We start from the raw sequence: 56356 nt of genomic DNA, 5'->3' as shown, positions 1-56356 counted from the left end.
TTTATTGTGGGGACTGGTTGGGGCATCTCTTTCTATCTGCCCGATTGGGTGAATCTTTCAAATGAAAGCACATCAATCATTTTGAGAAAGGCCTTTCTGATGGCTATTTCGGGAACAGCCATCATGATCCTTTCGTATGCTTTAAGCGCCGTTAATTATGGCATGCTTGGTAGCCTAGGGCCGGGGATCGTTGGAGTGATATCGAGTTTCGGCTCATTAATAGTTATCGCCGTTTTGATATTTGCTGATTACGGACTTTACGCGATTGCCGCCGGTTTTCTTTTCCGGGGTTCTGGATTACTGCTTGGAAATTCTGGATATCTTCTTTGGCGGTTGCACAAAGAGGGAATTAAGCCCGCATTCAGCATTTCAAAATTTGGCGAGGTTTTGAGTCTCCTGTCTTTCACCTCCATCGGGAAGGTCGGCACAACCTTCAGTTCTCATATGGACGCATTTCTAATCTCGCGTTTTATCGGACCAGAGACGGTTGCCGTTTATGTATTGACCAAGCGAAGTTTTAACATCGGGGAAACCCTTCTTAATCGTACTGGTCAGGCTGTTGGTGTTGGCATTTCCCATCTTAGTGGCGAAGGGGATTATGTGAAAATCCGAAGCGTTATAAGGCGCTTGATTAAGCTAAACATATGGATGCTGGGATTGGCCTTTGGAGGATTTCTTTCCCTCAACAAGACATTTGTTAGCCTGTGGGTTGGAGAAGAGTTCTTTGCAGGAACCCTCATCTCAAGTCTCCTATGTTTTTATCTGGTTTCGCGGGTCATGCTAACTGTCATGAGTTCACTCTGTGTTTCACTAGGCGATATCAAGCGTAGTTCAGTTGTGATATTCACTTATTCCATACTGGTGTTCGCGATTTTGTTGGCTGGAATCTATTACCTCGGAATCTTGGGCGCAATTATTGCTCCGCTGGTTGGATACAGCGTTGTATACTTCTGGTATTATCCCAAGTCCCTTTCAAAGAGAGCACGCTTGATTAAGTCCGATTGGATTGAATTCGGAATTGAGGTAATAAAAGCAGCCACTTGCGCGATTCTTCTTTCTTTCTTTTTCTTCTTTTATCAACCAGCTCAATGGCTGCTTTTTGGTCTTGCTGCAGGAACGTACGCTCTGTCCTATGGACTTTTGATTTGTTCTGTATCAAAAGAGGCAAGAGTTGAGTTTTCCTCCCTATTAACTGTTATCGCAGCCAAGGTCAGGGAAATCAAACACGCGAGAGCTCGATAGACTAGTATGTAGACTTATGGCTAATATTGCACCTGCACCATCCCGGAAACTCAACTGGGTTTCCTCCGTCGAGGAAAGAAATTCGGCAAGCTTGTCGAATTTGGAATCCAAAATGAGCGACTACTATTTGCGCGGCCAGTACTATGAGGATATTGTCCAAGGAACCACACTTTGGAACAAACCCGGTGAAGCCCCATTTCATCAGGATATAATTGAGCGGGTTAAGGGTAGGAGCTTGTTGGAGATCGGATGTGGAACCTCGCAAATCCTGAGCACAGGCGCAATCAACTATGAAGATTATTCCGGCTGTGATTTCTCGCCTGAAATCATGTCGAAGAGCGCCAAGGCCTTTCCGGGCGGAACATTCAAAACACTGGAAGAGGGGGGGATGCTCCCATTTCCCGACGCGGCATTTGAAGCGGTATTTTCGGTTTTCGTGCTGGAGCATGCGGTCTATCCCAATCGATTTATTGATGAAAGCATGCGGGTATTAAAGCCTGGCGGGACATGGATTCTCTTATGCCCAGACTTTCTGGGGAAGAACCGGATGACATCCCAGCGCGCAGGGTTTTCCCTCGGCTCGGGAATGCAAAAACTCAGGAAGGGTCGCATTCTCGATGCATTCCTGACCGCAATTGATGTTCGCTTGAGGATTCCGGCGGCTTGCAGGAGATTGCGAGGGATCGCTGATCAGAAACCCGCATTTTTTGTGAACCTAAGTCCTGTTTGTTTTTGTGAAGAGAGTTTTCGCCCCGATGTGGATGCCATCTACCTGACCTACAGTCGGGAGATAATGGAATATTCACGGAAGCACCTTGAGTTTGAGGAACTTCCTGAATCGCTAAGCAAGGCGGCAGACCTGAGCAGGCTGATCTATCTTGTGGCTCGTAAACGTGAATCCTAGGAGTTTTGTTTTATGAGAAGTGCTGTACTGATTTTGTTTTATGACTGTAGTCAATTGATACTTCGGGCAATTGCCAACAGTGCACCACATGTTGAGAAGATTTATGTGTCTTACAGTCCATATCCATGGTCCTACAATCCGGAGGCCCGCGAAAAGTTCAGGAATCCGAGTGACCCGGGAATCTTGAAGGAGTCTCCCCATCTTGATAAATTGCAATTGATCGAGGGCGACTGGGCGACCGAGGAGGACCAGCGAAATGAAGTCCTCGATCTCGCCCGTGAAGAGGGGTTCGACATTCTTATTGTGCAGGATGCAGATGAATTCTTCATGAGTGAGGATTATGCGGCCAACCTTGCTCAGATTGAAAGCAACAGGGATTTTGCCTATTTCCGCACCCCTTGGTATCAATTCTGGAAAGACACGCGCCATGTCATACTTTGCCGGGAGAGTTTGACTTACCGGAAAGGTCTTGTGGAAACCCGACTGAAGAATACGACCTTGGCATTCAGCATGGCGTTCGCCTTGAACCTGCACAGTGACATACGCTTCAACCATTGTCGTCGCCCAAGTCATGTTGACGACTACCTGATGCTTGATCGTCCCTGTTATCACCTGTCATATGTTCTTAGCGATAATCAGGTTGAGCGTAAGATACGCACATATGGACACACCAATCAGATTCGGCATGCACAATGGCTGCGCCGAAAGTGGTACGGTTGGCAACCCTCCACTCGTTGCCTGCACCCCTTGAATCCAGCTGCCTGGTTGAAGGCCGTTCCTTTTGGTGGTCCTCTTCCAAAGGAACTGGAGGATCTACCTGAAGTGGAAAACCAGTATACTCCGCTCACATGGCTTGAGAAAACTAAGGAGTTTATAATCGACCTTGGGGATTTGATACGGATGCGGTTGAAGGTATTAAAGTCACAGGCTATCGCCCGTATCTCGAAATAGTAATGTCACGGGAACTCAATTGCCGAATGCTTCTCTCCGGGGGGTTGGGAAATCAACTTTTCCAGTATGCCTTTGCCCGTTCCTTGAGCCTTCGCAGCGGTGCAAAACTCATTCTGGATACAGGGACCTTTTTCAAGATCGATCATCGTTATAAACGCCAATATGCCCTTGATGCCTTCACCTGTGACAGCAGCGTCAGGAAATTCGGCGGTAGTGGCCCTTTTGGGCGTTTCTATCGGCGCTGCTGGATGCAGGCCGAAAAAGGCCAGCCATTTTCAAGGCGACGGTTTGTCGACGAGCCCCGTCCCCTCGGCTACTATCCTGAGTATGGAGCATGGAAACTGGACCGTTCGGCCTGTCTGTCCGGATATTGGCAGTGCCCCGAGTATTTCCGCGAATGTGAACCACAATTGCGGGAAGACTTGCGTTTTGTCGAACCACTATCCGGAGAGTCCTCGAAACTTGTGGAAGAACTTGAGGAATCCACTTCTGTTGCTGTGCACCTTCGGAGATTGGATTTTGGGACCAAGTTGACAATGAGGTACTATAAATCTGCAATCGAGCAAATGCGGAAGCGCTTTGGTAATGCCAGGTTTTTCATCTTCAGCGATGATCCTCAGTGGTGGATTGAGGAGGGCCAATGTGGAAATGAATTCGTGCTCATGAGTGCCGGAAACCGAAGTGCAATGGAGGACTTTCAGCTAATGACCCATTGCCGGCATTTCATAATTGCCAACAGCTCATTCAGTTGGTGGGCCGCCTGGCTGGGTTCTGCTACCGACAAGTGCGTCATCGCACCGCCTACAAATTCCTGGCTCAATCCAAATACCATTCCGGAGGAATGGGAAGTAATCCAGTAAAGTTAAATCAAGAAATTGAGGTTACTCATCTGCACCTATGACCAGTTTGTTTCCAAGCATCACTGTAAGTAAGACTCCACAAGGGTGGAATGTTTCCGGGGATTACCAGGTTTCCCTTGGATATCACCTGCCCCTTGCCGATGGCCATGATGACGGAATGTTTGCCGAGTGGAAATGGGATGGAAGGAAGCTCATCGCTAAAGTTGACTGGCTTGGCGTCCATCCGCTCTTCTATGGATATCACAACGGGGTGCTTGTCCTTTCCAATAATGTCATGCGGGTATTGGAAGGGGGTATTCCGGCAACCCTTGATTTGGCGGCGATCGGGGTGTTCTTTCGTTTGGGATTCTATGTTGATTGTGATACACCCTTCAAATTCATCAGATCATTCCCACCGGGTGGGTCTCTTGTCTGGGAAGATGGGAATCTCTCGGTAACTGAGAAATATCCCGAACCCGAATATAGCGAGGTAACCAGGAATTCTGAAAAGGACGCTTACATCGAGTTGACCCGGCAGTCGATCGGACGAAGGAAAGCGTTGCATGGTGATTTCATCCAGCCCGTGTCCGGGGGGCGTGATTCCCGGCACATCCTGGCCGAGCTTGTCCACCAAGGTGTTAAGCCACAGTACACCTACACCATTGAGACTGTCGGAAAAGGCCAACCGAACTGTGATGAGGCCATTGCTGCTGCTGTCTCTGGTCGTTTAGGCATCACTCACAAGGTTTTGAATCACCCTGTTTCATCCGAATTGGAGCGGGAAGCCTTGAAGAACATTCTGACAAATTTCACAACAAATGAGGGCACATGGATGCTTGGGGCCCTGCAGGTGCTTCAGGAACAACCTGAAGCCTTGTATGACGGGTTTCTGGGAGACGTGCTCAGCGCATTCCATTGGTCGACATGTGATGACTTCCTTGAGTCTTACCAAAAAAGCGGAACGACCGGGGCAGTAGATGCGATTATCCGGAAATTCAACAGGCAAAGCTGGGATGTGGATGAAACTCTTGGTCGTATCTTTGGGGAAGCTCCAGAATTGAGTATGGACCATACCCGTCAGCACATCGCGCAATTCTTTTCCAAGTTCACGCATCACCACAATCCCATCACCCAGTTTTTCATATTCAGCAGAGGCCGGCGCGAGATCGCAATGTCCACATGGGGCACCTATCCATTTGTAAGGAATATTCTAGTTCCCTATCTCGACAGGGATCTTTTCATGTTTTATCTGGGACTTCCCGAGCGAGTGGAGTTACCTTATGGTGAGACCCGTAGTGAAGCAATTTCCTCGGCGTTCCCGGCCTTGAAAGGTTTGCCTTATGCCATGTCACCACGCATGACGAAAGGATCTGCTCTGCGCCGTAGAGTTCTGCTCCTCAAGAATATTCTCCAAGGAGGATATAGCGGCCTTGGGTGTCGCTTCCCGACACTTGCCAAGTGGGCAGGACAAAGCGTATTGAACAGAAACAATAACCAGCCTGATTTCATCAGCACGGTCTACCTCGAACAGGTCCAGCAGATTCCGCTGCAAGCCCAAGGTGGAGCAGGACTGGCAAAGGTTGAGGAAAAACTCGGACACCTTACCGCCTAGAAGATGACGGACATCCAACGAATTCTTTGCATCGGTTCCTACCGGTTGCCATCCAATGCCCTTCTACGCACCCGTGCATTTGCCAGATTGGGATATTCCGTTGAATCGGTCGACAGCACCTTCCGTGGAATGCGGCTGAGGAGAATATCCCCGCTTCTTGCCCAGACGGTCACCCGATGGGTGTTGAACCGGAGAATCAGGCGTCTTCTTGCCCATTTCCAGCCGGACCTCGTCTTCTTTGAGAAAAATCTTTGGATGACTCCCGCTGATCTGGACTCCCTGCGAAAGTTGGGAAAGGACGGGATGAAACTCGTCCACTATAACCCGGATGACCCTTTTGGCGAATTCTCTGCTGTATGGAGCCATTTCATCGAGACGATTCCCTGTTATGACGTCCATTTCGTTCCCAAGGCCGAGAATGTTACGGAATACGAGGGTAGAGGGGGTAAGCGGGTTTATCCGTTCGACCGGTCATTCGACCTGGAGATGAACAAGCCAGTTGAGTTGGGTCCGGATGACAAGGAAGTGTATGGGTGCCCCGTCGGTTTCATCGGATCCTGGGCGGTTCACCGGGAAGAAATGATTGCCCGCCTTGTCAGGGAGGGAATTCCTGTGGCAATTTGGGGGAAGAACTGGGAGAAGGGTCGCTATTGGGATGAGCTAAAGGAGCACTGGAGAGGCCCCCCCAGATTGGGAGAGGACTACACGAAAGCCATTTGTGGAATGGAAATTGCCCTGCACTTTCTGCGTCGTGAAAATCGTGATTTGCAGGATAGCCGGACCTTTGAGATTCCTGCCTGCGGGACCTTTATGCTTGCCGAAAGGACGCCCGACCACGAACGCCTTTTCAGGGATGGACAAGAGGCCGTATTTTTTGATGATTTTGATGATCTTTTCGAAAAGACGAACTTTTACATGAATCATGAAAATATCAGACAGCAGATTGCCAAAGCAGGACGGAGCCGTTGTTTGGAATCGGGCTATTCACATGATTGCCGGATGAAGGGGTTAATTTCACTGATTGAAGAAACAAAATGACTTATTCCAGAGTACAGCATTCCCATCACGGAAGTCCTCCCATTGGTCGATTTCATTCCCCCTCGATGGACGACAAGTCCTTGGGAATTTCATTATCGCTTGCTGGAACGTTTCTCTTTCTTTGCCTGAGTTTTGGTCTGAATATGTCGGGCTATGGTCGCTGGAGCTTTGCCTCAGCGTTATTGATGACAATCCTTCTGGATGCTTTTCTCTGGCTTAGCGTGATTGCAAAAGATACTCGCTGCCTTCCCTTGAAGGCTGCTTTTGTCTTTTGTTGGATCTACAAGTTTTTTCCTTTTGCCCTCTGCTTTTCCCTGCCGATATCGGAAGACTACTTATTCCCATTTTGGGATGTACTGTTTGGTTCACCTGTTGAATCGGCGTTGGGCCAGAGTATCCCCACGGTTTCCGTAGCAATTGTTTACTTGATAACCCAGCATTTTATTCCTCGAAGATCGAGTGTCGAAATTCAGTCTATCAGACAGGTCTTTCAGGGAGCTGGCCCCCATTTCGAGGCTTTTTTGATCTTTGCCGGTGTTATCAAGTTCCTACAGCATATCGCTGTGCTCGGGCTGGATAATCCAATATTTTATTTTGTTCGAATTGCCGGAATGGCCCTCTACTTTGTTCCCTTTTTTGTGGGTTTGACAGCGTTTCAGTATAAGCGCTCTACCATTGTTTGGTTGATTGTCCTTGGATTGGGTGTCGTAGCTTCTTACCTGACCGGTAGCCGCGGGACGGCCTTTTATCCAATCCTTTATTTTCTTGTGGGATTTGCCATTGGCTTGCCCAACTGGCGGACGAGAATTAGATGGGGAATTTTTGCCGTTTTTCCTATCTGTATTTTCCTTTTTGTGACTGCAGTGAATATCGGTGCTGCCCGCGATGTCCTCGGGAGAAGGAGTATTGTTGCGGCCTTGAGCGGGGAAAATCTCATGGGAGAGGCTGGTGAGTCATTCATTCAGGCGAAACTGGAATCGGATGAAACGGTCGCTTTTAAGGCTTTTCGCCGATTAACAAGCTGGCCCGCCTATGCTATCCCACCTATGACACCCGAGAATGTTCCCTACCGCGGGTTTGGGGACTTTCCATACCAGGTAAGATCTGCGTTTACCCTTGGTATAACGGCGATGTTGTCGGATGGTTTTCGAGGAGCCTATTATTTTGATAATTTGTTCCTTGTGCCTTATGGCTTTTCGGTTGGGGTTGATGCAGCAGGCAGAAAATACACCAATGTTGAATTTCCTTTACACGTTGCCGCATTTACCAGAGGCGGCTGGATAGCAGCATTTACAATGACGATACTGGCTTTTGTAGTTGTATATATAGTGAATCAGAAGCTTAGAAAATATCTTATCCGCAAGTACTATCCGGTTTATTTAATGATGATAACATTCTTGTGTTACATTGCCGCCGTTCGGTTCACTAAAGCCAGTTTTGTGGACAGCATGCGGCAATTGGTCTTGGAAGGTACTTTTACCTTGGTAATCTTGTTGGCCTTCTTCTACTTCATGAAGAATGTTTTGGGAGTCAGGCAAAGGAGCTCTCTCCGTGCGCCAAGGTCCCGACGTTTGCCTGTCTGACGCTTACCCAATGTTCAGGTTTACCATATGGCTTTAAAGTTGATTGTTCTTCTAGGAGCGGCCCGCTCTGGAACAACTTTTCTTGGGCGGACCTCCCTTTCCCGTTGCTCGAATCTCGAGTACTGGGGCGAACCGTATCACGTCTGGGTGCATGGCCATGCCTACAGGAAAGACGATGTTCTGGGTGCGGACGACGCAACACCGGAAATCTCCCACTATATCCGCAAGCGTCTCGAAGAACGCCTAGCGAAGAGCGGCAAGGAGTTTCTTCTTGAGAAGACTCCAAGTAATTGTCTGCGAATTCCCTTCATTAGGGAAATCTTCCCTGAGGCCCGGTTCATACACCTTTTCCGCGATCCGGCCGCCGCAATTGCCTCGACCGTCAAGGAGTGGCGCGGAGACGGACATGAAGCTCTGGATAGCAAGGAACTCCGGCAAGGAGGACGCGCGGTCCGCGTGGGTAAGGGAATGCGGGCATACCTCAAAATCCGGGAGCGCGTGGAAGACATGACCGACCTGCTGGAATTGCCGGCCTACCTGCCAAGATTTATTAGATTCTGTATGCGGAATTGGACGACAGGCAAGGATTTCACATGGGGACCCCGGTTTCCGGGAATGCGCGCCTTTAGGCGTACCCATACCTTGCATGAAACCTGTGCGGAACAATGGCGCTGGCAAGTTGAAGGGGTTCTGGATCACACGGCTGATCTTGGTCCGGACCGGCTTTACACAATGTCTTTTGAGGATTTGATGACAAACCCCGAAGAGCAACTGAAGGCAGTTATGAACTGGATGGGGGGAGAGATGCGCTTGGAAGTCCTTAAAGGGATTGTCAAATCGGTACAATCCAAGAGGGCGTCGGGAAGGGATCCCCTTGCCGGGCTTCCTGATCAGGAAAGGGAAAATATCCGGGCGATTGTTTCCCCCGTGGCGAGCCGGATGAGGCTCCGCAAACCCTCTAATTGATGATTCCTTCCAACCGAATCCTTTTTATGAGCCAAGCCATCCCGCAACACATTACCAAGACGATTGAGGCAAAAAGAAACGATAGGGGAATCTCGAGCCAGGGGGCCGGATCCACGGGGCGCCAATCATGAGTGAACCTTGCCAAGAGTCTGGCGGCCAGTGGATTTGCGACAAATATTGTCATAGTATTAGCGCCTGCAAAGCAAATGAACCCGGAAACCAAAGGGTTTCGGGGTGGATTCAAGCGGAGCTGAAGCACACTTGTTGAAATTAGAATGGAGGCAATGGCAACACCCGGTGTGACATAGGCGTCATGCTCCCGACCAAGCAAAGAAAGGATGAAAAACTCTAGGGGAATTAGGACGATCGCTGCCGTCCACCAGCCACTCAGCCTTGGCAATTGTCCACGGGACAAGGCAATTCCAGCGAAGACATACGGAATGCTGTGAAAAAAAGGCCTCATTTTTAACTGAAGAAGAATTTCCGGAACGAGATGGTGGGCATATCCGAAAACAAGATAGGTGGCAGCGGAAAAGGCGAGAATACCGATTCTCAATGCGGGCCGGTTGTATGCCCAGACGAGAACGGGAAACAGCGGAATCAATTGGAGAAGGATAAAGAAAAAGAACTGACCCGGCCAGGAACCCCCGCCAAAGTGCCGGATGGCGAACTTCAGGAGAGTTGGCATAAGCCACTCCTCACGAAAAAGGCTGTATGCAAGACTCCAGACGATGAAGACGGTCAGGATATGCAGAAAACGCTTTCCAATGTAACGCCATGGATGCTCTTGCCGGCTAAGGGAACGGGCCATGAAATAGGAGAACATCATGAGAAAGCACGGCACGGCCGCCCGGAATATCCATGTGATGTAAACCGTCGCATTTTCTCCAACCATCCAAATGGAATGAATGTAAACGACCCCGAAGATAGCTATCGCCTTGAGGAGGTCGGGTGCGAATTGCCTGGTTGATGATTGCATGGATCGAAAAGTTAGAGGCTTGGCCTCAAATTTAAATGACTTAACAAGGAACTTCTTAAAAGAAAATTATCGCTAATATAAAATGGAAAGCTCAACGACAAAACCCAAAGAGTCCCCCTCGACTTACGACAACTACCGCCAATGGAAAAACTGGAGTAAGGACCGGTCTGTGGAGAAATGGTTCATCGAATACTTTGAGGGAGAGATCCGGCAGGCAGGCCTGACGGAGGCGAAAAGCTTGCTGGAGGTCGGCTTTGGCAACGGGGATTTCATGCGTTGGGCCCTGTCACAGGGCAAGCAGATTACCGGGACAGAGATTATTCCGGAGCTGGTTGAGCGTGGTCGCGAATCCGGCCTGGATGTTTATCTTTACAACATTGCGGACATGGAAATCGACGACGGACCCCTAGCCGGAAAACGTTACGACGGGATTATCCTCTTTGACGTGATCGAGCACCTGACCGCGAAGGACGGCATGCTGGCTTTGAAGCGCCTGGCAGGGCTTTTAAATCCCGGAGGAAGGATCGTGCTCCGCTTCCCGAATGGGGACAGCCCCCTTTCGGTGCCTATTCAAAACGGCGATCATACACACCGGAATGCCATTGCCAAAAGCAAACTTGTCCAGATGTGTCTGGGAACGGGACTAACCGTCTTGTCATACAGAAACGCCCAGCGAATAGCCGCGAGAAAGTCGACCGCATGGTTCAAGTGGATTTTGTTTCGCCTGCGGGACCTGACCGAGATTGTCGTCGGGTATTTGTTTTTCAACCAGCGTCGTCCGCTGGATCCCGTTGCAACAGCTGTGCTGGGCAAAGCTGATTGATCAGGAACCTGATTTCAAAACTCCCCGAAAAACATTCATTAGATGAAACCGGCCCTGACCCTGTTCTTCCGCGATAGCCGTACTGGCAAGCAGAGCATTGAGAGACTGTTCAGCAGTCTCACAGTCCACTTCGAGAAGGTATTCGAGGTGGACACGGTTCATTTGCCAAACCGTCCTGGGAGTGTCCCCGGGATGGCAGGGAATATCAAATTTGCGAGGAAAAAGGGAAAGGGTGTCCTTCACATTACTGGAGATGCGCACTATATAGTTCCTTTTTTGAAAAGGGGAGCGACCGTCCTCACCATTCATGACTGCGGCTATCTTAAGCGGCTTAGGGGGATCAAGAAGTTCCTGTACAAGCTTCTTTGGTTCAGACTTCCGTGCCGTTTTGCGCAAAAGGTCACAGTCATCTCCGAGGCGACCCGGGAGGATTTGGAAAAGGAAATCGGCCCTTTGGGAGACAAGCTCGTTGTCATCGAAAATTGCTTCACTTTTGAACCGCAGGCAGCCCACAGCCCCTTTAATTCCGGTTGCCCTAAAATCCTTCAGATTGGAAGCGGCAGGCACAAGAACCTCGACACGCTCATCACGGCCGTGGATGACCTGCCATGCGAGTTGAAGATTGTCGGAAAGCTGAGTGATGAAAATCGCCGCGAACTTGATCGGAGAAAGATTCAATATACTAATGAATTCGCCGTATCGGATTCGCGGATACAGGAGATTTACCAGGAGTGTGACATCCTGTTCTTTGCCTCCCGTTTGGAGGGCTTTGGCCTGCCCATACTCGAGGCACAGGCCTTTGGAATCCCGTGCATCACCTCCAATTGTTCAAGCATGCCCGGTGTGGCAGGGGAGGGCGCCCTGCTCGTAGATCCGGAGTCGCCGGAGGAGATCCGGTCGGCCATTGAAAGACTCAAAAATGAACCCCGGTTACGGGAAGAATTATTCGAAAAAGGCAGGTTGAATCTTCAGCGCTTTGAACCTGCGACCATTGCGCAAAAGTATATGGATGTATTTCGAACTCTTGGAAATGGCTGACCACCTATCCGTTGAATTCCACTATCTGGAAGTGTGAAAACCCTTGTTTCCCCTTTGTTTGTGCTGTTTATCCTGCTGGCCGCTGCTTGGGCCCTTGCCCACTGGCGTTTTAAACGACATCCTCATGCTTGGTTCACCCGCCTTTGGCTTTATTCGGGACTTTGCATGACAATTATCCTCTATTTTTCTTCCACACCTGCTGGGAGTGAGGCTCTTCGTAGCACATTGTATCCGATTATGGCTTCTACGGACGATGCTCAACTGAATCAAGTTGACTGGATCGTCGTCCTTTCCGGAGGTTTCGCGGTCGGGAGCAAGCCGGGTGAGATTGTGCTCACAACGGAGAGCGCCCTCCGGACGGCACATGGCGTATTCCTGGCAAGGAAGTATCCGGAGGCCGGTGTCATCTTTACTGGAGCGGGAGGCGGTGCCCGTCTGATGCAAGAACTTGCCCTGGCACGCGGTGTTGATCCTCAACGGTGCCGAATTGAACCGACGGCCCTGAATACGCGAATGCATCCACCAGGCGTCCTGGCCCTCGATGGAGTGGAGGCGGATGACTTTCTTCTGGTGGTCAGTTCCGACTGGCACCTGCCTCGCGCTAAGGCCGAATTTGTTCGGTACTTCAACCACCTTGCCTTTTCCGGTTCAACGCGGACCACACGACCCGGCCCGCTTTGGGAGAAATGGTTTCCGAGTGAATCGGCATTTTCTGCAAGCAGCCTGTATATCCGTGAGTGGGTTGGCCGGCTTTACTACTTTCTGGCAAGATGATATTTTCTTCGAGACGCCTCACACTGAAACATGCACCTCTTTATTGATGCTTCCAATCTTCGCCGCGGCGGCGGAGTGACCCACCTCCAGGAAATCCTTCAGGTGGCCGATTTGAAACGCCACGGGTTTTCCAAAGTGACCGTTTGGGCTCCAAAGAGAACACTTGAGCGTATCGGTGATATTCCGCTTGTCGAGCGGCGCACCCACCCTCTGATCGACAAGGGTCGTATTCACGGGGTGATCTTCCGCCGGCATCTCCTCGACCGCCAGATCGAGCCTGATGTAAACCTTCTATGGGCTCCGGGAGGTACCTACCAAGGGAGTTTCCGGCCCTATGTGACCATGCTCAGGAATTTCCTCCCGTTTGATTTTCCGGAGCGGGCCCGATTCAAGTACCGGTGGGCATATGTTCGGCTGGTTTATCTTAAGCATGTCCAGACAAAGAGTTTCAAACGGGCAACTGGCCTGATCCATATCAGCCAGAAGGCCCATGATGTGCTTAATGAAATGACGGACCTGAGCAAGGTCCGCCAAACCGTCATCCATCATGGCCTGAGCGAACGCTTCCTGATGCTGCCAAGACCACAACGGCAGGTTGAAGACTTTACTGAGAAAACTCCTGCCCGCCTGCTCTACATTTCCCATATCAATCTTTACAAGCATCAGGACAAGTTGATCCAAGCCGTTGCAAAAGTCCGGGAGCGAGGAATTCCGGCGGAGATACATCTTGTCGGGCCGGCTCTTCCAGCCGCGAAGAGAATGTTTGATCCACTTGCCGCAAGGTTGGATCCGGAAAAGAAATGGATCAAGTGGCACGGTGAGATCCCTTATTTTGAAGTCCGGGAACATACGCAACAGGCAGATCTTTACACTTGTACCTCAACCTGTGAAACATTCGGGATGGTGTTACTCGAGGCAATGGGCTCGGGGCTCCCGGTAGTTTGCTCTGACAGGAGCGCCTTGCCGGAAATCCAAGGCGATACTGGTTTGAAGGTTGATCCTGAGAATGTAACCGAGTTGGCGCATGCGATTGAGAAGATGCTGCGGGATAAGGCCTTGCGTATGGAGTACGCAATGAAGGCTTACGATCGTGCTAAAACCTTTACTTGGGAACGCTGTGCCGAGGAAACTTTTGAATTTCTGCGTGCCTGTGCTACTCAGTCGGCAAAACACTAATAAGCAATTTTCATGAGACAGATCCTACAAAACCTTTCTTCTGGCGAGACCCTACTCGCTGATGTACCGACTCCCAAGGTCCGACCAAAACACCTACTGATCCGCACCGAGGCGAGCCTTGTCTCCCTCGGGACGGAGAAGATGCTGATCGACTTTGGAAAGGCGAATTTGTTGGAAAAGGCGCGCCAGCAGCCGGAGAAGGTCAAGCAGGTTCTAGAGAAGATCAAGACGGACGGGCTGATGCCAACCATCGAGGTGGTCCGGGCCAAGCTGGATGCGCCTTTGCCGCTCGGATATTGTAATGTCGGAAGAGTCATAGAAGTCGGGCAGGGGGTGGAGGACTTTCAGGTTGGTGATCGAGTCCTATCCAACAGCAACCATGCGGAAGTTGTCTGCGCCCCGAAGAACCTGTGTGAGAAAGTTCCTGAAGGGGTCGAACCGTCCAGTGCGATCTATGGGGTCGTCGGAGCGATTGGCCTGCAGGGAATTCGGCTTATTGCGCCGACAATAGGCGAAACCATTGTCGTTACCGGGTTGGGTCTGATTGGACAGTTGTCGGTTCAGATCCTGTTGGCGAATGGCTGCAAGGTGATCGGCATCGATTTTGATTCCAAGAAGTGCCAACTGGCGGAGGAATTTGGTGCAAAGTCGATTGATCTTTCCAGCGGGCAGGATCCCGTAGCGGCGGCAATGGCATTGACGAACGGGAAGGGCGTCGATGGAGTATTGATCACCGCTTCAACCAAAAGCAATGATCCCGTTCATCACGCTGCTCAAATGTGTCGCCAGCGTGGTCGAATCGTTTTGGTGGGTGTCGTTGGAATGGAATTCAACCGGGCTGACTTTTTTGAGAAAGAGTTGAGTTTTCAGGTTTCCTGCGCGTATGGACCGGGTCGCTACGATCCTGAATATGAGCAGAAAGGAAATGACTATCCCTATGGTCATGTTCGCTGGACTGAGCAGCGGAATTTTGAAGCAGTTTTGGGACTGATGGCTTCGGGAAAGGTCCAGACGGATCCTCTTACGACTCACCGCTATTCCTTCGACAGGGCACTCGAGGCTTATGGAGAGGTCGGGAGCGGTGACGCAATGGGGATTGTCCTCGAGTATAGCTTGGCGGAGGGGGATAACCTGAAGCGGTCCGTCCGTCTTGGTGCTGCTCAAACTGCTGCCTCTGAACCTGTAGTTGGTGTGATCGGGGCAGGTAGCTTCACCGGATTGGTCATTCTGCCGGCGCTTAAAAAGACTGAAGCACGGCTCAAGGCAATTTCTTCAAGCACCGGCGTAACTGCTTCCCATCTGGGTAAGAAGTTTGGTTTTGAAAGCGCCGTCACAGATAATGGCCTGATCTTTGAGGATGAGGAGATCAATACCGTGTTCATCACAACTCGGCATGCCAATCATGGCAGGCTGGTGATGGAGGCGTTAAAGGCGGGGAAGCACGTATTTGTGGAAAAGCCGTTGTGTATCCGGAAGGAGGAGATGGAGGAGATTAGGAGCTTTTTCACAGGCGGGGACGCCTGTGACACAAAGGAGGCAAGTGACACATCTCCACTGCTTATGGTCGGTTTTAATCGAAGGTTTGCCCCACTTATCCGGAAGATGAAGGAACTTACGGCAAAGCGGACTGGGCCAATGGCGATGATCTTCAATGTTAACGCTGGAATGATTCCACGTGACCATTGGTCCCAACTGAAGGATGAAGGCGGTGGTCGTATTCTTGGTGAGGCCTGCCACTTTATTGATACGCTCCGATACATCGCCGGATCTGAAATTAGCAATGTAAAGACCACGTTCGCCAAAAAAGGTGGTGTCGCTATTGATGATATTGTCTCAATCCATCTTGAATTTGAGGATGGATCAATGGGGACTGTTCACTATTTCGGGAACGGTAACAAGTCTTTGGAGCGTGAGAGCCTGGATGTCTACTGCGGAGGCGGCATCCTGCGAATGAATAATTTCAGAACATTGACAGGTTACCGCTGGCCTGGGTTCAAGAAGGAAAAACTTCGCCGGCAGGACAAGGGGCATTCTGCCGAAATTGCCGCATTCATCGAGGCAGTTAATTGTGGCGGATCCTCGCCCATAGCTATTGAAGAAATTCTGGACGTTACAGAGGCAAGTTTCATTGCCGCTGAGCAGGCGTGAAAATACTCTATATCCATCAGTATTTTTCCACTCCACAAGGAGCGGCTGGAACACGGTCCTATGAATTTGCAAGGCGGTTTGTGGCCGCTGGCCATGAAGTGACAATGCTCTGTGGACGGTCCAGGTGGACCACGATCAAGGGAGCGGACGGCATCAATGTCGTCCGGGTTGGGGCCTCAGCCTCAAATAACGACTCGTACTTTCGACGGATTGTCGGGTTCCTGAAATTCAGCATCCTTTCGACGTGGGAGGTCCTTCGACTGGAGTACGATATCATTTATGCAACCTCGACCCCTCTGACAGTCGCAATTCCAGCATTGGTAGGAAAGCACCTGCGTAATAAAGCTTTCGTATTCGAGGTACGGGACCTTTGGCCGGAATTGCCTAGGGCTATGGGTATCATCCGTAGCCGCTCTGTTCTGGGTGTTCTGGAGATATTTGAATCCTTCGCCTACCAATCTGCTGACGCTTTGGTTGGTTTGTCACCTGGCATCGTTAAGGGCATCCGGAAAAAACGACCAAATGCATTAATTGAAATGATTCCAAATTCCTGCGACCTTGATCTCTTCAAGCCATGTAGGGAAAAGCGAATTGTTTCACCCAAGATTGGCTCGGAGGATTTTGTAGCTGTATTTTGCGGTGCTCATGGCCGGGCAAATGGCTTGGATTCAGTATTGGATGCAGCAGCCTATCTTAAAAAACATGCCTGTGACGGGATAAAAGTGCTCCTGGTTGGCGATGGACACCTTAAACCGCATTTAATGAACAGGGTCAAAAATGAAGCCTTGTCCAATGTTGTCTTTATGGATCCTCTTCCAAAAAATCAACTGGCCGAACTGATAAGCCGATGTGATTGCGGCTTGATGTCCCTCGCAGATATAGAAGCCTTCCAATTTGGAACCTCACCCAACAAGTTCTTTGATTATATCAGCTGCGGTTTACCAGTCGTCTGCAATTATCCCGGTTGGCTGGCTGGGCTAATTGCAGATTGGGACTGCGGCTTGGTTTCCGATGCAGGCAATGCAGCGTCTTTGGCCAATGCTCTCGAGAAACTGGCCGAAGATCCCATTCGTTGTGCTACCATGGGGAGAAATTCCCGAAAATTAGCAGAGAATGAATTTAATCGAGACAATCTCTTCACTCGACTTGAAAAGTTAATCCTACAATTTCAAAAAACATGATGAAACGAGTTGCCGTCGTAGCCGGAACGCGCCCGGAGGCCATCAAGATGGCCCCGGTCTATTTTGCCCTGAAAAAGAGCAAAACCCTTGAGCCCGTCTTTTTATCCACTGCCCAACATCGTCAGATGCTGGATCAGGCAGTGGGGGTTTTCGGCATCCAGCCGGAGTTTGACCTCGACCTGATGCAACATGGCCAGACTCTACCGGAATTAACCGGAAGGGTCATTAACGCCGTGACTGAGTTCATCGAGAAGGAAAATCCCGATGCGATGCTTGTACAGGGGGATACGACGACTGTATTGGCTTCTTCCATCGCCGCCTTTTATGCAAGTGTGCCGGTTGGCCATGTGGAGGCCGGCCTTCGCACCGGCAATATGCGATCGCCCTTTCCTGAGGAAATGAACCGCAAGCTGACAACTCCGCTTGCCCGATGGAACTTTTGTCCAACGGAAACCAGCCGGAAAAACCTTTTAAAGGAAGGTATTGATCCCAAGACGATCTCCGTTACCGGTAACACGGTGATCGATGCTTTGCTCTGGATGCGGGAACGCCTGCGCAAGGATGGTATTCCGGCATTGGAGGTAGCGGAGCGCTGTGGTATTCCAGAAACGTTTTGCACAAAGTTCATGCGGTCCGGTAAGACGAACGGTCGCTTCATTCTGGTGACGGGTCATCGCCGGGAATCCTTTGGGCATGGATTTGAAAACATCTGCCACTCAGTTGCTGAATTGACCAAGCAGTATCCTGATGTGGGCATTCTCTACCCGGTCCACTTGAACCCGCGGGTGCAGGAGCCAGTTCGCCGCATACTCGGCGGAAACGCAAATGTGACTTTAATCGAGCCGGTTGGTTATCGCGACTTTATCTGGCTGATGGATCGGAGTTTCTTTGTTCTCAGTGATTCAGGTGGCGTGCAGGAGGAGGCCCCAAGTCTCGGAAAGCCCGTGCTCGTCATGCGCGAAACAACGGAACGACCTGAGGGCGTCGAAGCAGGTACTTGCCGCCTGGTCGGGACCGATCCGGATACGATCCTCGCGGAAGCGAAACTCCTTCTCGAAAATGACGCGGAATATCAACGCCGCAGCTCACTGCAGAATCCCTATGGGGATGGCAAGTCGGCTGCACAGATTGCTAGAATTTTAGAGGAAACAATATGAACTACGATATCTGCGTATTAGGACTTGGCTACATCGGCCTTCCGACCGCCTCAATCTTTGCCACCAAAGGCAAACAGGTCCTTGGGGTGGATGTGGTCCAGAGAGTTGTTGATACCATCAATCAAGGAAGGATCCATATCGAGGAACCGGATCTGGATATCCTTGTTAAGGCTGCTGTTCAGTCAGGTAATCTAGTTGCTGCTACCGAGCCGGCCTCTGCACGGACCTATATCATAGCCGTGCCGACCCCTTTTGAAAAGGGACACAACGGGGAAAAGATTCCTGATCTGAATTTTGTGCAAAAGGCGACGGAATCCATCGCGTCAGTCGTGAAAGATGGCGCATTAATTATCCTCGAGTCGACGAGTCCGGTAGGTACGACAGAGAAGGTCAAAGGTTGGCTTGAGGCGGCACTTAAAAGGACGAACAGAAAGGTGAACCCGAAGAAACTTCTTTATGCACACTGTCCTGAGCGCATTCTTCCCGGGCAGATGCTGAAAGAACTCGTCTCGAACGACCGGATTGCAGGTGGACTGACACCGGAGGCCTCAGAGGCTGCAAAGGAACTCTACAGGGTATTTTGTACCGCTGAGATTTTTGTAACAAATGCCAGGACCGCCGAGATGGCCAAGCTGACTGAGAATGCTTCCCGGGACGTCAGCATTGCCTTCGCCAACGAGTTATCCCTTATCTGCGATCAGTTGGATATCGATGTCTGGGAGTTGATTGAGTTGGCCAATCGGCATCCGCGGGTAAATATTCTTCAACCCGGTCCTGGGGTAGGGGGGCATTGTATCGCGGTGGATCCCTGGTTCATTGTCGATGCGGCAGGTGATAAGGCTAGATTGATTCGGACAGCCAGGGAAGTGAATGATTCAAAACCACAGCATGTGATTTCGCAGGTGCGAGCCAAGGCTGAACGCTTCAAGAAGCCGGTGATTGCCTGTCTGGGACTGGCATTCAAAGCGAATGTTGATGACCTGCGCGAGAGCCCAGCCTGTGATATAGCCCGCGAACTAGCGAAGGAAAAGGACCACAAAGTTCTCATTGTTGAGCCCTACATTCGGGAATTGCCAAAAGGGCTGAAGGGAAAGGCGCAGCTTAAGGATTTGGATGATGCGTTGAAAATGGCTGATATCGTTGTACTTCTCGTTGATCACCGACAATTCAAAAGTATTCCCAAGACGCGCCTGCGCGGTAAGGTGCTTATCGACACTAAGGGTGTTTTTCGTTAACCTCAGTGATTAATAAGTTGAACAACTTATTCAAGGTGCTGCGGCTCCTTGGACCCGGATTCATTGCTTTCAGGACCCTTTATGCCCTCAAATTGAAAGTTGGCTATTTCAAGAGGCGCCTCCCCGCAAGTCCATGGGAGGCGTTCTCTTTGGAATCGGATGAAACCAGTAAAAGTGTCCACCTTTTTGATGCGGGCGAAATGGCGGCCGCTTACAGGGAGCAATTCAAGGATACGTTGCCTACAGTTATTTCCCGTGCTGATCGCATTCTCGGTGGGGAGATTCAGTACTTTTTCCACAATTGGCAAAAGACCGGCTTTCCTCCCAATTGGCACAAAAATCCTTTCACGGGAGAATCCGCACCCACTGAGTGTCATTGGAGTGAATTGGGGGATTTCGGTTTTGGTGATATAAAGGTCATCTGGGAGGCCAGCCGGTTTTCCTTCGCCTACGATTTGACCCGTGCCTATCTCGCGACAAACAATGAAAAGTATGCAGAAGGGTTCTGGGCAGCTCTCGAAGATTGGAGGAAAAACAATCCTCCGCAGTTGGGTGTAAATTGGAAGTGTGGCCAGGAAATCTCCATTCGCCTGATGGCATGGGTCTTCGCTCTGAATGGGCTGCAAGAGGCCAAATCCTCTACTGCGGAACGGCTTAAGTCACTGATTGAAATGATTGCCGCTTCGGCCAGGCGCGTGGAAGCAAATCTTGATTATGCTCTTAGTCAGAAAAGTAACCACGGGCACAGTGAAGGTGTTGGGCTCTTTACAGTAGGATCCTTGTTTCCCGGTTTGCCTGAAGCTTCGGGATGGAGGAAAAAAGGACTTAAACTCATTAACTCCCTTACCGAAGAACTCATTTATGAGGATGGATTTTGCTGCATGTACTCATTCAACTACTTGCGTTGCATGCTGGATGTCCTGATTTGGGCGAATTGGGTGAGTGAAGCGAGTGGTGATGAGTTTGCTCCTGTAGTTGTAGAGCGAATGCAGTGCTCAATGAACCTGCTGCTACAGGCGATGGATGGGGAGGGCAGGTTGCCGAATTATGGATCTAACGATGGATCCCTCAACCTTCCCCTGACAACTTGTGACTTCAACGACTATCGTCCTGTTGTGCAGGCAATTTCCGTAATTGGTAATGAAAAGGTTTTGCAAGATGGTCCGTGGGATGAGTTATCCTTCTGGATAACAAATGGGAATGCTGCCAAAGTGCATCAAAAAATTCCTACCCAAGATGATTTGTATTCGAAACCAACAGGGATCGGCATTCTTCGAAACGGTGATTCTTTTGCAATGATGAGAGCGGGTAAGACCCTTCATCGGGCCACCCATTCTGACATGCTTGCGTGCCACATTACATGGCAGGGAATTCCTATCGCAATCGATGCTGGAACCTATTCCTATAATGCTCCCCCTCCTTTAAATCGAGGTTTTGCGGGATCGGCTTTTCATAATTCCCTGTGCCTGGATGAGCGCGATCAAATGGAATCGATTACCCGATTTATTAAGTATCCACGGGTTCATGGATATTCGAGCGGAACTTTACGATCTGCCAAAGGGAATCTCGCGGTCTTGGTTGGGTCGCATACTGCTTTCAATAATCTTCCTGGAAAGGTTCGATATTCACGAATACTTATACATATAATGGAGGATTTTTTTCTGGTTATTGATCGAGCCAGTAGTTCGAACGAGTATTTGTTTTCCCTGAACTGGCTGCTGTGTTCCAACAACGGGACTCTTGAGGACAATGTCTTCAAAATGGAAACGGCTAAGGGCGATTACTATGTCTCGGTAACAAGCGATGCGGAGGGGCTGTCCCAGAAACTCGTCAATGGAGATCAACAAACCGGATTAGGCTTTTCCTCTGAACATTATGGCAGCTTGGAACATCGGGATTGCCTCCTAAGCAGTGTCCGGTCGAGTACCATCAATTTCTACAGCTGTTTCGGTCCAGAGCCCCTTTACCTTCGATTCGGTGGGGAAAGCTTCCATGCGGCATGTGGATCGTTTATTCTGCAAGGTAAACTAACAAGTAACAATGAACTACTCTTGGTTTTGAGTGATTCTGATAATATCAACAAAATTGACGAGTTGACGACACAATTGGACGCGATCGAATAACAGAAAATGCGACACCACCTTATAGTGACTTTTTATTACAGGCCTGACCTCTGTGCCGGATCATTCAGGAATACCGCATTTGTCGAAGCCCTGAAGGAAAAGGTCGGCGAGAATGATCAAATTACCGTTTTCACAACCTGTCCAAATCGATACAGTACTCATCGCGTAGAAGCACCAAAAGTTGAGAAGGATGGAAATCTCTCCATTTATCGGTTTGAAATTCCTCCCCATGCTGGAGGGTTTCGTGACCAGATTCATTCCTTCTCTGCTTTCTACCGTCAGGCCTTGCGGGCAAGCAAGGGATTGTCATTCACTTCAGTTTATGCATCATCTTCTCGTCTTTTTACTGCATATCTTGGATCGGTGATTTCAAGGAAACAAAAGGTCCCTCTCTTTCTGGATATGCGTGACCTGTTCCGTGAAAACATCACTGAGATTCTTCAAAATCCGTTAATTCGCCTGCCATTGGACGTTAGTCTGAGACTGGTGGAGCGCCGTGCCTTCGGTCGGGCTTGCCACATTAACCTCGTCTCCAGAGGGTTCGAGAAGGATTTCCTCCCTTTCAAAAAGCCGCTTAGCTTCCATCCCAATGGGATCGATACTGAATTCATGGGAATGACACCTGAGGGATCCCGATCGATAGATGGTCGGAAAGTAATTACTTACGCTGGAAACATGGGTGAGGGCCAAGGCCTTGACAGAATTATCCCAGATGCAGCGAAAGCGCTTGAAAGCCATTATGTCTTTCACCTGTACGGGGATGGAGGCACACGCAAGCGACTCACATCAAGAATTGAAGAACTGAATATTTCAAACGTTGTCCTCCATGATCCTGTAAAACGTGATGAATTACTGGATGTGTATCGAAAAAGTGATTTTCTGTTTGTTCACCTTAATCGGTTGAAAGCCTTTGAAAAAGCGCTTCCTTCAAAGTTTTTTGAATACGGGGCGATTGGATTGCCGATTATTGCAGGAGTTGCAGGCTATGCCCGCGAATTTGTGCGGGATAATCTTCCCGATGCCATCCTGTTTGATCCATGTGATTCCCCTCAACTCACTGAAAAGTTGCTCAACTTCAGGGATTCCCAAATTGACAGAAGCGAATTCATTAAGAAATTCAAACGGACAAGTATAATGAGTGAGCTTGCTGATTTGTATTTGAAAAAGACAGTCTAAGTAACAACACGGAATGGAAAAGGGAAAACGCATCCTCATCACCGGCTGTAACGGCTTTGTCGGCACAAACCTCTACCGGGCGTTTGAAGGAGACTTCGCGCTCTCGGGTGTGGACCTTCCGGGCAATGGGGCCTATCCACCGGACCAGGTTTTTTCATGGGAGGACGTGGCTGCCATGCGGGTACCACCGGTCGACGCGGTGATCCATCTGGCAGGGAAAGCGCACGACACGAGCAACGCGGCGGATCCGGAATCGTACTTCCGCATCAACCTCGGGCTGACGCAAGCGATCTTCGATTGGTTCCTGAAGTCGGACTCGAAGCACTTTATTTTCTTTAGTTCGGTGAAGGCGGTGGCGGATACGGTAACGGGTGATGAATTGACAGAGGAGGCCGAACCCGACCCGAAAACGCCATACGGGCAGTCGAAACTGGCGGCAGAGGAGTATGTGCGGGGAAACACGCTTGCAGAAGCGGAACCGAGCCTAAAGGCCCGACTCATGGGTTCCGAAAAAATCATCACCATCCTGCGGCCCTGCATGATTCATGGTCCGGGGAACAAGGGAAACCTAAATGAGCTGTACGGGATTGTCAGCCGCGGGGTGCCCTGGCCATTGGGGGCTTTTGAGAATCGGCGTACCTTTGTCTCTATCGATAATATGATCCACGTATTGCGTCGGCTGGTGGAGAGCGGTGGACCCGTTGGGACGTATCAAGTGGCGGATGACGAAGCTGTGTCGACAAATGACATTGTCAGGCTGATTGCAGAATCCGTGGGAAGAAAGCCGCGGATCTGGGGATTGCCGCCAAGTTGTGTACGGGCCATGGCGCGGGTGGGGGATGTCCTGCACCTGCCGCTGAACAGTGAGCGGCTGAAGAAACTCACCGAATCGTATGTGGCCTCGAACACAAAGTTGAAAGAGGCCCTCGGGATTGAGCAGATGCCCGTGCGTGCGGAGGATGGGTTGAGGAAGACACTTTCCAGTTTTAGGAATGAATAATAACTACATGAGAGACCTTCTTCAGGAATGAAACGCATCCTCATCATCGGCGCATCGAGCGGCATCGGCGCAGCGGTAGCCCGGGCCTGTGCCGGGCAAGGCTGGGCCGTCATTCTCCATGGACGGGATGAGGAGCGGTTGGAAGAGGTGCGGAAAAGGTGTCTCAATGATAAAGATGGCGGGATGTCCTCTGTGGCGTCCGAATGCAGTCGGGACGGAGCCCGATCCTCCGGGGATGCGGACGCCGGGATTGAACTCCTCCTCGGCGATGTCGTTGCCTGGGCGGAGGATCCGAAGAGTATTCCGGAAATTGAGCCTGTCCAAGCAATTGTTTGGTCCGCGGGGATTTGCGAGCTGGCAGCCGGGCAGATGCTCGGGCTGAAGGCGATCAGGCGGACTCTGTCGGTGAACCTCGAGGCGCCGCTGGTGGTGCTGAGTCACTTTTACCGGAAGGGGATCATCCAGTCGGGCGGGAGCATTGTTTTGCTGGGGTCGGAATCTGCACATGATGCTGGTGAAGGATTTTCCGTGTATGCGGCGAGCAAGGGCGGCCTGGCAAGCGCGGCAAGGGTGCTGGGGAAGGAATTTCAAAGAAGGAATGTCTCTGTCCATTGCCTTGAGCCCGGGACGGTGAATACGCCGATGACGGAAAAGCTGGTACAAGCCTTTGGCGGATTGAAGGATGGTCATATGGAGAAGATGGTCGAACCGGAGGAAGTGGCGGCTGAGGTGGTGGGTATCCTCTCATCCCGCTTCCGTCTACGCTGTGCTACGTCGGACACGGTCGCCAAGGCTTCGCAAGACAAGCACGGAGACACCAAGCCACAGAGCTAGGCGTTTTTTTGGCCAAAAACCTAACGGTATATAAATAAGGGAAACTACCCGCCTACGCTCAGCGAGCTTCGGCAGGGCACAGCGAAACACGCGAAATAGGCGAAACTACAAATCACACAAATAACCCTGATAGCTAAGCCATATCCTGAAATAATTTCGTGTTTTTCGGGTATTTCGTAGTTGGATGATGTGTGGCCGGTTGCCGGGGATCGCGCGTGAACGCGCAACTCCTCGATGAATGTTGTGCAAGGAAGAAAAACAATCAATTTCGTGTAGAGCGGAGACTTGAGTCGCTGTGAATCCTTGGAAAAGCTGACAATATGGATTCCATGGAAAGTTTCAGGACTTGCCCTCAAGGGAGTGACGGCGAAAATACGGGTATGAAAGAGATTATTTTTGAGGTTCTGGAAGACGCGACAGGTGGATATTCAGCAAACGCCTTGGGGTACGGGGTTCACACACAGGGAGACAGCCTGGAGGAATTGCGATGCAATGTCAGGGAGGCGGTCAATTGTTATTTCGATGAAGAGGATGATCGCCCCGCAATTATCCGTCTGCATTTCGTGCGGGACGAGGTCCTCGCGGTATGAGATTGCCAAGGGATATTGATGGGGAAAAATTAGCGAGGTGCCTGAAAGCCCTGGGATATCGCATTACCCGTCAGCGCGGATCTCATATGCGCCTGACGACCCAAACGGGCGGGAAGCATCACGAAGTCATTCCAAAACATAAACCCCTCAAGCCTGGGACGCTGGACGGAATTCTGAAGAGTATCGCCTGTCACCACGGGATGAAGAGAGACGAACTTTTAAAGTATCTGGATCTGTAGTCTGCGAGAACCTTCTTGTCAGGGATGTTTGCGCCCAATTCCCAGTATGCCCTCCTTCGCTGGGTCCGGAAAATTCCTGGAGACGGTGGAACCCCGTTGGGGTTCTGGATAAATGGGTGGCCGGTTACCAGGGATTCGCCCCGCCTCCGCGCTGCGCGCTTCCCGCACCGCCAAGGCTTCCGTCTTCACTGCGCTACGCCGGACAAGTCGCAGGACGAGTCGCGAGACAAGCGAGATGTTGTGGTCGAAAATTTCGACTGCAAATGAGAATGGGACAACCCATTAATCCTTGAGAAGGGAAGGCTTATTTTTGGGACTCTTTTTTTTCAATTCTGGGCGACAAGTCGTGGCCGGATCAAGGAATTGCTCGATGGAAGGATCTCCCGCATCAAAGCGCCGGTCGAATTCCTCCACGGTGATCGAAGCGGAGCCATCCCGATTGGATAGCGTTCCTTTGGACTTAGGTGATTTCATTATAAAGTTCTTTCTCATTTTTCCGGGCGCGTCGTACGGAAATCAATCTGACAGCCTGTTTCCTCTTGGTAAATATGGCGGCCCAAAGGGATTGGTCAATTCGTGCAATCAGTCGCAAGCGGCATTCACCCTCCATGGATCTGGCGGTGGTTTCAACCCTTTTCTTGTCCAGCCAGAGCCGTTGTGCACGAATGAAATCGATCCCATGCTTTGCCAGTGCGAAAAACGGTCAAATTCAGGTAGGGAGTACAGCGGACTACGGATCACGCGAATGAATTCTGGTCTTCCCCCTGAGTTCCTCCACGAGAAGGGGCGTATTCCGGTCTAGTGGAGCGGGGACTGGAACTACGAATCGCCCTCCAATGGTTATTCCCCCCGCTCAATTGAGGCGACGGGGTAGGCGCAATAATCGGCGGCGAAGAAGGCGGACGGGCGGAGGTTGCCGGAGTCGCCGATACCGCCAAAGGGGGCGGCACTGGAGGCGCCGGTGAGCGGGGCGTTCCAATTGATGATACCGGCACGCAGGCGCTGATAGGCATGTTGGTAGCGGTCACGGGAATCTGTGAGGATCCCGGAGGCGAGTCCGTAGCGCGTCTGGTTGGCGATCCGAATGGCATCATCAAGGCCATTAACCCGGATGACCTGCAGGAGTGGACCGAACACTTCCTCGTCGGGAAGGTTTGTGAGACCCGTGACCTCAAGGATTCCGGGGGAAACGTAGGCCTTGCCCAGATCAAGGGCCTTTGCCGGCAGGAGCGGTGTGGCCCCGGCCTTGAGCAGGTCCGCTTGCGCCGTGAGCACAGCCTCCGCAAACGTTGGATGGGCGAGGGGTCCCATGAAAGGGGGAGGGTCTGCGAACGGATCACCGATGGACAGGCCGGAGGCCTGTAACACCAGTGTATCGAAAAAGTCACTCGCTTTTTCGGAGTTGATGACAATGAGCCGTCGGGCACAGGTACAACGCTGGCCAGCGGAGATGAAAGCACTTTCCACGGTTGTTTTTGCGGCTTGTTCGAGGTCGGCGATATTAGGGGTATCGACAATGAGGGGATTGTTGCCTCCCATCTCGAGGGCGAGAACCTTGCCTGGTGTCTCGGCAAACTGTCGCGCGAGGAGCTTGCCGGTGCGGGCACTGCCAGTGAACAGGACGCCATCCACCTCCGGGTGTGCGGTGAGGGTTTTTGCGACTTCGGGCCCTCCTTGAATGAGCTGGAGCGCTCCCTTGGGCAAAGGTGTTTCCCGCCATATCGCGAGCATGGCCTCGGCGGTCTTCGGGGCATATTCGCTCGGTTTGAAGATGACCGTATTCCCCGCCAGCAATGCGGGAACAATATGCCCGTTTGGCAAGTGTCCGGGAAAGTTGTACGGCCCGAGGACGACCAGGACACCGTGCGGCCGGAAGCGCGTTACGGACGGTCCGCCTGTAAACTCAGCACAACGCTGTTCGTAGGCATGTATACTGATTTCCACCTTGCCGATCATCGCCCCGACCTCTCCAAGTGATTCCGGCAACGGTTTGCCGATTTCCCGGGCAATTGTCTCCGCAAGGGATTGCTTGGCGGATTCGAGCGCGGAGGCGTATTGGCGAAGAATGGCACAACGCTCTTCAAAAGCGGTCATTGACCACGCTTGAAAGGCCTTGCGTGCGTTCGAAAAGAGCGGGGTAGGGTCGATGGTCATGTCCTACCAATCGCCAGAATCACCCGGCTTGAGGGATTTTGCGTAGGCGACCAGCAAGCGGATGGTATTCTCGACATCCTGCAGGTCGACTATCTCGCTCGGCGTGTGCATGTAGCGCAGCGGGATAGAGACCACCGCTGTGGGAATGCCACCTTGGCCCATCTGGAGCTCACGGCCATCCGTTCCGGTCGGTCGCGGGTCCGCTTCAATCTGGTACGGGATTTTCTCCTTCTTGGCAATCGCCACCAGCTTCTTGAACATGATCGGATTGACGTTAGCCCCGCGTGTAATGATCGGACCACTACCGAGCAGGTTTTCACCAAAGCGCCGGTTATCGCATTCCGGATGATCCGTCGCATGGCCCACATCCACCGCAATGGCAAAGTCCGCCTTGACACCTGTTGCGACAGCGCGCGCTCCCCGGCAACCAATCTCTTCCTGGCTTGTGGCCACGGAGACCACGGTTGCCTTGAGCCCTTCACGATCCTTTGCAAGCCGACGCAGCACTTCGCAGACCACGTAGCAGCCGCTCTTGTTGTCAAAGGCGCGGGCAATCCCGATGCTGCCGGTCATCAGTTCAAACGCTTGATCATAGACCGCGACATCACCGATCTGGATCCGCTTCAAGGCATCCTTTTTGTCCTTGGCACCAATATCGATCCACAAATTAAACTTTTCCGGGACCTTCTTACGCTCTTCAGCCGTGAGCAAGTGGATCGCCCGCCGGCCAGTGACGCCCTTGACAATTCCCTTCTCCGTGAGGATTGCCACACGCCGGCCTGAGATCGTTGTGAGATCTATCCCGCCGATCGTATCAAAGTACAGAAAGCCCTGATCATCCACATAGGTGATAATCAGTCCCAGCTCGTCCATGTGGCCTGTCATCATGACCGTTGGCCCTTTGCCGGACTTGACGGTGGCAATGCGGTTTCCGACGGCATCCTTACGGTACTCATCAGCGGACGACTCAACATACTTATCAACGACGGCCTGGGCCTCGAATTCGTACCCTGACGGGGAACGGGCGTTTAGAAGCTCAACAAGAAATTCGGGTGCTTTGGTGATTTTACTCATAATGTAGTATAGCCATGCCTGTAAATCCTTCCAGTCAAAGGAAAACTTCTTCCGGTGGGAAATTGCCAAAAAATTGTTAAGTGGCAGGTTTCTGCAAATTCGACTGGTCGATACCCGAATTCCTGCTATCCCTGTTGGGTAGATGATCCTTTACCCAGCAATCGATCTAAAGGGCGGCCGCGTTGTTCGTCTCGAACAGGGCCGCGCAGACGCCGAGACAGTGTATGCCGAAGACGCCTCCATCCCGGCGGCGGACTTTAAGGCAGCCGGAGCAGAATGGGTGCACGTGGTTGACCTGGACGGAGCCTTTACGGGCAAGCAGGAAAACGCGGAAGCCGTGGAGAACATCCTCCAATCGGGCCTGAAAGTGGAATTGGGCGGCGGAATTCGCTCCCTGGAAGTCATCAAGCGATGGCTCAATCTGGGCGTTCAGCGCGTGGTCATCGGTACCAAGGCCGTGACTGACCCAAATTTCCTCCACGAGTGCCTACATAATTTCTCCGCTGACTGCATCGCTGTGGGGATCGACGCCATGGATGGAAAAGTGGCTGTCAAAGGCTGGATTGAGAAAGTCGACCTGTCGGCCATCGAGTTCAGCCATTCCGTTCAGGAGATTGGTATTCATACGATTATTTACACAGACATCAGCCGGGACGGGATGATGACCGGTCCCAACTTTGAGGCCCAGATCGAGCTGCTCGATTCCCTTGAAATTGACGTCATTGCCTCGGGTGGAGTCGCCTCAATCAAGGATATTGCCCGGTTCAAGGAAATTGCCGCCAAGTATGACAACCTGAACGGGGTCATTACAGGCAAGGCCATCTACGATGGTAGCCTCGACCTTGCTCAAGCAGTCAGCCTCTCCGGCGAATAGCTGGCAGGACTTGCCAATTACTAAAAGGCGGCTCAGATTCCATCATATGATGGATCCACGTTATAACACATTGGCTAAAAACCTTGTTGGCTACTCGGTCTCCGTAAAGAAAGGGGAGCGTGTCCTGATCGATGCTTTCGACGTACCGGACGAAATGGTCGTGGCACTTGTCCGCGCCGTCCGTGAAAAAAAGGGAATTCCGCACGTCCAGTTGCATCACGCCCGGGTATCGCGCGAGATGCTGATGGAGGTGACGGACGAGCAAATCGATTTCCAGGCAAAGCACGAGCTGCAGCGCATGAAGGGAATCGACGCCTACATCGCCCTGCGCGGGGCCAATAACATTTTCGAAAATTCTGATGTGCCCAGTTCCCGGATGGCAAAGGCCATGAAGGCCATGCGACAAGTCCAGAACTGGCGCGTCCGGAAGACCAAATGGGTGGTTCTTCGCTGGCCAACCCCGGCAATGGCGCAGCAATCCCTGTCCAGTACGGAATCATTCGAGGACTTTTACTTCCGTGTCTGTTGCATGGATTATTCACGCATGTTACCCGGTCAGCGTGCCTTGAAGAAGCTGATGGACAAGACCGACCGCGTTCAAATCAAGGGACCCGGCACGGACTTGAGTTTCTCCATTGCCGGACTTGAGGCTGTGATGTGCGCCGGATTGCGAAACATCCCCGACGGGGAAGTCTTCACTGCCCCGGTGCGTGACAGCGTGGAAGGTGTCCTCACCTATAACGTTCCCTCGGTCTACCAAGGCATCTCGTTTGACAATGTCCGCCTCGAATTTGAAAAAGGGAAAATCGTCAAGGCGAGCTGTGCCGGACAAAACCGGAAGCTGAAGGCCATCCTCGATAGTGATCCCGGGGCGCGTTACATTGGCGAGTTTGCCATCGGGTTCCATCCGCACATTCGCGAACCGATGCGGGATACCTTGTTTGATGAGAAGATTGCCGGAAGCTTCCACTTCACGCCGGGCCAGGCATATGAAGGCGTGGCTGACAACGGCAACCGTTCGCAGGTTCACTGGGACATGGTCCACATCCAACGCAAGGAATACGGCGGAGGCGAGATGTACTTTGACGGTAAGCTCATCCGGAAAAACGGCATTTTCATTCCCAAGTCCCTGCACAAGCTTAACCCGGATTACCTCCTCGCTGACTAATACGGATGCCACACCAGCCCGATCCTGAATTAAAGGCCTTCCTGGCAAGCCTTCCAAAGACGGAAACGCACCTGCACATCGAGGGTGCCTTGCCGTGGGACCTTTTGAATCAGCTCGATCCCGGGCGATTCACCCATCCTCCGAAGTCATGGGATGATCACTACAAGTTCTCGTCCTTCGCGGAGTTTGAGGAGGAGCTGCTCAGCATGGCTTTTGCGTGGTTCACTTCACCAGAGCGCTATTATGAGGCTGCGAAGAAGATCTTCAATCGCCTGCACACCGAGGAGAACGTCCAGTACATTGAGACCAGTTTTGCTTCGGGCATGATCGAGTATCTCGGCCTCGACGGGGAGGCCGTGGCCAAGGCTATCAAGGCCGCAGCTCCGGCAGGCGTTCCGGTTCGGGTCTTCATGGGGATTCATCACAATGGCTATACCGAAAAGAGCCGCCCCTTTATTGAGGACAGCCTGCGTTGGGAGGCACTTGATGGACTGGACCTGCACGGAACGGAGACGGTGCCCCTTGAGCCGTGGACTGCCGACGTCTGGAAGCGTGCCCGCGAGTCAGGCAAGCGGACAAAGGCACATGCCGGTGAATTCTGCGGGCCGGAATTTGTTTGGCAGGTGGTGGAGGAACTTGGTGTCCGGCGCATCCAACACGGGGTGCGCTCAGTGGATTCACCGCGGCTTTTGCGCCACTTGGCGGATATCGGGGCGATTCTTGACGTGTGCCCGATCAGCAATGTCAAACTCGCCGTCGTTGAGCGGATGCAGGATCATCCGATCCGTGAGCTCTTCGAGGCAGGTGTGACATGCACCCTGAGTACGGATGATCCCATTTCCTTCGGTAACACCCTTGGTGAGGAGTATACCGCCCTCTACAACGAGCTCGGATTCAGCTATGCCGAGCTTGGTGAGCTGGCAGCCAATGGGTTCCGTCACGCGATCGGCAGCAAGGAGCAGTTTACCGGACATCTCGATACCATTGCCGCCACTGTCTCCCGGTTTTCCAACCCCTCCGAGAGCTGATGAAAGCCGGGAGGGAAGAGGATTTGTCCCTCACGGTCCCTGACGATGTCAGGATGGCCCGGGCGGATAGGATGCTGGCAAATTTGCATCCCGACCTGAGCCGGTCCCGGTGGCAGAAACTTTTTCAGGATGGACGCGTCTGGATGGATGACCGGGTGCTTCGCCAGAAGGACAAGCTCCGTGCCGGTGATGCCGTGCAGGTGAGCCTTCCGCCTATTCAGCCCCTTGAGCTGGTTCCGGTGGATATGGATCTTGATGTGCTCTTCGAGGATGAGAACCTTCTCGTGCTTAACAAGCGCGCCGGTGTGGTTGTCCACCCCGGTGCAGGAACCGGATCCGATACCCTTGTGCACGGCTTGTTGCATCACTGTAAAGGCTCCCTGCACGGAATTGGCGGGACGGAACGCCCCGGAATCGTCCACCGCCTCGACAAGGAGACCAGCGGAGTAATGCTCGTCGCAAAGTCCGAGCAAGCCTTTCATCCACTTGCCGAGCAGTTTGCCGAGCGACAAGTGAAGAAATATTACACGGCCCTTGTCGCGCGGGTACCTGGCGCAGCCAATGGATCCATTGATCAGCCGATTGGCCGCCATGCTGTCCATCGGACCCGGATGACCTGTCGTGCCGACGGGAGGAGCGCCCTGACGGATTACTCCGTGATCGAGGCATATGGCAAGGCGGCAGCGCTTGTCCGCCTGCAGATCCATACGGGCCGGACTCACCAGATCCGTGTCCACATGAAATGGCTCGGACATCCGATACTGGGTGATACGCTCTACGGGTTTCGTCCAGCGCTTCTTCCAGACACGGCGAAGGCCCTCGATATCCCGCGGGTCATGCTGCACGCCACCGAGATTGAATTTACCCATCCCGTCACGAACGAAATCATGCGAATCTCCACACCCTTGCCGGAGGACTTTGAGGACCTGCAGATCTTGTTGCGCAAGAACTATCCAGTGGCTGAAAGCCATTGACCAAAAGCCGGCTATCCTTGATTCTTCCGCCCTATGAAGGCACAAGAGCTTTTTGATTGGCCCGACGGCCTCCCGTTTTCGGAGTTTTTCAATCTCGATGCGCATCCGTGGGAATGGCTCCCAAAAATCCAGGAAGCGCTGGCCTCTTTTGATTTTGAAGCGGTCGAAGGACGCGACGATATCCCGTCCGGTGTGGATATAAGCGGACCGGTCTACATCGATCCCAGCGTATCCCTGCCGGCGTATTGCACAATCAAAGGGCCTGCCTGGATTGGGCCACGCGTGGAAATCCGTCCGGGAGCCTACATTCGGGGAAATGTCATTGTCGGGGCTGGTTCAGTCCTTGGGAATGCCTGCGAGTTTAAGAATTGCCTCCTGATGGAACGGGTCGAGACGCCTCACTACAATTACGTGGGCGACAGCATTCTCGGCAACCGCGCCCACCTCGGTGCGGGGGCGATCTGCGCCAACCTTCGCCTGGCACGTGATGAGGTCGTGATCAAGATTGACCGGGAACGTTTTTTAACCGGTTTGCGAAAAGTGGGCGCTTTTTTGGGGGATGGGGCCGAAGCCGGATGCAACAGCGTCCTGCAACCGGGAACTATTCTCGGGCGAAATGCAGCGGTCATCAGTATGCCCTTCAATGGCTATTTGCCGGCAGGGAAAATTGCCCTCCCGGAAAACCGGTTTCGCGTCCTCCCACGCCCGGAGGCCTGAGGCGAAACAACCCAGGCATCGGGTCCCGCGTTCGTCGAATCATCATCAACCCAGGCATCGGGTCCCGCGTTCGTCGAATCATCATCAACCCAGGCATCGGGTCTCGCGCTCGTCGAATCATCATCAACCCAGGCATCGGGTCCCGCGTTCGTCGAATCATCATCAACCCAGGCATCGGGTCCCGCGTTCGTCGAATCATCTTCAACCCAGGCATCGGGTCCCGCGTTGCGGAACCCTCAACCTGGGCTAGATATGCCAGCCCTTCGGGCGGCCAGATCTAGAAATGGCCCAACGGGCCGGAATCAATAGCCCAGGCTGACGAACCCGCAACGCGGGGACGGATGCCTGGGGCTGATAATCCCCCTTACGGATTCAAGAGGCGAATCACGTCCGCATGAATCTTTGGATGGCAGGCGACAAGGCTCTCCGCCTTGAACGGATCATCGCCCTTCCAGCTTGTAGTAATGGCGCCGGCTCCCCTGAGGACGGGAATCAAGGCGGCAAGGTCCCACAAATTGAGAATGGGATCCGTCATGATATCCACACCGCCTGAGGCGAGCAGGGTATATCCGAAGCAATCGCCCCAGCTGCGATATTGTCCAGTCGCCTCAAGAAGGGCCTTCCATCCGGTGCCGTCCTGATGAACTTCCGGAGCCTTGGGGTCGGTTGTGAGGAGAAAGCAATCCTTAAGGGGCGGTGGTTCGCGAAGTGTAGTGGGATGATCATTACGCAGGCATATCTCGTTGTCGCCAATGAAGAGCTGCCCGATCGCCGGAAGATGAATGGCACCCCAGATAGGAAGATTGTTTTTCTGCAGGCAGATCAAGGTGCCAAAGTGGGGTGAGCCGGCGGCGAAGGAACGGGTGCCGTCAATTGGATCGAGAATCCAAGTGTATTCCGCATCGGCATTATCCGATCCGAATTCCTCCCCGATAATCCCATGATCCGGAAACTCCCGGGCAATCCGTTCGCGCATGACTTCCTCGGCCTTCTTGTCGGCGTAAGTGACCGGTGTATCGTCATCCTTGAGCTCAACTTTCAAACCGGGGTTTGCAAAGAGCGGATTGATCACTTTGGCGCTTTCCTCGGCGAGTAATTTCAGGAAGGGGATGATGGCTTTTTCGTCCTTCATAAGGGGGTGGATTGAGTGACGGGAAGATGTGTGTGAACGAGTGATTCAAGCTCCTCCATGGTATTCGTGGCAAGGTCCGGATCTTCCGCCTCGGCCAGTAACCGGATCTTCGGTTCTGTCCCGGAGTAGCGCAACAGGATGCGCCCACGCTGGCCGAGCCGTCCATTGAGCGAGTTGAGGGCGTTCTGCAATGCGGTTTGCTCCTCGAGCGGTAGCTTCTGCTTCACGTTCAGGTTTTTCTTCAATTGTGGGAACGGGCTGAAAATGGAGGCCAGATCGGCCAGTGTCTTCTCGCTCTTCATCATTTCCCGTAGGACCAGCAATGCTGCCAGCAAGCCGTCTCCGGTGGGCAAGTGATTCATGGCAATAAAGTGGCCGCTGGCTTCGCCGCCGAGGACGTAGCCCGCCTTCTGCATCGCGTAAAAGACCTGCCGGTCACCTACGCCAACCCGCTCAAGCCGGACGCCGGCATCCGCCAGGCATTTGTCCAGCCCGAGATTACTCATGATTGTGGCGACAACAGCCATTCCGGGCAATTCATTGCGGGCCGCCCATCCATTTCCAAGAATGGCAAGGACCGCATCCCCGTCGATTACCCGGCCCAGATGATCACAGAGGATCACCCGGTCACCATCACCATCGTGGGAAATCCCCAGATGGGCATTCAGCTCGACGGTGGCCTTGCTGATCACCTGCGGATTCTCGCTTCCAACATCGGCATTGATATTATCACCCGTCGGTTCACACCCAAAAGGAATGACCTGCGCCCCGAAACGCCCCAGCAACTCGCCCGAAGTCCGGTAAGTGGCCCCGTTCGAACAGTCCAGGACAATCCGGATCCCCATCAGGGCGCCGTCTGGGAGGATGTCCTCGTAATGGTCGAGGTAATGCCTGCGAGCCTCGTAATAGCGCACTGCGGGCGTGAATTCAAAATCCTCACTGCTGGCTTCAGGGATTGAATCCAGAATGGCCTCAATTTCCTCCTCCTGTTCTTCGCGCAGCTTAAATCCTGATGGCCCGAACAGCTTGATCCCGTTGTCGGTGGCGGGATTGTGTGAGGCTGTGATGACAATCCCCATATTCAAGTTGAGGTCGCGGACCGTTGTGGCCACGGCCGGAGTCGGGCACACACCCGCATCAAATATCTTGATTTTTTCGGCATCCAGCCCTCGCGCCAGTGAAAGAAACAGGTATCCGCCCGAGGAACGGGTATCCCGGCCAATGGCAACATGGTAGGAGGCTGAAGCAGGGGATTGGCGCATCCAGCGTCCGACCGCCCGCCCCAACCGGAAGACAAACTTCTGGTCCAGCAGCGGACCGGTTACCCGGTCACGAATGCCATCTGTGCCAAAATACTTCATTCTGCCGGATTGGTCGCCTTGTAGAAGGCTTGTGCCCTGTCCAGCCATGAGCGCAGGGCACCTCCGAGCAGGATTTCCCTTGCGAGGGACTGTCCTTCAGCGAGTGAATCCACTTTTTCCAGAATCAGAAAGGCTGCCGCCGCATTCAGCACCAAGGTGTCGACCAGCCCGGATCGGCCACCTCCCTCGAGGATGTCCTCAAGAATGGCCTTGTTCTCGATGGCTGTGCCGCCGCGGAGTTGGTCCATGCCAGTCGGTGGTAATCCGAGGCTGGAGGCATTCCAGCTGTCCTGCAGGGATTCCAGCGACCCAAACCCGGAGATAAGATTATCCCCGGCTGTGGTAAATTCATCCATATTGAGCCCTCCGGGCAACTGGCAGCAAACCGTCAAGCCGCGCTTCAGGCCGAGATTGTGCAAGGCTTGGGCCAGTGGCTGAACCCATGATGGCGAAAATACACCAAGCAGCTGGTAAGCCGGCTTGGCCGGATTGATGAGGGGGCCAAGAATATTGAAAATTGAGCGCTTCCCCTCGGCTGCCATTTCTTTTCGGACCGGCATGATCTCCTTGAAGGCCGGATGAAAGGCCGGTGCGAAGAAAAAGCAGAAATTCAATTCCTCGATGGCATTCCTCAAAAGTTCGGGTTCGGTATCCATGCGGATTCCCCACGCCGAAAGAAAGTCCGCTGAGCCGCTCTGCGAAGTGATGGCCCGGTTCCCGTGCTTGAGGACCTTTGACCCCGAGGCAGCCACGATAAACGCTGTCACCGAGGAGATGTTATAGCCTCTCGAGCCGCTACCGCCGGTTCCGACAATGTCGATGGCCTCCGGGGCAATATCCGACAACTGCGGATCTTTGGCCAGTTTGCGGAAGACCTTGGCGAAGGTGGTCACCTCCTCCACGGATTCCCCCTTTGCATGGAGCGCATCAAGAAAGGCCTTCTTGCCGGCTGGTTCGACGCCTGATTCCGTGAGGGCCTGCGCCGCGGCAGCACAGTCGGCCTCATTCAAGTCCAGACCATCGCGCAGGTGTTGCGTTATTGTAGAGAGTTGAGACATCCTTCCCACAGGAAAGGAGCCCCTTTTCCCCTCGCAAGGTTAATTTACCGGATGATTGGCAAAAAGCGCATGTCATCGGTTGCCTTTTGACTGAGACTCGCTTTCGTGAAAGTGAGTTTATCAATTATTATGAGCGAAAAAACCTGTATTACAGTTGCCCGGGGCGATGGAATTGGCCCGGAAATCATGGAAGCCACCTTGAAGGTGCTTGAAGCCGCCGGCGCACGCCTTTCGTACGAGGAAATCGAGATTGGCGAAAAGCAGTACCTTTCCGGCCAGACTTCCGGGATCAGCCCGTCCGACTGGAAGACCTTGCTGAAAAACCGGGTTTTCCTGAAGGCTCCCATCACGACGCCGCTCGGTTCAGGCTACAAAAGCCTGAATGTGACTATCCGGAAGAGCCTGCGCCTCTTTTCCAATGTGCGTCCCTGTAATGCCTACGCACCGTACGTGACTACCAATTTTCCGAAGATCGACATGGTCATCATCCGCGAGAATGAGGAGGATCTTTACGCGGGAATTGAGCACCAGCAGACGGATGAAGTGGTGCAGACCCTCAAGCTCGTAAGTCGGCCGGGTTGTGAGGCGATCTGCCGCTATGCCATGGAATATGCCCGTGCCTATGGCCGCCGGAAGGTGACCTGCCTGACGAAGTCCAACATCATGAAGCACACCGATGGGCTCTTTCAGCGCGTCTTTGAGGAAATTTGTAAAGAGCCCCAGTACGCGGACATCGAGACCGAGCACCGGATCATCGATATCGGGGCCGCCCTTGTGGCTGCCCATCCGGAAGATCTTGACGTGATTGTCACGCTCAACCTCTACGGTGACATTGTGAGTGACATTGCCGCCCTCGTCGCGGGTTCCGTCGGTCTGGCCGGTTCCGCCAATATCGGATTTGATGCAGCCATGTTCGAGGCCGTGCATGGGTCCGCCCCGGATATTGCCGGAAAGGATATCGCGAACCCCTCGGGCCTACTGAATGCCGCCACCATGATGCTTGTCCATCTCGACCAAGGGGATGTGGCAATGAAGATTCGCAATGCCTGGTTAAAGACCCTTGAAGACGGCATTCACACCGTCGATATCTACAAGGAAGAGACTTCCAAGAAGAAGGTCGGGACCCAGGCTTTCGCCGACGCGGTCATCGAGCGACTTGGCCAGATGCCTGAAACCTTCAAGCCAGCCTCTTTTACGAATCAGGGAATCCATATCGAGTTGCCGGATCATCCCCCGAAGGAAAAGAAACTCGTTGGGATCGATGTCTTCATTGATTGGGAGGAAGCCGACCGTGATCCTAATGTCATCGGCGACAGCCTTGCCAAGCTCAGCGGCGACGGACTGCTTCTGAAGCTGATCACCAACCGTGGGGTGAAAGTGTATCCAGACGGGCTTGAGGAAACCTTCTGTACCGACCACTGGCGTTGCCGCTTTGTCGGAACCGCGGAAGACGGCACCTGCACCCATAGCCAGATCTCCAGTCTGATGCTTCGCGTGGCCAACGCCGGCTTTGATTTTATCAAGACCGAACACCTGTATACCTTCAACGGAGAACGCGGATACTCGCTTGCGCAGGGAGAGTAGTGAGAGGTCTGCCCTTTATCTCGCTGATCGCGGGAAGCTGCCTGCTTCTGTCTTTCAGTGGATGCGCCCGTGAGAGACTGGTCGAGAAGGCTGCCAGGGACGGATTGCTGTTGATCGGAAACGGGCCCGAACCGCAGGCCCTTGATCCACATGTGACAACGGGCCTGCCCGAGCTTGCGATCCAGATGGCACTCTATGAAGGGCTAGTCTCCCCGCATCCGGAAAGCCTTGAGCCATTGCCTGCCGTTGCGGAGTCGTGGAACCAGGCTGATGATGGAATGACGGTGACTTTCACCTTACGCAAGAATGCAAAATGGTCGGATGGCAAACCAGTCAGGGCAGGGGACTTTGTTGCCGCATGGGAGCGCGCCCTGAATCCCACCCAGGGAACTCCGTACGCCCAGATGCTGTACGTTATTGGTGGAGCGGAGGCCTACAACCGCTCGGAGACAACCGACTTTTCAGAGGTTGGTGTTGAGGCCGTCTCCGAAACACAGCTGGAAGTCCGCCTTTCCCGGCCTGTGCCCTATTTCCTATCGTTGCTGATGCATCCCGTCTGGTATCCGATTCCATCGCATTTGGATACGGATGATGATGCTTCCAATCGAGTCGGAGCCTGGGCCAGCGCGGAGGGGTTTGTCGGGAACGGTCCCTTCATCCTGAAGGAATGGCTTCCCGCCCAATATGTCGAGGTTGAGCGCAACCCATTGTATTGGGATTCCACTACAGTTTCCCTGAATGGAATCCGCTATTATTCAATTGATGAGCCCGGCGCGGAGGAACGGGCATTCCAATCGGGCCAGCTGCATGTGACGGATGCCTTGCCGCCGGCACGAGTGCCAGCTTACCAGCGCGAACAATCCCAGGTTCTCCGGATTGATCCGATTCTCGGGACCTATTACATCCTTCCCAATGTCCGTGAAGGCGTCTTGTCGGATTCCCGCGTTCGGAAAGCCTTGTCGCTTTCCATAAACCGGAAGGCAATCTCTGAAAAACTGCTTGGCGCTGGACAACTACCGGCCTACGGGTTCGTTCCGCCCAACATGCCCGGTTACGAAGCCACCTTTACGGATGAGTATGATCCGGCGAGGGCCCGCCAGATTCTGGCCGAAGCGGGTTATCCCGGTGGCGAAGGCTTTCCTGCCTTGGAGTATCTGCTCAATAGTTCGGAAAGCCACCGGAAGATTGCTGAAGCTCTTCAAGCCATGTGGCAGAAGCAACTCGGCATAGAGGTCCAGCTCGTTAACCAGGAATGGCGGACCTATCTGCAACGGCGGGCAAGCGCGGATTTTGAACTGGCCCGGGCCTCATGGATGGGCGATTACGCGGAGCCCTCAACCTTTCTTGATCTTTGGACGGCTGATAGCGGCAACAATTGGGCGGGCTGGGTGAATGCGGAGTACGATGCCCGTATGGAATCAGCGCATGAATCGACCGATCCGGCTAGTCGGATGCAGCTCTACGCCGATGCCGAGCAAGTTCTTTTACGCGAACAGGCAATAATTCCCCTGTACCATTACGTGACGGTTTATCTCAAGGATCCCTCGCTAAAGGGGTGGAGCAGCAATATTCTCGATTGGCACCCGGTGAAATATCTTTCCCTTGAGAAAGCGGCACAGTGAGCGCCGGGCTCAGGCCTGCGGGTCGATGAAATCGCCCATATTGCGGTATTTCTGGTAACGGGCCTCCAGAAGCTTGGTCAGGGAGAGCTTTTCCAGTTCCTTCAAGTTGCGTTCCAAGGCCTCGCGAATGGCATCGGAAGCCACATCAGGATCGCGATGGGCGCCGCCCAGGGGTTCCTCGATCACTTCGTCGGCAATGCCTTGTTCCATCAATTCCTTGGCGCCAAGTTTGAGAGCATTGGCCGCTGTTTCGGAAAACTTACGGTCCCTCCAGAGAATGGCCGCGCAGCCTTCAGGCGGAATCACAGAATAATAGGCATGCTGTTGCACAAGGAGCTTGTCCACGACGGCAATTCCGAGAGCACCGCCACTGCCGCCTTCGCCAATGATAATTCCAATGACCGGTACCTTGAGGACAGACATTTCACGCAAATTCCGTGCAATCGCCTCCGAAACGTGACGCTCCTCCGAACCGACACCGGCGTAGGCCGCCTTGGTATCAATAAAGGTGATGACAGGCATCTTGAAGGATTCGGCCAACTGCATCAGGCGAAGGGCCTTGCGGTATCCCTCGGGGTGAGGCATGCCGAAATTGCGACGAAGGTTTTCCTTTACGTCACGACCCTTCTGCTGGGCGATGATCATGACAGGTTTGCCATTGAAAAAGGCGGTTCCGCCGATCAGGGCCTGATCGTCGCCGTAATTGCGGTCCCCGTGCAATTCCTGGAACCCTGTAAAGATTCGGCCGATGTAATCGAGGGAATAAGGGCGCTTCGGGTGGCGGGCCAGCTGGACCCGCTGCCATGGGGTAAGATGCGTATAAATGTCCCGTTTTGTTTCCTCAAGGCGTGTTCGGATGGCCTCTGCCTCGGTCGAGACATCAAAATTCTGTTCCTTGGAAGCCGCCAACAGCTCCTCCAGCCGTAACTGGAGATCGCGAAGCGGTTTTTCAAACTCGAGAGTAAATTCAGCCTTATCCATAGATTTTAAAGGCGTAGGCTAAATGACATTGCGGCTGGCTGTCAATGGCGTCGGTTTCGAGGAAATCCAAGGCACGTAGGGAGCGGCTTTATGCGGCGAAGTCGCGGGGGAAACGCTCTCAACGGCTCATTCGTCCTCTTTCAGTTGTTCCTTCCACCCGAGGACACGCGCCCGGGCCCCGTGTTTTTCAGCTTCTTCCTTATTGCCCGATTCCATCCATATGCGGGAAAGGGTCGTGTGGATATGGACATCGTCCTCTTTCAGGCCAACAGCGATCGTTCCTGCCTCAAGGGCCTTTTCAAGGTTATCCCGGTCAAAGTAGATCTCCGCCATGGCATGCCATGCGGAAAAGCAGGCCGGATCCAACTTGACCGCCTTTTCCAGCTTTTCCAGGGCTGCATCGTGCTCACCCATTGTGAAATCAAAGGTTGCATCGTCCACAAGTGCTTGCGCCTTTTCCTCTTCCATGTCTTGAGGGAATCGCAGCTTTTGCCATTTGGAAAGGAATTTTTATTGCATGGGAGGCGATGGGCATTTCGATTCTCTCCATGGTAAAGTTTCCAAAGCTACCAAGTCCGGTCAAACAGGTGAATCCATTTTGCGAAATTCGCCGCTCACCGATCCATGGAATGGGTGTTTTCGCGTCCCGAACCATTCGCAAGGGTACGCGGATCATCGAGTATGTTGGGGAACTCATCGACAAGGAGGAATCCAACCGGCGTGGCTTGGACCTTTTTGAAGAGTCGAAGAAGACCGGCGGGGCCTCTGTTTACATATTTGACCTGAACGAGACGCACGATTTGGACGGGAATAAGTCCTACAATGACGCCCGCCTGATCAATCACTCTTGCGAGCCCAATGCGGAGATGGTCAATGAGGACGACCAGCTCTGGCTCTTTGCCTTGCGCGAAATTCTTCCAGGCGAGGAGATCACCTTCGATTACGGTTATGATATTGAGCACTTCCTTGATCATCCTTGCCGTTGCGGGACGGATGAGTGTGTCGGCTTTATCGTGTCGAGGGAGCAATGGCCCAAATTGAAGCGGACCCTGCGGAAACGTAGTGGAAAGAAGAGTACAAAAACAGCATGAGGATTGTCTCATGGAATGTGAATGGGCTGCGTGCGGTCCTTGGTAAGGGCCTGCAGGATTACCTGCAAACGGAGCAGGCGGATGTCTACTGCTTTCAGGAAATCAAGGCAAATCCTGAGCAGGTTGACTGGCAAGTGCCCGACGGTTACACCGCATTCTGGAACCCGGCCCAGCGCAAGGGCTATTCCGGAACGATGATTCTATCCAAGTCCGAGCCGGCAAACTATCATGCTGGTATTGGGGAGCCGGAAGGGGACGCCGAAGGGCGCGCCCAGACCCTTGAATTTCCCTCTTTTCATCTGGTCAATGTCTACACGCCCAACGCAAAGGGAGACCTCTCCCGCTTACGATTCCGCACGAGTGTATGGGATGAGGCTTTCAGGGAACATTGTGCCACACTCGCGAGGACAAAACCTGTTGTGTTTTGTGGGGACCTCAACGTCGCCCACAAGGAGATTGACTTGGCCAATCCCAAATCAAACCGAGGCAGTGCCGGGTTCACTGATGAGGAACGGGAAGCTTTTGAGAAGCACTTGGAGGCTGGCTTTATCGATTCCTTCCGTCATTTCAATGATCAGACCGGGCAGTATTCCTGGTGGAGTTACCGGGCCGGTGCACGGGCGCGCAACGTGGGTTGGCGGATAGACTACGTCTGCGTCTCCGATATGTTCAAGGAGCGCATGCAAAGCGCCTTTATCCGGCCCGAGGTGACCGGTTCGGATCATTGCCCGGTCGGGATCGATCTGGAAGTGTGATTAGCTGGCTGGTTCCCAGACCTGTGTCCGGCCCAGGAGCGAGAAGCCGATGAATCCACGCACCTCCAATTTGCCATCATCGCGCAGGCTGAGTTTTGCCTTGTAGACCTTGCCGTTCTTGGGATCGAGGATACGCCCGCCCACAGCCTTGGTTTCGGATGCGGAGTCCATGTCCCAGAGAATGACCATTCCCTTGATTGGCTTTCCCTTACGGTCGCCCGGGCAGTCATCACAAAGCGGATTCGGTCCGCGGTCACTGTGGAGAATTTCGATAATTCGGCCTTCCAGTTGTCCTTCAGGAGTCCGGTAGATCTCCACGAGCGATTTTGTTTTGCCGGTGGCATCATCAATCGTCTTCCAGATGCCGGTCATTCCAGCAGCCGTGGCAGATAGATGAACAAGGAGGCAGAGAAGGGTGAATGTGACTAATCGTGAGAGTTTCATGACCCGTTCCTATACACCTGAACAGAAAGGGTCAAGTGTCACGCTGCCGAACCTCATGCGGAAGAACGGCATAATAGATGCCGATCCAGAGGACTTTGGAAAACCGGTAGGTCAGAAACGGCAAAATAAGCGCGCCGAGCCCGGCCAGAAGAAGGGCGACCTTGATGGGAATCCATCCAAACAGAAAGGCCATTCCCACGGGCAGGACCCAGAGGAGGCAGGTAATGCTGTAATTAAGTGGAATGGCCCCGAGGCTCCATCCGTCCTCATGCTCAAGGGGAAGTCCGCAAGCCGGACAATATTCGTGCAGCCTGTAGCGGGATTTGAATACATTTTTTCCGGAGCACCGTGGACAGCATCCCCGGATTCCCCGCATGAGGTAAACTTGCCGCTCAGGAGGCATTTCAGGACATTAGCGGGCTGGGATAGACGTCGTCGGCGATCAATTCGCGCAAGCGTTGCTGGACGATCGGCTTGTCACCGGGATAAGTGACGCCAAACCAGCTTGCGGAGGTTTGCAGAAGATCACAGCTCGTCTTGCCCGTACGGATCAGCTCGTCAATGAAGGCCGGGATGTAGAACTCTGATTTGGGCTCTTCACCATAAGTTTCAAGGAATGCCGAGAAGGCACTTTCCAAGGGATCAAATATTTCGGCGGTGAAGCCCCAGAAGTTCATGGAGACGAGGCTCTTTGGATCTAGTTCGACAGGCTTTCCATCGGCCTCCTCGCCAGTGATGATAGCGTTTTCCTTGCGTGCAATTCCGGTCACTTCCCGGACCGAGAGCAATTGGTCGTCTCGGGACTCACAAATGCCCCGGTTGACCGATCCATGCTCCGAGAGCGTATTGACCAACGGGTAGCCGACCATACACATGGGCAGCTTACCCGAGCCCTTGTTCGAAGAAAAGTAATCCGCAAGGACCCGGTATGCATCGGCCCCGTAAAAGTCGTCGGCGTTGATGACCGCGAAGGGTCCGATGACTTGGTCGCGTGCTGCCCTGAGGGCGTGCGCGGTGCCCCATGGCTTGGTCCGGCCCTCCGGGACAAGGAAACCAGCTGGTAGGTCATCTAATTCCTGGAAGGCATAACCAATTTCAACTTGCTTCTCATAGCGCTTGCCAATTGATTCGCGAAAAGCCTCTTCAATGTCGCGGCGTATGACAAAGACGACCTTTCCGAAACCAGCGCGCATGGCATCATGGACCGAGTAATCCAAAACGGTCTCATTGTTTGGTCCCATCGGATCGAGTTGTTTGAGGCCGCCGTAGCGGCTGCCCATTCCGGCAGCGAGAACGAGAAGCGTGGGTGCGTTGCTCATAGGATTGAGGATGTTTGGCAGATTGGGACCATTGGCAAATGATTATATTTGATCTTTATACCCTGCTCGCACGCGATTTATACAAAAAATTCCTCACGACCTGAGCATACGCAACCGGGACGGATCGAGGAAGGCGTTCAGGACAAGGTCCGCGTTGACCGATCCCGCCTTGGCGGGCTTTGCCTGCCCCAACGTTTGGTAGATTTCCGCGAGGGATTTGCCGTAGTGATCGAGCCCATAATTCTCCCGGATCCGTTGTGAATTTGAGGAGATCACGGACTGATCAAGTGCGTCCATGTTAACGGGCGAGGTGACAAGGCTCTCATTGCTCGCACATACCGCCCGGATCGCCTCTGCCTGGGCGGTTTCGTCGAGACATGAAAAATCAACCGTGTCATTGCTGATGAGTTCGTTCCAGACATCTTCCAGCAAATCGCTTTTCAAGGACCTTCCATATGCTGTGTAGATGGCGTTCAGGCACTGGATAAAACGTTCCTTAAATCCCGTTACATCGAAGAGCGAGCAGGGGATTTGCCATTCCGGATACAAATCTGGCAGGTGAATCCCGTTTTCCTTGAAGTCACCCGTTACTTCCGGAAGGTCCCGACCAGTGACCGGTTTACCCAGAAGCCATGGCTCGAGAAAGGCCAGGCCGAAGCCCTCCCCAACGCTCGTCGAGACCATCGCATGGGCTTCACTGATCAAAGACGCATAGGTGTGACCCGCTTGCTCGCCAAGGGCAAACTCAACCGGCAAGTTCAACTCTTTCGCAAGGGCTGCCCAATCATCATGGATGGGAGTCCATTGTGGATTTTTAGGGGATAGTGTCGTCGCAAAGCGGTATCCCGGATTGGTTGCAGCGAGTAGTAACAATTCCCCTACATTTTTCCGACGGATAGCCCGGGTTGGATAAAGGATCAGCGGCACCTCATCCGGGTGACGTTCCCGCTTCATCTCCTCATCTGAAAAGTCTGGAATGGAAACCGCATTGGGCAACCAGAAGAGATTGCTCTCTGGAATGCCTGCTGACTTGAGAATTGCCAAATCGCGGCCATTGAGAACGGCATAGCCGATTTGCGGGGCAACCGGATACAGTGCCTTGTCCGCGTCTGAAAAGGTGCCGTCCTCGTAGGGTTTTTGCCGGGTCTTGTAATTTCCAGGCCGTCCATCTTCGGCAAAGTCATGAATCTGTAGCAGGACTCGGGCACCGTCATCAATCAACCGCCGCAGGACCTCGGGGAAACAGGCGTTCTTTCCAAGACTATGGTTGTGGATGTGCCAGACATCGGGATCTCCTCCAAGATGTTGGCGTGCCGTTTCGCGGACTGCCTGGTAAAGCGCATCTGCCTTTTCGGTTGTGGCCTGATCATCATAGGCAAGGGGAGGAATCACTCCCACGCTGCATGGCAGGGCCTCCTCCGATTCAGTTGAGGAAAGAACAACCGATGCTTCCACCTGATCGCCAAGCGCTTCCAGCGCGGAAGAAATGACGCGGGTAACGCCTCCCTTGCGCAAGTGATAATGGATAATAGCCAGCCGCATGGCCGATTACTTCTTTGGTTTCTTGAGGCCGAACTTTTCCCTGTATTCAGCAATCTCAATCATCGGTGGCCGCTCTTCTTCAATGATTTCCTTGAGGACCTGCTCGTACCTGTTTCCCTCAGCCTGGAATTGCCGGAAGATGTTCGACATTTCCGGTAGTTTATCGACCAGGTCATAGGCTTCCATGCGGTTGAGGAAACTTTGCAGGATACCAAAGGCCATCTTGCCCAGATCCAGAGTTGATTGATTTCGGTGGACCCGCTGGTCCAAGTCGGTCTGCCCGAAGGCGTCGAGGCCATACTTCATGTAGACATCAATGATGTGTGATGTCTCCACGCCGTATCCAATGGGAAAAGGAATGCTCTCAAGGACCTCCCGGCGGACCGCGTATTCCCCAGACAGTGGCTGGATCAGCGAAGTCAGCTCGGGAAAGAAGAGTGAGAAGAGTGGACGGACAAGAATTTCCGTGACCCGACCACCCCCTGAGGGGCGTACGCCTTGCGAGAAGGCAAGTGGCCGGTCATAAAACGCCTTCACGTACTGCATTTGATCCCGCTGGATCAAGGGGGCAATCAATCCGGTGGCAAAGCGCGGGTGAATGTTCTTAATATCCGCATCGACATAGCAGATGATATCGCCTTCCAGTTGATAGATCGCCTTCCAGAGGTTTTCTCCCTTACCGCGCTTAAAGCCCTCACTGGGGAGGATTTCCGACGAGAGATAGACATCCGCACCAAAAGCGGCCGCGGTCTCGCGCGTCTTGTCCGTTGACCCGGAATCAATCACGGCAATTTCATCAATCAATGGGTAGCGATCCATCAGCTCACTCTTGAAAATGACAATTTCCTTACCAATTGTCTTTTCTTCATTGAGCGTGGGAATGCACAGGGAGATCTTCAGATCCTTCTTTTCCTTCATCTTCACGAGCTCGAGGAGATCCCAGAACTCGCCGTGATGGAAGGTGTTGGATTCAAGCCATTTTTCTATATTACTCATCTTCAAATTGGTTATCGATGCATTGCAGCGTGGCGATCAGCTGGGCCAGCCCGCTGAACATCGGTTTGATCCGGATTGCTTCGTCGAGCTTGTGCTTGTTGTCACCCTCGGTGAGCCCAAGCGTCAGTGACGGAATGTCCTTGTCGAGAAGGACGGAGAGTTCGCTCGTCGATGGAGCAACCTGCGGCTTGATATCAAGCGCCTTCAGGATTTCACGGGCCGAGCGGACATACGGATGACTGAAGCCGATACTGCCGGGCCTGCGCCGGGCGAGGATTTCCATCGTGGCATGAATCCCGTTTTCCGCGATGTTCTGCTCGAGGATCTCCTCAATCTGTTCACGGATACGCGTCACCATTCCCGGTTCCTCGCTCCGGACCTCAAACCGCAGAGTCGCCTGAGTCGGGGGAAGGTTGAAGGATGTGCCGGAGTTGATGGATCCCAGAATAATTGAGGTCTTGGGAACCTGAGGCGTTTCAATTGCCAGAATTCTTTGCACAATCTGGGTGAGGGCTGTGATCGCGCCCGTTAAACTCCATGACTCCCAATCATGCTTCTCCGGTGTGATGACCTGAATCTCACAGCGGTTCATGCCCAGGGAAGAGTAGCTGAGCCGACCCAACTGGATGCCTTCAACACAGACCGCTGCCCCAAAAGGAAGCTTGGCATTCTCCGTGAAGAAGCGCAGCCCTTCCAAATCTCCCCGTCCCATGCTACGGCTTGCGCCCAGAAGGATCAGGTTGGACTTTAATTCAACGCCAAGGACCTTGAGGAGGGTCGGTAGCGTTGTCAGTGCCGTGACTCCAAGGGCATTGTCCGCAATGCCGGGGCCAATTAATGATTCGGAAGTGACTGTGACCGTGTGGTCAATTCCGTTTTGCCAGATCCGGTCAGTATGGGCGGCCACGAGGATGTTGTGTTTGCCCTCCGTTCCCGGAAGTAATCCGGTCGCATTTGTGACCTCATCTATGGAAATCTGGTCCAGTCCTTCCTCGGTGAAGCGATTACAGATAAACTGAACCACCTTTTCCTCCTCGAAAGTGGGTGAAGGAATTTCTCCCACCATCACCACATCCGCCAGAATTCGCTCCCTCAGGCTCAACAGTTTTTCCCGGTACTCCGGAAGTTTGGCCAAAAGTGCCTTCTCGTACTCATCATTGCTCATCTATCTCCAGTGAAGAGCAGAATGCGTGCTCAATCAAAGGAAAAAGCTGGAGTTCCTAAAAAGCTGGAGTTCCGCCTTCAGGCGGTCTTCCTACGAGGCGTATTGCTCGTAATTCTCCACCGTACCCGGATGGACTTCCACCCAGTGTCCGGGATGAACCTCTTTGAATTCCCCCGGTTGCTGCATTTGCTCCTCCGTGCAGGGAATCCATGACCTCCTTGAAAACGCACAACCTGGCGGAGGATCGATGGGTGAAGGGACATCTCCCTTGAGAAGAATGCGCTTCTCCCGTTTAACATGCGGCTCAGGAACCGGGATCGCCGAAATCAGGGCCTTTGTGTAAGCATGCAATGGATTCTTGAAAATTTCATTCGCAGCACCCAATTCCACGATTTTACCCATATACATGATGGCGATTCGGTCGGAGATGTGCTTCACGACGGCCAGATCATGGGCAATGAAAAGGTAGGAGAGATTAAATTCCTTTTGCAGATCGAGCATCAGGTTGAGAATCTGGCTCTGGACAGACACATCCAGGGCAGATACCGGCTCGTCACAGACCACCAGTTCAGGATTGAGGGAAATCGCGCGGGCGATGCCGATCCGCTGGCGCTGGCCACCGGAAAACTCAAATGGGAAACGGTCTACTGAATCCTTTGGCAGCCCAACCGTATCGAGAATCTTGGCTACGCGCTGCCGGCGTTCGCGACCCTGGCGAATGCCATGGATGAGCAGTGGCTCTTCAAGGATATTCCCGATTGAGTGACGCGAATTGAGCGACTCGGCGGGATCCTGGAAGATCATCTGGATATTGCGCCGATACGGCTTTAAGGCCTTGCCGCGTAAATGGGTGAGGTCATTGCCCTTGAAGGTAATGGAGCCCTCTGTCACATCATGCAGGCGGCAGACGCACTTCCCAAGGGTAGACTTGCCACATCCGGATTCCCCGACAAGGCCGAGTGTCTCACCCGGAAGAATGGAGAGGCTGACATCGTCTACGGCCTTTAACTGGGCCTGCGCCCTCAGAAAGACACCGCCCTTTACCGGAAAGTATTTCCGCAACCGGTTCACTTCAAGAATCGGTTCCACGGACTGGTCGGCCTCTGGTTGCTGGTTGTTGGATAACATGTTCAGGTGGTAAGTTTATCAACGCGCACGACGGGATGGTCTTCCACCCAGTGGCCAGGTTCAATTTCCAAAAGTTCCGGCCGCTCGTTTTGATAGGCCTCAGATTCCATGTAGGCCTTGGCATCCGGGTGCGGGGACCGGGGGGCAAAGCGTGCCCCTACCGGTAATTCCATTAAGCCCGGAACGTAACCTGTGATGGTCTGCAGGCGGGTCTTGGGGGTGTTTTCCATACGTGGAATGGAATCGAGCAAGCCCTTGGTGTATAGATGAGCGGGTCTTTCAAAGATATCATGGACAGTGCCCTTTTCCGCCACCCGTCCAGCGTACATGACGACGACATCATCGCAGGTTTCCGCTATGACCCCGAGATCATGCGTGATCATGATGATAGACATTCCCATTTCCGCTTGTAGCGATTTCATCAGCTCAAGGATCTGCGCCTGGATGGTCACATCCAGTGCGGTTGTCGGCTCATCTGCGATCACCAGGCTGGGCTTGCAGGCGAGGGCCATCGCAATGACTACCCGCTGGCGCATGCCTCCGGAAAGCTGGTGCGGATGTTCCGTCACGCGAACCTCCGGTGAGGGAATTCCCACCTTCTGGAGAATCTCAATGGAACGGTCCCATGCCTCCTTTTTGGAAATGTCCATGTGCAGGAGAAACACCTCGCTGAGCTGTTTACCGATTCGATGGACCGGGTTGAGGGCGGTCAGCGGCTCTTGGAATATCATGCCGATCCTGCCTCCGCGCACTTTGTGCATCTCCGCATCCTCAATGGACGTCAGGTCCCGGCCATCGAGCAGGACCTGCCCGTTGAGGATTTTCCCCATTGGCTGAGGAAGGAGCCGGATTATGGACAAGGCCGTCACGCTCTTTCCACAGCCGGACTCGCCGACAATCCCAAGCGTCTTGCCCTTCTCGACTGTGAAGCTTACGCCGTCAACAGCCGTGACCTGTCCTGCATCCGTGTCGAATGCCGTGACGAGATCTTTAACTTCAAGGAGCGTTTCTGGCAAGGCTGGCATCCTCCGGTAGAGATTGTGGAGCGTACTGGTCATACACCTTGATGACCGGTTCAAATGTCTTTCCTGACTTGCGTGCTTCAAGGGTCTCCTTTTTGAGATCCTGGTCGAGCCAGCTGACAAACCATTCCCCGGCACTGGCGCTGAGTTTGACATTGAAGTCGTCCGGGTAACGGACCCAACGCCAGAAAGCAACGCGATAGGACGGATTGACGAAGCCGGGGCAGAATGACGCGTTATCGTACAGGATTTCCTCCATGCGGAATGCCAGTTTCTTCATCTCCTCGGCGTCGTCAGAGCGCCGGTAGGCCATGATGAGAGCATCCAGCTCCGGATCGGCGACTGATTGGAGGTTGTTCGTCTGCGTCTTGATCTTCCGATCCGGGTTGGGGGTCACCCCGTCGGGCAACCACGGCACATCATAGGCATTGTCGGCATGGTAGGTCTCCCAGTAGCGAGGATACATTTCCGGAGAAACGCCAAGAGCGGAAAACGTGATATCATGTTTCTTTTCCTGAGCCATTTTCCAGCCGGCAGTCCCGTCGAGGACTTCGAGACGGAATTCCAGACCGGCCTTCATGGCCTCCTCCTTCACGATGGTGAGCATGTCTTGGAAGGTCCGATATCCGGTGCTCAAGGTGAAGGAGAGACGCTGACCCTCGTCGTTGACCAGAATACCATCAGGGCCGCGCTTTGCAAAGCCGGCCTTGGCAAACTCCGCCAGCGCCTTGTCCACGTCAAAGGGACGTGCCTTCATGGTCGGGTGCGTGAACTCGCCATAGCCGTCAGCGGTGGTGTTCATTCGGACATTGTCCCCGCGGAAATACTCCTCGATGACCCGGTTCCAGTTGGTGGCATAATTGATGCCGCGGCGGACATGGACATCATCAAGCAGGGGCTTGGCGGTGTTGATCCAGAGCCCGTAGGTGGGCCGTGGGATCTCATTGTAGAAAGTCACCTTGTGAATGTAGCCAGCCTGCACGTCCGGGTCGTCATCGGGCAGCTTCTCATAGTTGTACTCGGGAAGATTGACCAACCCGGTGGCATCGAGATCGCCCCGCTTAAAGGATTCGAACATCTTGGGAATGTCGCGAATAACTGTGAGGTGAATCCGGTCAGGATTGTACCGGTAGCGGAGGTTCTTCTTGTCCTTGGCCCACCAGTCCTTCTGGCGGGTGAGGGAGATCGATCGTCCCTTCTTGATATCGTCCTCCTTGATCACATAGGCACCCGTGGTTGGCTGGAAGCGCCACTGGTAGCGCTCGACATAATCGTCCCCAAGCTCCTTGAAGAAATGCTCCGGAACAGGGATCAGGTCGAGGACGCGCGAATTCATGTCAGGCTTGGCCTCAGGCACGCTGATGGAGAAGGTATGGTCATCATACTTCGTGATCCCGGTATAAGATTCAACGTACCAGTTATTATACCATGGGGCCCGGATATAGCTGGACTGGAAAAAGAAGAACATGAACATGAAGTCGTCCGATGTGACGGGCTCTCCATCTGAAAAACGGGCCTCCGGGTCGAGTCGGACATAGACTGTCTTGTTCTCGAAATCCACGGCCCATTCCTCTGCCAGTTCCGGGAAATAATAATGCCCACGCGGTCCGATGGAGGTGTCGTTGGGGTGGCGACGGGCAATGCGCATGGCGACGTCATCCAGTATATAAGGCCGGAAGGACCCATTTGCATCGGGGCCGACCCGGCGGAGCGTCCTTGGGAAGTCCTGCAACGCCCCATAGGCGGTGCCGCCTTTCTTTGCCTCGGATGAGCCAATTTCCGGAAGGCCCTCACCACGCTCCCAAAGCAAACCCTCTGGCAAATCCTCAATTGTCTTGAACTGGTAGAACGGCTCGACGCTTTCCATTTGCCGGTTGTATTCCTCCTGATCAATTGCGCCCGAGGCCAATTGTGCCTTCAGCTCAAGCGGGGGACGCTTGAAAGTCCGGTAGTACTCCTGGACTTCCTCGGTGTTGTCAATTGCCACTTCAGATGAGGCGGAGTCGCCACCACAGCCGGACAGCATTAGGGCCAGCAATCCGGATAGGATAGCCAATGAAGGGAGGGTCTTGTTCTTAAGGTTCATGGGAATTACTTGTAAGTGGTGAATTTCTTTGGATCAAAGGCCTCACGCACGGCCTCTCCAATAAAGGTGACAAGGGTCAGTATAAAGACCAGGGCGAGGAAAGCGCTGACGACAATCCACGGGGCATCCAGCCGGGATGTTCCCTGCTTGAGGATTTCCCCGATACTTGGGGTGGGTGGGGGCAGGCCGAAGCCCAGAAAATCGAGTGCTGTGATGGCCGTGATCGCCGCTGCCATTGTGAAAGGCATGAAGGTAACGACCGTGCTGATGGCGTTGGGCAGGATATGGTGGAAAATAATGCGCGGGGCACTGGCCCCGATTATCTGTGCTGCGGCCGTGTAATCACGGGCCTTTTCACGATAGGTGGCCGTCCGCATGTAATAGGTCATTCCCGTCCAGGAGAAAAGGACCATGATCGACAAAAGAATCCCAATCCGGGTGGAAATCGAGAAGCTGGTTGGAATAACCGAGAAAATAATGATGACCATGTAGATGAATGGGACCAGCGACCAGATTTCAATCAGGCGCTGGACAAACAGGTCGAACCAGCCTCCGAAATATCCCATCAGGCAACCGATTGTGATGCCGATCAGGTAGACGAGGGTCATGAAGGCGAGGGAAAAGAAGACGGCGATCCGGAACCCGTAAATGAGGCGGGAGAGAATATCGCGACCGGTGCTGTCTGTCCCGAGGTAATGCTGAGCCGGTGCGTCTGGTGGCCTTGGCTTGAGAACGCCCTCGTAAAGGTTGTTTTCATTCGGGCTGAAAGGGACCAGAGGCATGAGCACCCAGTTGCCGGCATCCTGCTCCTCAAAGTGCTTTTGCAGGTCCCGGTAGTTGACGGGGGTGTTTGCAATGACACCTTCAAGTCCGAATGCGTTCCCGAGTTTCACGTCTGAATAAACCGGGAAGAACGTCTCGCCCTCGTAGCGGACCATGAGGGCGCGGTTGTTGGCGAAGACCTCGGAAAAGAGCGAAAGCACCGACAGAAAAAGCAGGACGAGAAAGGAATAATACCCGCGTTTGATCTCCTTGAACCGCCTTAGCTTCTTCACCGTCAAGGGATTCATGCGGATCGGAATGGAGAACAGGCTCATCAACAGGGCAAGGAGCATGATTCCGAGGCCAAAACGCCAGTTAACCGCAAAAAAGGCGATCAATCCCAGAAAGCCAAGGAAGCCGAAGACGGCAACCCGCTTGGTTGGGTAGGAAAGGTCGGATGGGCGCTTACTCGTTATCATCGCAAATCAGATCGCTTAATTAAAACGGACACGGGGGTCGATCATGGCAACGAGGAAGTCGCTGATGATGTTTCCAAGCAGAAGAAGAATGCTGGAGAGGAGGAGGACGCCCATGACAATCGGGTAATCGCGGTCGAGGATGGCCGTGAATCCGAGCAATCCAAAACCGTTGATGTCGAAAATGGTCTCGATCAGGAAGGAACCGCCAACAAGGAGGATGATATTCTGTCCGAAGGTGGTTGCGATCGGAATGAGGGAATTCCTGAGGGCATGTCCGGTAACCGCCTTTCGGAAGGGAACGCCCTTGGCGACCGCGGTGCGGATGTAATCGGCGGCCAGATTGTCCATGAGGTGGTTTTTCATGAGCAGTGTGACGAGGGCAAAACTGCCGATCAGGTATGAGCAAAGAGGCAAGACGGCGTGCCAGAAAATGTCCTTCACCTTTTCCCAGAAGCCAAGGTCATCGAAATAGATACTCGTGAATCCACCCATGGGGAACCATTCCAGCCGGGCCGCAAAAAACACGACAAGCAAGGCCCCCAATACGTAGCCGGGGATCGCGTAACCGGTGAAAATCAGGATTGAAGAGGCGTTGTCGACAAAGGTCCGGTGCTTGATGGCCTTGAGAATCCCGAGGGGGATGCAGATCGTGTAGGTAATGATCAGTGTCCAGATCCCAAAAAAAATGGAAATGGGGAAGCGCTCACGAATGATGTTCCACACCGGTTCATTGTAGCGGTAGGAATTCCCGAGATCTCCCCGGAGGACATTGCCCACCCAGTGAAAATAGCTGATGATGGCAGGTTTGTCGAAACCGTAGTATTCCTTGAGCTGCTCAAGTTGCTCTTCCGAAAGGGCCTGGCTCTGGTTGCCAAGGCTGCCCCCCGTGACGCCCGCACTCACGCTCACGGACTGCATTTCCATAATGGCCCGCTCGATAGGCCCTCCGGGAACAATTCGCGTGATCAGGAACACGATAATCGTGATCCCGAAAATGGTCGGGGGAATTAGCAATAATCTTCGGAGAAAGTAGGAACGCATGGAAGTATGGCAGGAATGTTGTCAGTTGAGAGACAATTTCAACTAGAAAGAGACCTTCTTGACGCAGAAGGGTTACTCGCGGAAGTTTCGGCGGTCTTCCTCCCGGCAATCCTGAATGACCCGCAGACAGACCTCGCGGAGATCGAAGAGGCGGGTATACAGTTGCTCCTGAAGGGCTTTGTTGCCGTCAGCAAGGGTGACCAGCTCGGGAAGCAGGCTCATGGCGAGGTTGATCCCCCTGAGCGCACGCTTCATGTGCACGACACAGAGCAGGAAATCGCCCATATCCATGCATTGCATGGCGATAAGGCTGTGTTTTTCCGCTTCGTTGAGGCTTTCCCCGAAATCCCATGCCCTCAGATTGTCGATGGCGTCATTCTGTTCCGTGATGACCTTGCGCCAAATGTAGCGCAGGTGCAGGAAGAGGCCCGAACAGACGACGTAGACCGGATGCCTGTGAAGCGTGTAGGGATCGCTATCGGGGGAATCCTTGCCGCGGTCATCGGCTTTCCAGCTGTCTCCTTCTTCATCCGGATCATCTTCTCCCTCGATGAAGTCGCTGACAGACCAATCCTCGGAGTCCCAACCCATCTGGCGGGCAACCCAATCCAGGCGATCCATGGAATCAGACGGGCACTCATTGTAAAAGTGCAGCAATCTTGCCACTTCCTTTTCCCGCCTGCTGAGGAATTGTTGCCAGTCGAGCTCGCTCCAGGAAATATTGCCCCGGTCGTCCCAATCCCCTTCGGGCTGGCCTTCAAAATTGAAATTAGTCATTTAAATAACAGTTCTTGGAAGTTATTTTTACCATTGGCAGGAGTCTCCCGTTTGGCAATGATGAAGTCTCAAATTTAAGGGAAAATTGTCGGCAGGGCGGATTTTATGAAAACAGAGCAAGTTTATCACTGCGAGGTGCATTTCTCAGGGCGCGTGCAGGGAGTGGGCTTTCGCTATCAGACATTTCAGATCGCCAAGGAATTTGATGTCAGTGGGACGGTGCGTAATCTGGCGGACGGACGCGTCCGGCTGGAAGCGGAAGGTGACAAGAACCAGGTTCAGGCCTTTGTTGACGAAGTGGCCGATCAACTGGGCGTCTTTATTCGCCAGGTGGAGCGCACTGAAAGCGAGCAGCCACCGAGGCACAAAGGCTTCTCCATTCGGTAAGTCACGCCTAGAACGGCTTGAGAACGA

Annotated in this window: 55 protein-coding genes (2 of these 55 cut by a window edge); 32 read left to right on the top strand and 23 right to left on the bottom strand. The window is 53.1% G+C overall.

Translation table 11 applies throughout. The features are described from left to right. The 8 genes from G0Q06_RS11330 to G0Q06_RS11295 all read left to right on the top strand — a co-directional run. A protein-coding gene (locus G0Q06_RS11330; RefSeq protein WP_163966004.1) for a lipopolysaccharide biosynthesis protein crosses the window boundary here: on the top strand, positions 1–1242 show its 3' portion. Its footprint begins 303 nt before the window's first position; only the last 1242 of its 1545 coding nucleotides appear in the window; its start codon lies beyond the left edge, outside the window; it ends in the stop codon at positions 1240–1242. Positions 1243–1258: 16 nt separating this feature from the next. Next, positions 1259–2146, top strand: a complete 888-nt coding sequence (locus tag G0Q06_RS11325) for a class I SAM-dependent methyltransferase (RefSeq protein WP_163966003.1) — start codon at positions 1259–1261, stop codon at positions 2144–2146. 12 nt (positions 2147–2158) lie between these two features. Next, entirely contained in the window at positions 2159–3097 is a 939-nt protein-coding gene (locus tag G0Q06_RS11320; protein ID WP_163966000.1) for a hypothetical protein, read from the top strand. A 26-nt stretch (positions 3098–3123) separates the two neighbouring features. Beyond that, positions 3124–3957 carry an alpha-1,2-fucosyltransferase gene (locus G0Q06_RS11315; RefSeq protein WP_238710734.1) on the top strand — a complete coding sequence of 278 codons (834 nt, stop codon included), beginning with the start codon at positions 3124–3126 and terminating at the stop codon, positions 3955–3957. 37 nt (positions 3958–3994) lie between these two features. Then, the gene (locus G0Q06_RS11310; protein WP_163965995.1) at positions 3995–5548 is read left to right on the top strand and encodes an asparagine synthetase B family protein; all 1554 of its coding nucleotides are present in this window, start codon (positions 3995–3997) and stop codon (positions 5546–5548) included. 3 nt (positions 5549–5551) lie between these two features. Continuing rightward, entirely contained in the window at positions 5552–6586 is a 1035-nt protein-coding gene (locus tag G0Q06_RS11305) for a CgeB family protein (RefSeq protein WP_163965992.1), read from the top strand. A gap of 65 nt (positions 6587–6651) precedes the next feature. Beyond that, on the top strand, positions 6652–8169 hold the full coding sequence (locus G0Q06_RS11300) for a hypothetical protein (protein WP_163965989.1): 1518 nt from the start codon (positions 6652–6654) through the stop codon (positions 8167–8169). A gap of 27 nt (positions 8170–8196) precedes the next feature. Next, the gene (locus G0Q06_RS11295; protein WP_163965986.1) at positions 8197–9135 is read left to right on the top strand and encodes a sulfotransferase family protein; all 939 of its coding nucleotides are present in this window, start codon (positions 8197–8199) and stop codon (positions 9133–9135) included. Here the strand turns inward: G0Q06_RS11295 and G0Q06_RS11290 are convergent. Further along, the gene (locus G0Q06_RS11290; RefSeq protein ID WP_163965982.1) at positions 9128–10114 is read right to left on the bottom strand and encodes an acyltransferase family protein; all 987 of its coding nucleotides are present in this window, start codon (positions 10112–10114) and stop codon (positions 9128–9130) included. The genes G0Q06_RS11295 and G0Q06_RS11290 overlap by 8 nt on opposite strands. 82 nt (positions 10115–10196) lie before the next feature. On the opposite strand from G0Q06_RS11290, the gene G0Q06_RS11285 reads away from it, so the two are divergent. The 14 genes from G0Q06_RS11285 to G0Q06_RS14810 all read left to right on the top strand — a co-directional run bounded on the left by G0Q06_RS11285 (position 10197) and on the right by G0Q06_RS14810 (position 25608). Further along, entirely contained in the window at positions 10197–10937 is a 741-nt protein-coding gene (locus G0Q06_RS11285) for a class I SAM-dependent methyltransferase (protein ID WP_163965979.1), read from the top strand. Between the two features lie 42 nt (positions 10938–10979). Further along, the gene (locus G0Q06_RS11280) at positions 10980–11975 is read left to right on the top strand and encodes a glycosyltransferase family 4 protein (protein ID WP_163965976.1); all 996 of its coding nucleotides are present in this window, start codon (positions 10980–10982) and stop codon (positions 11973–11975) included. 237 nt (positions 11976–12212) lie between these two features. Continuing rightward, entirely contained in the window at positions 12213–12749 is a 537-nt protein-coding gene (locus tag G0Q06_RS11275; RefSeq protein WP_163965974.1) for a YdcF family protein, read from the top strand. Between the two features lie 30 nt (positions 12750–12779). Next, entirely contained in the window at positions 12780–13925 is a 1146-nt protein-coding gene (locus G0Q06_RS11270; protein ID WP_163965970.1) for a glycosyltransferase family 4 protein, read from the top strand. Between the two features lie 12 nt (positions 13926–13937). After that, positions 13938–16073 carry a bi-domain-containing oxidoreductase gene (locus G0Q06_RS11265; protein WP_163965968.1) on the top strand — a complete coding sequence of 712 codons (2136 nt, stop codon included), beginning with the start codon at positions 13938–13940 and terminating at the stop codon, positions 16071–16073. Then, positions 16070–17254: a glycosyltransferase gene (locus tag G0Q06_RS14705; protein WP_163965965.1), complete on the top strand. Its 1185-nt coding sequence runs from the start codon at positions 16070–16072 to the stop codon at positions 17252–17254. The genes G0Q06_RS11265 and G0Q06_RS14705 overlap by 4 nt, the downstream gene beginning before the upstream one ends. After that, complete coding sequence (gene wecB / locus G0Q06_RS11255) at positions 17254–18411, top strand: non-hydrolyzing UDP-N-acetylglucosamine 2-epimerase (RefSeq protein ID WP_163967357.1); 1158 nt, start codon at positions 17254–17256, stop codon at positions 18409–18411. Before G0Q06_RS14705 ends, wecB begins: the two co-directional genes overlap by 1 nt. Further along, complete coding sequence (gene wecC / locus G0Q06_RS11250) at positions 18408–19646, top strand: UDP-N-acetyl-D-mannosamine dehydrogenase (protein WP_163965963.1); 1239 nt, start codon at positions 18408–18410, stop codon at positions 19644–19646. Before wecB ends, wecC begins: the two co-directional genes overlap by 4 nt. A gap of 149 nt (positions 19647–19795) precedes the next feature. Further along, complete coding sequence (locus G0Q06_RS11245) at positions 19796–21769, top strand: heparinase II/III family protein (RefSeq protein WP_163965961.1); 1974 nt, start codon at positions 19796–19798, stop codon at positions 21767–21769. Between the two features lie 6 nt (positions 21770–21775). After that, positions 21776–22945, top strand: a complete 1170-nt coding sequence (locus tag G0Q06_RS14700; protein ID WP_163965957.1) for a glycosyltransferase — start codon at positions 21776–21778, stop codon at positions 22943–22945. A gap of 13 nt (positions 22946–22958) precedes the next feature. Further along, on the top strand, positions 22959–23945 hold the full coding sequence (locus tag G0Q06_RS11235) for an NAD-dependent epimerase/dehydratase family protein (RefSeq protein ID WP_163965954.1): 987 nt from the start codon (positions 22959–22961) through the stop codon (positions 23943–23945). Positions 23946–23972: 27 nt separating this feature from the next. Beyond that, positions 23973–24779, top strand: coding sequence for an SDR family oxidoreductase (locus G0Q06_RS11230; RefSeq protein WP_163965951.1), 807 nt, complete (start codon positions 23973–23975; stop codon positions 24777–24779). A gap of 380 nt (positions 24780–25159) precedes the next feature. Further along, positions 25160–25369 (top strand): type II toxin-antitoxin system HicB family antitoxin, encoded by a 210-nt coding sequence (locus tag G0Q06_RS11225; RefSeq protein ID WP_163965949.1) that lies wholly within the window; start codon positions 25160–25162, stop codon positions 25367–25369. Beyond that, the gene (locus G0Q06_RS14810) at positions 25366–25608 is read left to right on the top strand and encodes a type II toxin-antitoxin system HicA family toxin (RefSeq protein ID WP_163965946.1); all 243 of its coding nucleotides are present in this window, start codon (positions 25366–25368) and stop codon (positions 25606–25608) included. The genes G0Q06_RS11225 and G0Q06_RS14810 overlap by 4 nt, the downstream gene beginning before the upstream one ends. A gap of 282 nt (positions 25609–25890) precedes the next feature. Here G0Q06_RS14810 and G0Q06_RS11215 read toward each other — a convergent pair whose 3' ends face one another. The 4 genes from G0Q06_RS11215 to G0Q06_RS11200 form a co-directional block, all read right to left on the bottom strand. Then, entirely contained in the window at positions 25891–26082 is a 192-nt protein-coding gene (locus tag G0Q06_RS11215) for a hypothetical protein (protein WP_163965943.1), read from the bottom strand. Continuing rightward, positions 26069–26299 (bottom strand): BrnT family toxin, encoded by a 231-nt coding sequence (locus G0Q06_RS11210; protein ID WP_163967355.1) that lies wholly within the window; start codon positions 26297–26299, stop codon positions 26069–26071. Before G0Q06_RS11210 ends, G0Q06_RS11215 begins: the two co-directional genes overlap by 14 nt. A 149-nt stretch (positions 26300–26448) precedes the next feature. Then, positions 26449–27762: a succinylglutamate-semialdehyde dehydrogenase gene (gene astD / locus G0Q06_RS11205; protein WP_163965940.1), complete on the bottom strand. Its 1314-nt coding sequence runs from the start codon at positions 27760–27762 to the stop codon at positions 26449–26451. Between the two features lie 3 nt (positions 27763–27765). After that, entirely contained in the window at positions 27766–28836 is a 1071-nt protein-coding gene (locus tag G0Q06_RS11200) for a M42 family metallopeptidase (protein WP_238710726.1), read from the bottom strand. Between the two features lie 142 nt (positions 28837–28978). Between G0Q06_RS11200 and hisA the strand changes: the two genes are divergently transcribed. From hisA to G0Q06_RS11175, 5 genes are read left to right on the top strand one after another with little or no spacing between them, the layout of a single operon-like run. Further along, positions 28979–29710, top strand: coding sequence for a 1-(5-phosphoribosyl)-5-[(5-phosphoribosylamino)methylideneamino]imidazole-4-carboxamide isomerase (gene hisA, locus G0Q06_RS11195; RefSeq protein ID WP_163965937.1), 732 nt, complete (start codon positions 28979–28981; stop codon positions 29708–29710). Positions 29711–29756: 46 nt separating this feature from the next. Then, on the top strand, positions 29757–30878 hold the full coding sequence (locus G0Q06_RS11190; protein WP_163965934.1) for an aminopeptidase: 1122 nt from the start codon (positions 29757–29759) through the stop codon (positions 30876–30878). A 5-nt stretch (positions 30879–30883) separates the two neighbouring features. After that, positions 30884–31906, top strand: a complete 1023-nt coding sequence (locus tag G0Q06_RS11185; protein WP_163965932.1) for an adenosine deaminase family protein — start codon at positions 30884–30886, stop codon at positions 31904–31906. Further along, positions 31906–32880, top strand: a complete 975-nt coding sequence (locus tag G0Q06_RS11180) for an RluA family pseudouridine synthase (protein ID WP_163965929.1) — start codon at positions 31906–31908, stop codon at positions 32878–32880. The genes G0Q06_RS11185 and G0Q06_RS11180 overlap by 1 nt, the downstream gene beginning before the upstream one ends. 33 nt (positions 32881–32913) lie before the next feature. After that, entirely contained in the window at positions 32914–33597 is a 684-nt protein-coding gene (locus G0Q06_RS11175) for an LbetaH domain-containing protein (protein ID WP_163965926.1), read from the top strand. A 364-nt stretch (positions 33598–33961) separates the two neighbouring features. Here G0Q06_RS11175 and G0Q06_RS11170 read toward each other — a convergent pair whose 3' ends face one another. Genes G0Q06_RS11170 through trpD form a run of 3 tightly spaced genes read right to left on the bottom strand, consistent with a single transcriptional unit; the run spans position 33962 to position 37148 of the window. Continuing rightward, positions 33962–34729: an inositol monophosphatase family protein gene (locus G0Q06_RS11170; protein WP_163965924.1), complete on the bottom strand. Its 768-nt coding sequence runs from the start codon at positions 34727–34729 to the stop codon at positions 33962–33964. Further along, positions 34726–36090 (bottom strand): phosphoglucosamine mutase, encoded by a 1365-nt coding sequence (glmM, locus tag G0Q06_RS11165; RefSeq protein WP_163965922.1) that lies wholly within the window; start codon positions 36088–36090, stop codon positions 34726–34728. Before glmM ends, G0Q06_RS11170 begins: the two co-directional genes overlap by 4 nt. Continuing rightward, the gene (trpD, locus tag G0Q06_RS11160) at positions 36087–37148 is read right to left on the bottom strand and encodes an anthranilate phosphoribosyltransferase (RefSeq protein ID WP_163965919.1); all 1062 of its coding nucleotides are present in this window, start codon (positions 37146–37148) and stop codon (positions 36087–36089) included. The genes glmM and trpD overlap by 4 nt, the downstream gene beginning before the upstream one ends. Before the next feature lie 129 nt (positions 37149–37277). Between trpD and G0Q06_RS11155 the strand changes: the two genes are divergently transcribed. After that, positions 37278–38732, top strand: coding sequence for an NADP-dependent isocitrate dehydrogenase (locus G0Q06_RS11155; protein WP_163965916.1), 1455 nt, complete (start codon positions 37278–37280; stop codon positions 38730–38732). Then, complete coding sequence (locus G0Q06_RS11150; protein WP_163965913.1) at positions 38732–40354, top strand: ABC transporter substrate-binding protein; 1623 nt, start codon at positions 38732–38734, stop codon at positions 40352–40354. The genes G0Q06_RS11155 and G0Q06_RS11150 overlap by 1 nt, the downstream gene beginning before the upstream one ends. Positions 40355–40363: 9 nt before the next feature. Here the strand turns inward: G0Q06_RS11150 and G0Q06_RS11145 are convergent, their stop codons facing one another. Together G0Q06_RS11145 and G0Q06_RS11140 are read right to left on the bottom strand one after the other, a co-directional pair. Continuing rightward, positions 40364–41335: an acetyl-CoA carboxylase carboxyltransferase subunit alpha gene (locus G0Q06_RS11145; protein ID WP_163965911.1), complete on the bottom strand. Its 972-nt coding sequence runs from the start codon at positions 41333–41335 to the stop codon at positions 40364–40366. Between the two features lie 126 nt (positions 41336–41461). After that, positions 41462–41803, bottom strand: coding sequence for a tetratricopeptide repeat protein (locus G0Q06_RS11140; RefSeq protein WP_163965908.1), 342 nt, complete (start codon positions 41801–41803; stop codon positions 41462–41464). A gap of 80 nt (positions 41804–41883) precedes the next feature. Between G0Q06_RS11140 and G0Q06_RS11135 the strand changes: the two genes are divergently transcribed. Continuing rightward, complete coding sequence (locus G0Q06_RS11135; protein ID WP_163965905.1) at positions 41884–42426, top strand: SET domain-containing protein; 543 nt, start codon at positions 41884–41886, stop codon at positions 42424–42426. Continuing rightward, the gene (locus G0Q06_RS11130) at positions 42423–43181 is read left to right on the top strand and encodes an exodeoxyribonuclease III (RefSeq protein ID WP_163965903.1); all 759 of its coding nucleotides are present in this window, start codon (positions 42423–42425) and stop codon (positions 43179–43181) included. Before G0Q06_RS11135 ends, G0Q06_RS11130 begins: the two co-directional genes overlap by 4 nt. On the opposite strand, the gene G0Q06_RS11125 is transcribed toward G0Q06_RS11130, so the two are convergent. The 12 genes from G0Q06_RS11125 to G0Q06_RS11070 form a co-directional block, all read right to left on the bottom strand. Continuing rightward, a complete protein-coding gene (locus G0Q06_RS11125) occupies positions 43182–43625 on the bottom strand; it encodes a DUF2147 domain-containing protein (RefSeq protein WP_163965901.1) in 444 nt (147 codons plus the stop codon). A gap of 31 nt (positions 43626–43656) precedes the next feature. Then, entirely contained in the window at positions 43657–44028 is a 372-nt protein-coding gene (locus tag G0Q06_RS11120; RefSeq protein ID WP_163965899.1) for a DUF983 domain-containing protein, read from the bottom strand. Position 44029: 1 nt separating this feature from the next. Further along, entirely contained in the window at positions 44030–44944 is a 915-nt protein-coding gene (locus G0Q06_RS11115; RefSeq protein WP_163965898.1) for a nucleotidyltransferase family protein, read from the bottom strand. A gap of 93 nt (positions 44945–45037) precedes the next feature. After that, positions 45038–46486 carry a glycosyltransferase family 4 protein gene (locus tag G0Q06_RS11110; RefSeq protein WP_163965896.1) on the bottom strand — a complete coding sequence of 483 codons (1449 nt, stop codon included), beginning with the start codon at positions 46484–46486 and terminating at the stop codon, positions 45038–45040. 6 nt (positions 46487–46492) lie between these two features. Then, positions 46493–47482 (bottom strand): glucosyl-3-phosphoglycerate synthase, encoded by a 990-nt coding sequence (locus G0Q06_RS11105; protein ID WP_163965894.1) that lies wholly within the window; start codon positions 47480–47482, stop codon positions 46493–46495. Continuing rightward, positions 47475–48647, bottom strand: a complete 1173-nt coding sequence (locus G0Q06_RS11100; RefSeq protein WP_163965892.1) for a peptidase dimerization domain-containing protein — start codon at positions 48645–48647, stop codon at positions 47475–47477. Before G0Q06_RS11100 ends, G0Q06_RS11105 begins: the two co-directional genes overlap by 8 nt. Positions 48648–48737: 90 nt before the next feature. Further along, positions 48738–49775, bottom strand: coding sequence for an ABC transporter ATP-binding protein (locus tag G0Q06_RS11095; protein ID WP_163965890.1), 1038 nt, complete (start codon positions 49773–49775; stop codon positions 48738–48740). Positions 49776–49777: 2 nt separating this feature from the next. After that, positions 49778–50800 (bottom strand): ABC transporter ATP-binding protein, encoded by a 1023-nt coding sequence (locus tag G0Q06_RS11090; protein WP_163965889.1) that lies wholly within the window; start codon positions 50798–50800, stop codon positions 49778–49780. Then, complete coding sequence (locus G0Q06_RS11085) at positions 50772–52883, bottom strand: extracellular solute-binding protein (RefSeq protein WP_238710713.1); 2112 nt, start codon at positions 52881–52883, stop codon at positions 50772–50774. Before G0Q06_RS11085 ends, G0Q06_RS11090 begins: the two co-directional genes overlap by 29 nt. 5 nt (positions 52884–52888) lie before the next feature. Further along, positions 52889–53980, bottom strand: coding sequence for an ABC transporter permease subunit (locus G0Q06_RS11080; RefSeq protein WP_163967350.1), 1092 nt, complete (start codon positions 53978–53980; stop codon positions 52889–52891). A gap of 159 nt (positions 53981–54139) precedes the next feature. After that, positions 54140–55165 (bottom strand): ABC transporter permease subunit, encoded by a 1026-nt coding sequence (locus G0Q06_RS11075; RefSeq protein ID WP_163965887.1) that lies wholly within the window; start codon positions 55163–55165, stop codon positions 54140–54142. 72 nt (positions 55166–55237) lie between these two features. After that, positions 55238–55942, bottom strand: coding sequence for a hypothetical protein (locus G0Q06_RS11070; protein WP_163965884.1), 705 nt, complete (start codon positions 55940–55942; stop codon positions 55238–55240). Between the two features lie 105 nt (positions 55943–56047). Between G0Q06_RS11070 and G0Q06_RS11065 the strand changes: the two genes are divergently transcribed. After that, a complete protein-coding gene (locus tag G0Q06_RS11065) occupies positions 56048–56329 on the top strand; it encodes an acylphosphatase (protein WP_163965882.1) in 282 nt (93 codons plus the stop codon). Between the two features lie 7 nt (positions 56330–56336). Here the strand turns inward: G0Q06_RS11065 and G0Q06_RS11060 are convergent, their stop codons facing one another. After that, positions 56337–56356: the 3' portion of a hypothetical protein gene (locus tag G0Q06_RS11060; protein ID WP_163965880.1), read on the bottom strand. 337 nt of this gene lie beyond the right edge of the window; the window shows 20 of its 357 coding nt (coding positions 338–357); its start codon lies off the right edge, out of view; the stop codon is at positions 56337–56339.

Source organism: Oceanipulchritudo coccoides, from assembly GCF_010500615.1.
Lineage (GTDB): Bacteria > Verrucomicrobiota > Verrucomicrobiia > Opitutales > Oceanipulchritudinaceae > Oceanipulchritudo > Oceanipulchritudo coccoides.
Note: the sequence above shows the minus strand (reverse complement) of the source record. Positions and strands in the feature narration are given on the sequence as shown.

Excerpts from the sequence above, each read along its gene's own strand:
- G0Q06_RS11075 (WP_163965887.1), bottom strand. The coding sequence starts at position 55,165 with ATGCGTTCCTACTTTCTCCGAAGATTATTGCTAATTCCCCCGACCATT.
- G0Q06_RS11125 (WP_163965901.1), bottom strand. The coding sequence starts at position 43,625 with ATGAAACTCTCACGATTAGTCACATTCACCCTTCTCTGCCTCCTTGTT.
- G0Q06_RS11095 (WP_163965890.1), bottom strand. The coding sequence starts at position 49,775 with ATGTTATCCAACAACCAGCAACCAGAGGCCGACCAGTCCGTGGAACCG.
- G0Q06_RS11230 (WP_163965951.1), top strand. The coding sequence starts at position 23,973 with ATGAAACGCATCCTCATCATCGGCGCATCGAGCGGCATCGGCGCAGCG.
- G0Q06_RS11175 (WP_163965926.1), top strand. The coding sequence starts at position 32,914 with ATGAAGGCACAAGAGCTTTTTGATTGGCCCGACGGCCTCCCGTTTTCG.
- G0Q06_RS11215 (WP_163965943.1), bottom strand. The coding sequence starts at position 26,082 with ATGAAATCACCTAAGTCCAAAGGAACGCTATCCAATCGGGATGGCTCC.
- G0Q06_RS11185 (WP_163965932.1), top strand. The coding sequence starts at position 30,884 with ATGCCACACCAGCCCGATCCTGAATTAAAGGCCTTCCTGGCAAGCCTT.
- G0Q06_RS14700 (WP_163965957.1), top strand. The coding sequence starts at position 21,776 with ATGCGACACCACCTTATAGTGACTTTTTATTACAGGCCTGACCTCTGT.
- G0Q06_RS11280 (WP_163965976.1), top strand. The coding sequence starts at position 10,980 with ATGAAACCGGCCCTGACCCTGTTCTTCCGCGATAGCCGTACTGGCAAG.
- G0Q06_RS11325 (WP_163966003.1), top strand. The coding sequence starts at position 1,259 with ATGGCTAATATTGCACCTGCACCATCCCGGAAACTCAACTGGGTTTCC.
- G0Q06_RS11305 (WP_163965992.1), top strand. The coding sequence starts at position 5,552 with ATGACGGACATCCAACGAATTCTTTGCATCGGTTCCTACCGGTTGCCA.
- G0Q06_RS11320 (WP_163966000.1), top strand. The coding sequence starts at position 2,159 with ATGAGAAGTGCTGTACTGATTTTGTTTTATGACTGTAGTCAATTGATA.
- trpD (WP_163965919.1), bottom strand. The coding sequence starts at position 37,148 with ATGTCTCAACTCTCTACAATAACGCAACACCTGCGCGATGGTCTGGAC.
- G0Q06_RS11170 (WP_163965924.1), bottom strand. The coding sequence starts at position 34,729 with ATGAAGGACGAAAAAGCCATCATCCCCTTCCTGAAATTACTCGCCGAG.
- G0Q06_RS11090 (WP_163965889.1), bottom strand. The coding sequence starts at position 50,800 with ATGCCAGCCTTGCCAGAAACGCTCCTTGAAGTTAAAGATCTCGTCACG.
- G0Q06_RS11315 (WP_238710734.1), top strand. The coding sequence starts at position 3,124 with ATGCTTCTCTCCGGGGGGTTGGGAAATCAACTTTTCCAGTATGCCTTT.
- G0Q06_RS11180 (WP_163965929.1), top strand. The coding sequence starts at position 31,906 with ATGAAAGCCGGGAGGGAAGAGGATTTGTCCCTCACGGTCCCTGACGAT.
- G0Q06_RS11085 (WP_238710713.1), bottom strand. The coding sequence starts at position 52,883 with ATGAACCTTAAGAACAAGACCCTCCCTTCATTGGCTATCCTATCCGGA.
- hisA (WP_163965937.1), top strand. The coding sequence starts at position 28,979 with ATGATCCTTTACCCAGCAATCGATCTAAAGGGCGGCCGCGTTGTTCGT.
- G0Q06_RS11105 (WP_163965894.1), bottom strand. The coding sequence starts at position 47,482 with ATGAGTAATATAGAAAAATGGCTTGAATCCAACACCTTCCATCACGGC.
- G0Q06_RS11235 (WP_163965954.1), top strand. The coding sequence starts at position 22,959 with ATGGAAAAGGGAAAACGCATCCTCATCACCGGCTGTAACGGCTTTGTC.
- G0Q06_RS11130 (WP_163965903.1), top strand. The coding sequence starts at position 42,423 with ATGAGGATTGTCTCATGGAATGTGAATGGGCTGCGTGCGGTCCTTGGT.
- G0Q06_RS11145 (WP_163965911.1), bottom strand. The coding sequence starts at position 41,335 with ATGGATAAGGCTGAATTTACTCTCGAGTTTGAAAAACCGCTTCGCGAT.
- G0Q06_RS11275 (WP_163965974.1), top strand. The coding sequence starts at position 12,213 with ATGGCTTCTACGGACGATGCTCAACTGAATCAAGTTGACTGGATCGTC.
- astD (WP_163965940.1), bottom strand. The coding sequence starts at position 27,762 with ATGACCATCGACCCTACCCCGCTCTTTTCGAACGCACGCAAGGCCTTT.
- G0Q06_RS11225 (WP_163965949.1), top strand. The coding sequence starts at position 25,160 with ATGAAAGAGATTATTTTTGAGGTTCTGGAAGACGCGACAGGTGGATAT.
- G0Q06_RS11265 (WP_163965968.1), top strand. The coding sequence starts at position 13,938 with ATGAGACAGATCCTACAAAACCTTTCTTCTGGCGAGACCCTACTCGCT.
- G0Q06_RS11065 (WP_163965882.1), top strand. The coding sequence starts at position 56,048 with ATGAAAACAGAGCAAGTTTATCACTGCGAGGTGCATTTCTCAGGGCGC.
- G0Q06_RS11080 (WP_163967350.1), bottom strand. The coding sequence starts at position 53,980 with ATGAGCCTGTTCTCCATTCCGATCCGCATGAATCCCTTGACGGTGAAG.
- G0Q06_RS11070 (WP_163965884.1), bottom strand. The coding sequence starts at position 55,942 with ATGACTAATTTCAATTTTGAAGGCCAGCCCGAAGGGGATTGGGACGAC.
- G0Q06_RS11135 (WP_163965905.1), top strand. The coding sequence starts at position 41,884 with ATGGTAAAGTTTCCAAAGCTACCAAGTCCGGTCAAACAGGTGAATCCA.
- G0Q06_RS11285 (WP_163965979.1), top strand. The coding sequence starts at position 10,197 with ATGGAAAGCTCAACGACAAAACCCAAAGAGTCCCCCTCGACTTACGAC.
- G0Q06_RS11295 (WP_163965986.1), top strand. The coding sequence starts at position 8,197 with ATGGCTTTAAAGTTGATTGTTCTTCTAGGAGCGGCCCGCTCTGGAACA.
- G0Q06_RS11155 (WP_163965916.1), top strand. The coding sequence starts at position 37,278 with ATGAGCGAAAAAACCTGTATTACAGTTGCCCGGGGCGATGGAATTGGC.
- G0Q06_RS11310 (WP_163965995.1), top strand. The coding sequence starts at position 3,995 with ATGACCAGTTTGTTTCCAAGCATCACTGTAAGTAAGACTCCACAAGGG.
- G0Q06_RS11120 (WP_163965899.1), bottom strand. The coding sequence starts at position 44,028 with ATGCCTCCTGAGCGGCAAGTTTACCTCATGCGGGGAATCCGGGGATGC.
- G0Q06_RS11290 (WP_163965982.1), bottom strand. The coding sequence starts at position 10,114 with ATGCAATCATCAACCAGGCAATTCGCACCCGACCTCCTCAAGGCGATA.
- G0Q06_RS11270 (WP_163965970.1), top strand. The coding sequence starts at position 12,780 with ATGCACCTCTTTATTGATGCTTCCAATCTTCGCCGCGGCGGCGGAGTG.
- G0Q06_RS11115 (WP_163965898.1), bottom strand. The coding sequence starts at position 44,944 with ATGAGCAACGCACCCACGCTTCTCGTTCTCGCTGCCGGAATGGGCAGC.
- glmM (WP_163965922.1), bottom strand. The coding sequence starts at position 36,090 with ATGAAGTATTTTGGCACAGATGGCATTCGTGACCGGGTAACCGGTCCG.
- G0Q06_RS11190 (WP_163965934.1), top strand. The coding sequence starts at position 29,757 with ATGATGGATCCACGTTATAACACATTGGCTAAAAACCTTGTTGGCTAC.
- wecC (WP_163965963.1), top strand. The coding sequence starts at position 18,408 with ATGAACTACGATATCTGCGTATTAGGACTTGGCTACATCGGCCTTCCG.
- G0Q06_RS11200 (WP_238710726.1), bottom strand. The coding sequence starts at position 28,836 with ATGAGTAAAATCACCAAAGCACCCGAATTTCTTGTTGAGCTTCTAAAC.
- G0Q06_RS14810 (WP_163965946.1), top strand. The coding sequence starts at position 25,366 with ATGAGATTGCCAAGGGATATTGATGGGGAAAAATTAGCGAGGTGCCTG.
- wecB (WP_163967357.1), top strand. The coding sequence starts at position 17,254 with ATGAAACGAGTTGCCGTCGTAGCCGGAACGCGCCCGGAGGCCATCAAG.
- G0Q06_RS11110 (WP_163965896.1), bottom strand. The coding sequence starts at position 46,486 with ATGCGGCTGGCTATTATCCATTATCACTTGCGCAAGGGAGGCGTTACC.
- G0Q06_RS11300 (WP_163965989.1), top strand. The coding sequence starts at position 6,652 with ATGGACGACAAGTCCTTGGGAATTTCATTATCGCTTGCTGGAACGTTT.
- G0Q06_RS11100 (WP_163965892.1), bottom strand. The coding sequence starts at position 48,647 with ATGAGCAATGATGAGTACGAGAAGGCACTTTTGGCCAAACTTCCGGAG.
- G0Q06_RS11140 (WP_163965908.1), bottom strand. The coding sequence starts at position 41,803 with ATGGAAGAGGAAAAGGCGCAAGCACTTGTGGACGATGCAACCTTTGAT.